Origin of the sequence: Pseudomonas sp. NPDC089918, from assembly GCF_050280605.1 — a bacterium.
In the GTDB taxonomy this organism is placed as follows: domain Bacteria; phylum Pseudomonadota; class Gammaproteobacteria; order Pseudomonadales; family Pseudomonadaceae; genus Aquipseudomonas.
Genome location: NZ_JBNNVP010000039.1, coordinates 1 through 57671, shown reverse-complemented (window position 1 = coordinate 57671; position 57671 = coordinate 1). Strand labels below are relative to the sequence as shown.

Here is a 57671-nt window from a genome sequence, read left to right as displayed (position 1 = left end):
ACAGGTCGCCAACCAATTGCTGGCGACCCTCGACAAACCGATGTTCGTCGATAACCAGCTGATCAGCGTCACCGGCTCCGTGGGCCTGGCCTGCGCGCCGCTGCACGGCCGTGATCCCCAGACGCTGATGCGCAACGCCGGCCTGGCGCTGCACAAGGCCAAGGCCAACGGCAAACATCAGGTACAAGTGTTCACCGAAGCGCTGAATGCCGAGGCCAGCTACAAGCTGTTCGTCGAGAACAACCTGCGCCGCGCCCTGACCCAGAACGAGCTGGACGTGTTCTACCAGCCCAAGCTGTGCCTGCGCAGCGGTCGCTTGCTGGGCATGGAAGCGCTGCTGCGCTGGAACCATCCGGAAAAAGGCATGATCCGCCCGGACCAGTTCATCAGCGTTGCCGAAGAAACCGGGCTGATCATCCCGATCGGCAAATGGATCGCCCGCCAGGCCTGCCGCATGAGCAAAGACCTGACCGCCGCCGGCCTCGGCAACCTGCAAGTGGCGATCAACCTGTCGCCCAAACAGTTCTCCGACCCGGACCTGGTAGCGTCCATCGCCAACATCCTCAAGGAAGAAGAGCTGCCGGCGAACCTGCTGGAGCTGGAACTGACCGAAGGCCTGCTGCTGGAAGCCACCGAAGACACCCACTTGCAGCTCGATCAGCTCAAGCGTCTGGGCCTGACCCTGGCCATGGACGACTTCGGCACCGGTTACTCGTCGCTCAGTTACTTGAAAAAATTCCCGATCGACATCATCAAGATCGATCGAAGCTTCATCCACGAAATCCCGGACAACCAGGACGACATGGAAATCACCTCCGCGGTGATCGCCATGGCCCACAACCTGAAACTCAAGGTCGTGGCTGAAGGCATCGAGACGGCCGAGCAGCTTGCGTTCTTGCGACGCCACCGTTGCGACGTCGGTCAGGGCTACCTGTTCGACCGACCGATACCGGGTTCCGAGCTGATCGAAAAGCTCAAACGTTACCCGCGCGGCCCAATCGCCTGAATAAGTCTGAATGCTCTTTCTGCCTGGACACAAAACCCTGTGGGAGCGGGCTTGCTCGCGAAAGCGGTGTGACAGTCGACATCATTGTTGCCTGACACACCGCCTTCGCGAGCAAGCCCGCTCCCACAGGGGTAGTGATTAACTTGGCATCATTGGGCACACTGGCGGTCTGTTTATTTACATCTCAACCTGACTGAGAGGACTGATCATGGTCTTGCGCTCGGAAATCCTGGTGAACAAAAACGTGCTCCCGACTAAAGAACAAGCTCTGCCCGGCCGCGAAACCCCAATGACCGTGCCGGAAAAACACTTCGTCCACGACGCCCCGCTGCTGGGCCCGTTCGCGATGGACGTGGATTTCGCAATCTTCGGCCTGGGCTGCTTCTGGGGCGCGGAGCGCAAGTTCTGGCAGCGCGAAGGCGTGGTCAGCACGGCGGTGGGTTACGCCGGCGGCTTTACCCCGAACCCGACGTATGAAGAAGTCTGCTCGGGCCTGACCGGCCACAGCGAAGTGGTACTAGTGGTCTACGAGCCGGCAAAAGTCAGCTATGAAGAATTGCTGAAGATGTTCTGGGAGCTGCACAACCCGACCCAGGGCATGCGCCAGGGCAATGACATCGGCACCCAGTACCGCTCGGTGATCTATGCCACCAACCCGGCACAATTGGCCGCCGCCAAGCACAGCGAGCAAGTGTTCCAGGCCGAGCTGACCAAGGCTGGCAAAGGCACCATCACCACCGAAATCGAAGAAGCGCCGACGTTCTACTTCGCCGAGGCGTATCACCAGCAGTACCTGGCCAAGAACCCTGAAGGGTATTGCGGGATTGGCGGTACAGGCGTGACCTGCCCGATCTGACGCCGTACTGATCGTTCCCACGCTCTGCGTGGGAATGCCTCAATGGACGCTCTGCGTCCGCTTCGGCAGGGACGCGGAGCGTCCCGGGCTGCATTCCCACGCAGAGCGTGGGAACGATCAACTCATGCAATTGATTAACTCTCGGCGATCAACCAATCCATCTGCCACCCACCCTGGGTCTGCCCAAGCTTCTTGGACAACCACGGCAGCAACTCACGCAATTCCTCTTCCAGCCCCCATGGCGGATTGGCAATCGCCAACCCCGAACCATTCAGGCTATTGGGCGTATCCAGCGGATGCACCAACAACTCCACCCGCAACAACTTCGGTGCGCCCGTACCGGCCAAGTCCTGATAGAACCGCCGCAACATGCGCTGATCCTTCACCGGGTACCAGATCGCCGCCACCGTCTGGCGCATCCGGCCAATCGCTTCTTTCAACGACGCCGCACAACGCTGCATCTCATCGAGTTGCTCGAACGGCGGATCAATCAACATCACCGCCCGCTTCTCCTGCACCGGCAACATCGCCCGCGGCACATGCCAGCCTTCCCCCAAGTGCACCTTCACCCGACGATCACCCGCCATGTTGTCCTTGAGCAGCAAGCCGTCTTCAGGGTGCTTCTCGTTGAGCATCACCCGATCCTGCGGCCGCGTCAGCCGTCGCGCCAACTCCGGCGAACCCGGGTAATAGCGCAACTGGCCATCCGGGTTCATGTCGTGCAACACCTTCATGTAATCGGCAGTCAGCGCCGGCAAATCCGGCTGATCCCACAACCGCGCGATCCCTTCCAGGTACTCACCGGTACGGCTCGCCTGATCGCCCTGCAGGTCATACAGACCAATACCGGCGTGAGTGTCGAGATAGGCAAACGGCTGCTCCTTGCGCGACATCAAGGCGATGAGGCGGGTCAAAGTCAGGTGTTTGAACACATCGGCGTGATTGCCGGCATGGAAGGCGTGACGATAATTCATGATTGCTCCTGCGAAGGCCGGGAAGTTTACCTTGTACGGGGCCGAACGTCAGGGGTTCACGGCTAAGCGGGCATTCTCCACGGTGATCGCCCTTCTGCTGATCGTTCCCACGCTCTGCGTGGGAATGCCTCAAGGGACGCTCCGCGTTCCAGCCACGCAATCGAATTCGCGCCTGACACCGAGGTGACGCAGAGCGTCACGGGCTGCATTCCCACGCAGAGCGTGGGAACGATCTTTCAGCAGCCTTACTCCGAAGGCCGAGCCCGCAACCGCCGCCCAATCACATCCAGCACATCACACCCATCTCGCAACGGAATGGCACACAGCAACGCAAAATCACTGAGAATGAACGACTCACACTCAACCGAACCGCGCATCGACATGTTCTCAAGCACCTGCGTAACGGCGCGAATTCGATAGTTGGCAGCGTCGTATAAAACATCGAGCGGCGCGTGGGTATCGACGAACAGGGTGGGCATGTCGTTGCAGTTGCCGGTCAATGCCATGAAGCGGTTTTCGGGATGAGGGATTATTTTTTCGTAAGGTGGATCGGGGTGAAGACTTTTCATTTTTTTAGACCTTGGTGATTGAGTTAAATGCTACCAACGGCCTTTCCTACGGGCTTGGGTGGCAGCCGTACGCGGGAGTAGGAAACTGAGCAACTCACCAAACTCAGCCACGCCGAAGCGTGCCCCGCGCACAGCCGCCGCGAACGATGTTACGGACACAAGTTAAGTGCCGCAATCAAACGACAGCGCTGATGCGCGGTGAGTTGTCCCGGGTTCCTACACCCTGCCGCTGCATTTGCAGCGACAGCCAAAGACTATCCATGGATCTCACTTCGCACCAGTTCATGGAAACCGATACGTTTTGAAGGAAACTTCCGACGACCTTGCCCAGAAATTTCGCGATCGATGTAGCTCTCTCACCAAGCTGATTGGTCTTCGAGACTAGCCTTGTGAAGATTGGAAAAAAATGGGACAGATCTACTTATTTTCATATCTACGACTTATCTGAGCATTAGCTTCCTTCACCAAGTCGCTCGATCTTCCTGGCTGGCTTTGAGCAAGTCATCTTTCCAAACCTCCTGCGCCAGCATATAGACATGCTGAAGAAAACCACGAGGATCCTTTAATTCGTACCATTCACCCCGAGCCCAGCTCGCAGCCTCGTCCTCGTCAATATCGAACAAGCCCTGAAAGTCATAGCTTTCGTCGTTCAGCTTATCTGCCAGAGACTCCATCAAAACGAGCTTATGCCGATAGGTCAAATACCCTAAGTTAAGACCGTACTTCCTGATCAGCTCAGCTCTATCGTCCTTATCATTAGGATCATAAACTTCAAGTTCTGCCCCCAGCGTCTCTTCACGATCATAAACACAAAAAACCCCAATAAACCACATTAAGTCGGGCCGAAATTCCTCATCTAAAAAAGGGTCTCGCAACATCATTTCTTCTCCGAAGGAAAACCTGTATAGGGCCGAGTCACATCATCCTTATCAAACTTAACTTCAAACCAATTCAGATCCTCATTTAACTTAGGATTACTTTGATCTATTCTATTTGGCCTATACCCACGACCAGCGCCAGGAAGCTCCATCCTTACAATCGGGTCTCTGTTGTGATCTGTACCCGTATGGGGGCTCAGCCCCAACCTCTCTCTAGTTAATGCCTTATTCAATGCATTGAAATGAACCCTCCAGCTACTGAACTGAGAGCTTAAATTCCCCCTCGCTCCATTCGGGATCCTCCCAGTATTAGGGTCCGCTCCGTTAATGGCTCGCTGTTTTAGTGCGGTATCCGATATTTCTGAACTGTGCTTTTTGACGGTATGCATGTCGTATTTATCCTCCATTGCCATAACCCGTCCCTTGGCGTTCGCCTCAGCCAGCTCATCAATCCGCGCCCGCCGCTGATCACCCGTCAGCTTCGGTAACGGCGGCTCACCCTCATCAACCCTAGCGCCAGTCGTATCATCCGGCGCCTTACACCCTGGCTTATTCGGCGGCGGACAATTCCCGCTCAACCCCAACGGATCAACCCACCCCGTCGGATTCGGCGTGTACTGATATTGGTTTAACCCACCCGCCAACTTAATCGGATCCGGCGTCAGATACCGCCCTACGTCCGGATCATAGTACCGATGCCGGTTGTAATGCAGGCCACTCTCAGCATCAAAGTACTGCCCCTGGAAGCGCAGCGGCTGATCGAGTTGCTCGCCCCCACCGAACGCCAGGTGCGTGACTTTGCCGTAGGCGTTGTACTTCACCGACCACACGATCTCGCCACCATAATCCGTCAGTTCCTGCGGCGTACCGAGGTGATCGAGTTGGTAGTAAAACGGGCAGGCCTTTTTCGGACCTTTGCCGTCGAGCATGGCCAGTGGACGAAAGCTGCCGGGTTCGTAGACATAGCTGCGGTAATGCTCTTTGCTGCTTTCAGCGACGAGGTTGTCGCCCTGCCAGAAGAACTCGGTGGTCTTGCCCTCGACGGTTTTGGCGATGCGGCGGCCGAAGGCGTCGTAGCGGTAGCTTGAGCAACGACCGTCCGGGGTAGTGACACCGATTAGGCGGTGCTGGCAGTCGTAGCGATATTCGGTGACGAGTTTCTGCGCGGTGCCGCGGCGTTCGCGGATCAGATTGCCGAAGGCGTCGTAGTCGTAATGGCGGTCGCCTTGCATCAGCAGGCGATTGCCCTTGATGGTTGCCGCGCCGGGGCGGTCCTGCATCAGCAGGTTGCCCGCCGGGTCGTGGGCGAAGCTTTCTGGTGGGTCGTCGCGGGTGTGGCGGACGCGGGTCAGGCGGTTGAGGGCGTCATAAAGGTAGGTGCGCTGGCCGTGGCGGGTGTCGGCGATGTGGTCGAGGTTTCCGTTGGCGCTGTAGGCATAATCGCGGCGATACAGCGGTTGTTGCTGTTGGCTGACGGAATGAGCCTTCAGACGTCCTTGTTCATCGTAGGCATGTTCGCTGAGCAGCAGACCTTGTTGGCGCTGTTGCTCACGACCGAATTGGAATTGGTGAGCGGTGAGCCGCGCGCCGTTGAGGTCGATGGCCGTCAGCGCACCGCCCTTGGCGTGGTGGTAGTCGAGTTTGCTGTTGTCCGGCAGGCGCAGGCGTTTGAGTTGGCCGCAGGCGTCGTAGCTGTAGCGCAAGGTGCCCCAGCCCTGGTGCTCAGAGATCAACCGGTCCTGGTTGTCGTACTCGAACTCCAGTGGATGGTCGTGGCCATCATCGACGGAAACCAATCGGCCAAGGCTGTCGTAGCGATACTCGACTTTGAAGCCGTCGGGCAGGGTTTTGGCCAACAGGCGCCCGGCCGAATCCCGCTCGTAACTGGTAACCAGTTTCGAGCCGTCATCACCGAACTCGGTTTTCTCCAGCAGTTGTCCGTTCAGGTCATAGGCATACGCCGTGCGTTGGCCGTCAAAGCCGGTTTCCTGTCGGATCAATCCATTGGCGGTGTAGTCCAGCTGATATTTTTCGCCGGATTCGTTTTCAATTTCTGTCAGCAGAAGCTGCGGGTTGTCGTAGCGGTACTTGAGCTGCGTGCCGTCGGGATTGATCCGGCGGCTGACCAGGTGCAGGTCGTCGGCGTATTCGTAGCGGGTGATGCGGCCGAGTTCATCCTGTTCGGCAGTGACTTGGCCGTAGGCGTTGTAACTGAACGCGCGGGTGGCGCCTGTAGGAAGTGTCGTCTGGATCAGTCGGCCAACGGCGTCCCACTGGTAACGGGTGACGGCACCGTATTCGTCCTGGCTGGTAATCCGCCGGCCCATGACGTCGTAGGAAAACTGTCGCCGACCACCCTGCGGCAAGGTTTCTTCGACCAATTGCCCCAAACCATTCCAGACAAACACATGCCGACCGGTGTCCGGGCAGCGGATCGACAGCAATCGCCCCTGGGCGTCGTAGTGGTAATGGGTGACTTGGCCGTCCGGGTCGACGGCCTCGGTGACATCGCCTTGGGCATTGCGCCGATAGGTCCATACCGCCTCGCCGCGATACCGCGCATGCAGGAAACCGTTGCGGTACTCGTAGGCCGTTGGCTCGTCTTCCGGCGGAATCAGCGCCACCAGGCGTCCGACTTCGTCATAGCGATATTCGGTAACAGCGCCTAGCGGGCCCTGCTCGGCAATCAGCCGGCCGTTGTCATCGTAGGCCTTGAGGTGTTCGCCACCGTCCAGCTCAACCTTGCGCACCAGTCGTGCCCGATCGTCGTGGACGTAAACCTCTTCGCTGCCATCGATGTTTTGAACGGTGACACTGCCCTCGTCATCCCAGACATAACGCGTGTCCATCTGCGAAAACGACGCCCAATGCCGGACGCATCGCGCAGCCTTTCCGGACTTTTCCCACTCCCAAAAGAAACTCGCCCCACCGGTCAGTTGCCGCTGCAGGATGACGTGCTGGTCGTCGTAGTCGTAGCGCTCGCTTTCGCCGGCCGCGTTGGTGGCGGCGATCAGCCGGCCGCGCTCGTCGTAGTCGTAACTGACCAGCGTCTGCTCGGAGTGCCAGGCGTCATCGAGGGTCTCGGCCGGGCGGAATTGCTGGTAATCGACGGCGATCAAATGGCTGCGCACGTAGCGCAACAGCAGAGCGCGACCGGCGCCATTGTCGAGGCGTTTGATCCGGCCCTGGTGGTCGCGGGTGATGCGCAGACGGTTGTCGTACCCGTCGCTGATCGCTGTCAGAAAACCGTTATAAAAGTGGTAGAAACGGGTTTCTTCGCCGGCTTGGGCGAGGATCAGTTCCTCGGGGTCAGCACCGAGATAAATCGCCGCGCGCGAGAGGCTGTTGTGGATCGCCGGGCGCTCAATGGATGGCAGCGGGAAGGTGGTGCGGCGGTTTTCGTGGTCGATCCAGATGACCGTGTCGTCGTCGATTTCCAGGCGATGGGATAACGAATGGCTCCAGCCGAAGCCGAGGCCGTCATCGATCTCGGCGACGCTGGTCCGGTAGAGCCGGGTGAAGTCGAACGGCAGGATGCCGTCCAACGAACCGTCGGCGAGGGTCAGCAGTTCTTCGCCGCTGACCATCGATACCGGGCATTTGTTGGTCGCGGTTTTATCCGCGGAGTCGGCGCTGTCGCCGTTGGGGTTGGTGGCCTGCTTCGACGCGTCGTCGTGGGGTTCGTCTTTTTTCAGCGCTGTGTTCTTGCGGCCATTCCAACGCAGTTGCATACGACCCTTTTTCAGTCCCGCTGCAACACCGCGCGCGGCGACTTTCTTATAGCGGTCGACGTACTCCATGAAGTTGTTGATGATCGCGACCATCGACTTCACGAAGCCCATTACGGCCTGAAAAATCTGCGCGCTGTACTTGGCCAGGCGTACCGTCAACCAAGCAATGCCAACCCCGACAACACTCAGTACCAAGCCAATCAACAAGTCGATGACCAAGCCGACCACGACCTTGGAAATGGCTTCAGCCGAGGCCCCGGCAAGTTGCGAAGGTGGCAACGCTTCGAGCCATAGCACTGCGGTGCGCATCAGCAAACACAGCGCCGCCTCGTCACTGGCCAGCAACATGGCCTTTTCCATTTTTTCTGGGGCAGTGACGGCCAGATTGGCGAGTTGAGCAGCACTTTCACCGAGCTTTTCGGCAAAGGCGTTGGGGTCTTTCAGGATGTCGGTGAGTTCACCAATACCATCCCAAACAGCCTGAATCGCAGCCCAACCTCCCGCGAGCACTCCATTACCCACTGCTGCCAACGAAGCTGATGCCGATTGCTGCGACCATTGCTGTTTGAACCCCGCCCACTCCTTGCGTAGCCAGCCTTCCAGCTCTGTGGTCAGGCCGTCGTATGAGGAGAAAAGATCATTGATTTGAGTTGGGGTAACTTCACTTTGAACATGAACGCGATAGAACTTGCCGGGCAAGCCTTCGAACTGTCCTTTACCGTTTTCATCGAGCGTCACAGGCGTCGACTTACCGCCATCCTGGGCAATCACATCGACCTGAATATTCCCCAGCGGAATGTCATAAACCGATTCAAACTTGCTCTCGATTTCCAGAATTCCGCTGTCTGGACATTGCGCAACGCTGGAGAAGAAATCGTCATCGCGACTACTGAGCGACTTGCTGGTATTTCCCAGCTTGATCTTGCGCTCCATGTCCATCAGCGACGGCATATCCGTAGCCCGGCTAACCCTGTCCGCATTCCTGCTCAAGAAGCTGCCAAGTTGCTGGCGATACAAACTCAAGGTGTCTTTGAAACCGTCGAGCTCCTGCTCGATCCGTACGATCTGATCCATCAGTCCAGCTCCGTCATCAGGTAATCCACCAAGGCTGATTTCGGTGCTTGAGGCAGGTCCGGCGTCTCAAGAAGGCTCGCAACTTTGTGCCGCAATACACTTTCGGAAAACGCCTCATAAAGATCAGGGCGGTCCTCGCTCAACCACTTCAGCAAGTTGTTGATGCGGGTTGTGGCGGACTGCGCAGCGAGCTGATCCAGCAGTGACGGGGGGACTTTCCACCATGGAATAGCCTGGGAATTTTTTAGCGCGCGACCACCGATTTCGAGCGCCCGACCATTGATCAGGCAACGCCCGATCACGGGCATCAGCTCAGCGGCTCGCACCTCGGCAGACCGAAGAATCGACAACAAATAACGCCCATCCCAGAAACGGAAAAACACCGCGTTGCCGTTGGGCAAAAAAACTTGAGTGAGGCTGCGCAAATGCTCGACCAGCGCTTCTTGAGAAGCAGAAGAAACTGCCAGCCAACCCCAATCGCGGGACTCGGTCGTAGCAACCCACTCCAGAAACTCACTGCCAACAGCGACGATTCCGACATAGGGCATCACCGCTTCCCACTCGGCATACGCGGTGTCGGCCCAGATCGGGCTCGGCGCTTGAGCGGTGATCGAGCGTTGCCAGGCTTTGAACGGTTCAGCAGCACTGGCACTGCTGAAAATCGCGAACAGTTGCTCCGACGGTTTCAGTGGCTGGCGCTCCAGCCAGGCGCGAGGTGACAAGGCATCAGGCGGCACAGACACCGTCCTTACAGCGCTCACACTCTTCACAAAATGGCGCGTCACTTTGCAAGCTAAGGATCTGTGCAGCACTGAGCAGCGCCGCCGGGGCCGCTGCTAGTTTCAACGGCACATCCGGCAAGTTCGGCGCAGAAGCCATGGCCGCCATCGGTGCGCCACCGACCTGAATCGGCACACTGCTGAAAATCCCGCCGGGGCCGATGTTGATCCACTGCCCGCCCGCCTGAATGGTCGCGCTGGCGCCGCCATCGATGACCACTTGCTGGCCGGCGCTGACGTGGAATTGCTGGCTGGCGTTGAGGGCCTGACTGGTCACGCGAATGTGCCGGTCGCCGATCACCACCAGGTGATCGTCCTGTCGCACTTCGGTCTGGCGCTGACCGTGGGTGATGCGTTTTTCGTCAGCCTTGAGCTCATGGCGGGCGGTGCCGGTGACGACGATGCTGCGCTGGTTGTCGACCTGCACCTGCTGATCATTCAGTACGTGCTGAGTCCAGTTTCGCTGGGCGCGCAGGTAGATTTCCTCGCCGCCCTTGCGATCCTCGATGCGCAATTCGTTGTAACCACCGCCACCGGGACTACTTTGGCTACGGAAAATGCTGCGGGTCTTGTCCGCCGGCAGATCGAGCGGCACCGGGGTCGCGGCGTTGGGCAGGCACCCCATGACCAGCGGCTTGTCGGCATCGGCGTCGACGAACCCCACCAGCACTTCCATACCGACGCGCGGAATCATCACGCTGCCGTAGCGGTCGTGCGCCCAGCCAGTCGCGACACGCAGCCAGCAACTGGAATGCTCGTTGAGCTGACCGTCACGATCCCAGGCAAGTTGAACCTTGACTCGACCGTACTCGTCGCAATGGATTTCGCTGTCAGTCGGGCCGGTGACAACGGCAGGTTGATAGCCGAGCATGCGTGGCTTTTCCGGCCCCAGCGCGGGGCGAAAAGCAACGTCCCACGGCGTCGCCAGAAAGGTATTGCGATAGCCCTGGAAATCATCCGGGCTGTCGCCGGTGGCCGACTCTTCCAGCACTTGCGGCTGCCGACCACGGTGTTCGATTTCGGTGATCAACCACAGATCGTTCCATCCCTGACGGGGATGTTCGGCGAGGTGTAGGAAATGCCCGCTGACCAACGCCGATTCATCACCGCGACCTTCTGCCTGGCGGTAGTCCGCCGCGTGGCGTTCCAAGGCCCGTTGCGCCAGATGCTTGCCGTGTTCGCGGTCGGTGAATTGACCAGGGAAGTGGTAGTCCTCCAGCACCGGTCGCTGCTCGCTGTCGAGGCGGCTTTCGAGTTGCAAACGCGGTTTGCGGAAGTCGTAGTCCCGGCGAGTGACCGCTGTGGTCCGGGTTTCCAGGCGCACGTTGAACCGCTTGATCGCTGGCGCATCCGCTGCCATCCCGCTGCCTGGCAAGTACAGCGTCGGCTCGGGCAACCGGGGGAAAACCGTTTGGTCATCACCGAACACCAACAGGTGCCCGTCGGCGCTGTGCTGGAAATGGTAGTGAATGCCGACTTCGGCACACAGACGCTGAATGAATGCCAGATCGCTTTCGGCGTACTGAACGCAGTACTCGCGCTCAGGGTAGTCGCTGCCGAGCCGGAACTCGAAGGCATCGCGCTGGATGCCGTGGTCTTTGAGGATTTGCGTGACGATGGTCGGCACGCTTTTGTGCTGGAAAATCCGCTGATTAATACGCTGGCCGAGGTACGCCAGACGCGGTACGAGACTGATTTGATAGCCCGTCAGACGTTGGCCGGAATCGCTCTGGCCTACGCGAAAAATCTGACCGTGAATACCGGAACCTTGCGCATCGAAACTCAGAAACGCCTGACGGTGCAACAGGCTTTCGAGGTCAATGTCGGGCCGTTCGCTGACCAGTTCCAGGTCAAATCGATAGGGTTGGCTGATGGCTTCCTTGCCCGTGAACTCAAGTACCTTGAGCTCATTCTGGACGCCGTCGAGGGTCAACGTGAAACGCGGTTGATTGGCAGGCGCGAACATCCGATGTGTCTCTGCAGAATGAAGGCGGGCGATTCTGCATGAGCGACAAGGGGTGTTGACGGAGGGACAAGGAAATCAGATTTCCCCTACTTTTTATGAAGACTCCCCCTTCATAAAACAGAATTTTTGACTACATACATTCCCTTCAGAAGCACCATATCCCCTGTGGGAGCGAGCCTGCTCGCGATAGCGTCGGGTCAGTCGACATCAATGTTGAATGATCAACCGCCATCGCGAGCAGGCTCGCTCCCACAGGGGATCTTCGATACCTCAGGTCGGCGCCAACCCCAAAAAAAACGGCCCGCCTCCAAAAGGAAGCGGACCGCTTTCATGTTCAGCGAAAAGGTCAGAGCATCAGCTCATCCCCATCACTTGTTCAGGCGGAAATCTGCCTCGGCAGCCGCAAAGCGCTGAAGCATGCCGTGAGTCGGCGTGCCCAGCCTGCTGACGATGTAGATCGCCAGGCTGGCGAAGATGAAACCAGGGATGATTTCGTACAGGCCCAGCAGTTCGAAGTGTTTCCAGACGATCACGGTGATCGCGCCGACCAGGATGCCGGCCAGTGCGCCGTTGCGGGTCATGTCTTTCCAGATCACGGAGATCAGGACAACCGGACCGAACGCAGCACCGAAACCAGCCCAGGCGTAGCTGACCAGACCCAGTACACGGTTTTCCGGGTTAGCCGCCATCGCGATGGCAATCAGGGCAACCAGCAGCACCATGGCGCGACCGACCCAGACCAGTTCAACCTGGGAAGCGCTTTTACGCAGGAAGGTTTTGTAGAAGTCTTCGGTCAGGGCGCTCGAGCACACCAGCAGCTGGCAGCTCAGCGTACTCATTACCGCCGCCAGAATGGCCGACAGCAGTACACCGGCAACCCACGGGTTGAACAGGATTTTTGCCAGTTCGATGAATACACGCTCGTGGTTTTCACTCACTGGCATCGCCACGGCAGGGTTTGCCGAGAAGTAAGCGATACCGAAGAAACCTACAGCGACCGTGCCGCCCAGGCACAGGATCATCCAAGTCATGGAGATGCGACGAGCGTTAGCGATCGACTTGACCGAATCCGCCGCCATGAAACGCGCCAGGATGTGCGGCTGGCCGAAATAGCCCAGACCCCAGCCCATCAGCGAGATGATGCCGATGAAAGTGGTGTTTTTAAGCATGTCGAAGTTGCTTGGATCTTGTGCTTCGATCGCCAGGAACGTGGTGTCGATGCCGCCAGTCGCCAGCAGCACGATGATCGGCGTCAGCAGCAGGGCGAAGATCATCAACGTGGCTTGTACGGTGTCCGTCCAGCTCACTGCCAGGAAACCACCGACGAAGGTGTAGGCAATCGTCGCCGCGGCACCGGCCCACAGCGCTGTCTCGTAGGACATGCCGAAGGTACTTTCGAACAGACGGGCGCCGGCCACGATGCCGGAAGCGCAGTAGATGGTGAAGAACACCAGGATCACGACCGCAGAGATGATCCGCAGCAGGCCGCTTTTATCTTCAAAACGGCTGGAGAAGTAATCCGGCAGGGTCAGTGCATCGCCGTTGTGCTCGGTCTGCACACGCAGACGGCCGGCAACGAACAGCCAGTTCAGGTAAGCACCGACGATCAGGCCGATGGCGATCCAGCTTTCGGAAAGACCGGACATGTAGATAGCGCCCGGCAGACCCATCAACAACCAGCCGCTCATGTCGGAAGCACCGGCAGAGAGTGCGGTCACGACGCTGCCCAAGCTACGACCACCCAGAATGTAGTCAGAAAGGTTGTTGGTGGAGCGATAGGCCATGAAGCCGATCAGCACCATTGCTGCGATGTAGATCACGAACGTGATCAGGGTTGGATTGCTTACGCTCATTGAGTTACGCCCTGGCATTGTTTTTATGTAGCAGCGGCTGGTGAACCGCTCGCAAACGACGACGTTTGACGGACGATTCGGGGTCCCGCGCATTTATGACTGATGTTTCCCCAGGAAAGCCATCAGCCGGCACACCGATCTTTTTGACCGGTTGCACCTTGGCCGCGAATGCTATTCAACAAAGCAAATAAGGTGCAACCAGTTTCGTGCGAATAAGTTGCACCTAGTCGGATTTTCCTGAAAAGGGTCGGTTTTTGCTCCTTTTCAGGGCGTTTTCCGGGTTGCGCTAGAAGTAAAAGCACCAAGCAGGCGCGGGAGGGATGTACCAGAATCAGTTTCCTGACGAGCTGCTTATTATTCCGACAAAAAAAGGGTTGCACCCGGTTGCACCTCGACCGACGCACAGCTAATCTTGCCGCCAGCTGATGCCACGCGGTCGTGGCAAACATGAGGATAAAAATATGGCTACCACCACTCTTGGGGTCAAACTTGACGACCCGACCCGCGAACGCCTCAAGGCCGCCGCGACCTCGATTGATCGCACGCCGCACTGGCTGATCAAGCAGGCAATTTTCAATTACCTGGAAAAACTCGAGGGTGGTGCAACCCTGTCCGAGCTGAACGGTTTGAACGGCAAGGAAGTTGACGAAGCGGGCGAGATTCATGTCGATCACGCGCATCAGTGCTTCCTGGAATTCGCTGAAAGCATCCTGCCGCAATCGGTGCTGCGCGCCTCTATCACTGCCGCCTACCGTCGCCCGGAACCTGAAGTGGTGCCGATGCTGATCGAGCAGGCGCGCCTACCGGCCCCAATGGCCGAAGCCACTAACAAGCTCGCCGCCTCGATTGCCGAAAAACTGCGCAATCAGAAAAGCGCCGGCGGCCGTGCCGGGATTGTTCAGGGCCTGTTGCAGGAATTTTCCCTGTCGTCCCAGGAAGGCGTGGCGCTGATGTGCCTGGCCGAAGCGCTGCTGCGCATCCCGGACAAAGGCACCCGTGACGCGCTGATCCGCGACAAGATCAGCACCGGCAACTGGCAGCCGCACTTGGGCAACAGTCCGTCGCTGTTCGTCAATGCCGCCACTTGGGGCTTGCTGCTGACCGGCAAACTGGTCGCCACCCACAACGAAGCGGGCCTGACGTCGTCCCTGAGCCGCATCATCGGCAAGAGCGGCGAGCCGATGATCCGCAAGGGCGTCGACATGGCCATGCGCCTGATGGGCGAGCAGTTCGTCACCGGCGAAACCATTGCCGAAGCCCTGGCCAACGCCAGCAAGTTCGAAGCCAAAGGCTTCCGCTATTCCTACGACATGCTGGGTGAAGCTGCACTCACCGAGCATGACGCCCAGAAATACCTGGCCTCGTACGAACAAGCCATTCACTCGATCGGCAAAGCCTCCCACGGTCGTGGGATTTATGAAGGCCCGGGCATTTCGATCAAACTGTCCGCACTGCACCCGCGTTACAGCCGCGCCCAGTACGAGCGCGTGATGGAAGAGCTGTACCCGCGCCTGCTTTCGCTGACCCTGCTAGCCAAGCAATACGACATCGGCCTGAACATCGACGCCGAAGAAGCCGACCGCCTCGAGCTATCGCTGGATCTGCTGGAGCGCCTGTGTTTCGAGCCGCAACTGACCGGCTGGAACGGCATCGGTTTCGTGATCCAGGCGTACCAGAAGCGTTGCCCGTATGTGATTGACTACGTGATCGACCTGGCTCGCCGCAGCCGTCATCGCCTGATGATCCGTCTGGTGAAAGGCGCGTACTGGGACAGCGAAATCAAGCGCGCTCAGGTCGAAGGCCTGGAAGGCTATCCGGTCTACACCCGCAAGGTGTACACCGACGTTTCCTACATCGCCTGCGCCCGCAAGTTGCTGTCGGTGCCGGAAGTCATCTACCCGCAATTCGCCACGCACAACGCCCACACTCTGTCGGCCATCTACCACATCGCCGGCCAGAACTATTACCCCGGTCAGTACGAGTTCCAGTGCCTGCACGGCATGGGTGAACCGCTGTACGAACAGGTTGTAGGCAAAGTTTCCGAAGGCAAGCTGAACCGTCCGTGCCGCGTGTACGCACCGGTCGGTACTCACGAAACACTGCTGGCGTACCTGGTGCGTCGTCTGCTGGAAAACGGTGCGAACACTTCGTTCGTCAACCGCATCGCCGACCAGTCCATTTCGATTCAGGAGCTGGTGGCCGATCCAGTGGCCAGCATCGAGCAGATGGCTACGCTGGAAGGTGGCTTCGGCCTGCCGCACCCGCGTATCCCGCTGCCGCGTGACCTGTATGGTGCCGAGCGCGCCAACTCCAGCGGCATCGACATGGCCAACGAACATCGTCTGGCTTCCTTGTCCTGCGCCCTGCTGGCCACCGCTCATAACAACTGGAAAGCGGCGCCGATGCTCGGTTGCGCGTCCAGCAGCGAAACCCCTGCGCCAGTCCTGAACCCGTCGGATCTGCGTGACGTGGTGGGTCACGTGCAGGAAGCCACCGTCGAAGACGTCGACAACGCGATCCAGTGCGCCCTGAACGCTGCACCGATCTGGCAGGCCACCCCGCCGGCCGAGCGCGCCGCGATCCTGGAACGTGCCGCCGATTTGATGGAAGGCGAGATCCAGCCGCTGATGGGCCTGCTGGCTCGCGAAGCCGGCAAGACCTTCGCCAACGCCATCGCCGAAGTGCGTGAAGCCGTGGACTTCCTGCGTTATTACGCGGTGCAGGCGCGCAACGATTTCACCAACGACGCCCACCGTCCATTGGGTCCGGTGGTGTGCATCAGTCCGTGGAACTTCCCGCTGGCAATCTTCAGTGGTCAGGTCGCTGCTGCCCTGGCCGCCGGCAACCCGGTACTGGCCAAGCCTGCGGAACAAACCCCGCTGGTGGCCGCTCAAGCCGTGCGTTTGCTGATCGAAGCCGGGATTCCGGAAGGCGTGCTGCAATTGCTGCCGGGCCGTGGCGAAACCGTCGGCGCCCGTCTGGTCGGCGACGATCGGGTAAAAGGCGTGATGTTCACTGGTTCCACCGAAGTCGCGCGTCTGCTGCAACGCAACGTCGCCGGTCGCCTGGATGCTCAGGGTCGTCCGATTCCGCTGATCGCCGAAACCGGTGGCCAGAACGCAATGATCGTCGACTCCTCGGCATTGACTGAACAAGTCGTGATCGACGTCGTATCGTCGGCCTTCGACAGTGCTGGTCAACGTTGCTCGGCGCTGCGGGTACTGTGCCTGCAGGAAGATTCCGCCGACCGTGTCATCGAAATGCTCAAAGGTGCCATGGCTGAATGCCGTCTTGGTAACCCTGAGCGCCTGTCCGTGGACATCGGCCCGGTGATCGACGCCGAAGCCAAGGCCGGCATCGAGAAGCACATCCAGGCCATGCGCGACAAAGGTCGCAACGTGTACCAGGTGGCCATCGCCAACAGCGAAGAAGTCAAACGCGGCACCTTCGTGATGCCGACCCTTATCGAGCTGGAAAGCTTCGACGAACTGCAACGGGAGATCTTCGGCCCGGTGCTGCACGTGGTTCGCTACAAGCGCAAAGAGATCGATCAACTGATCGGCCAGATCAACGCTTCCGGCTACGGTCTGACCCTGGGCGTGCACACGCGCATCGACGAAACCATCGCCAAGGTGATCGACAACGTCAACGCCGGTAACGTCTACGTGAACCGCAACATCGTCGGTGCTGTGGTTGGCGTGCAACCGTTCGGCGGTGAAGGCCTGTCGGGTACTGGCCCGAAAGCCGGCGGCCCGCTGTACCTGTACCGTCTGCTGTCGACGCGTCCTACCGATGCAATCGAACAATCCTTCGCTCGCGGCGATGCGATCGCTGCACCGGACGTCCGCCTGCGTGATGCCATGAGCAAACCGCTGACTGCGCTGAAAGCCTGGGCCGACAGCAACAAGTTCGCTGACTTGAGCACCCTGTGCGTACAGTTCGCGGCGCAATCGCAAAGCGGGATCACCCGTGTTCTGGCGGGCCCGACCGGTGAGCGCAACAGCTATGCCATCCTGCCGCGTGAACACGTGCTGTGCCTGGCCGACGTCGAAGGCGATCTACTGACCCAACTGGCGGCGGTATTAGCCGTGGGCGGCTCGGCGGTATGGCCGGACGCTGAACCGGGCAAGGCCCTGTTCGCACGCCTGCCGAAAGAAATTCAGGCGCGGATCAAGCGGGTTGCCGACTGGACCAAAGACGAAGTGGTGGTTGATGCGGTTCTGCATCATGGCCATTCCGATCAGTTGCGTGCGGTCTGCCAGCAAGTGGCCAAGCGTGCCGGAGCGATTGTCGGGGTTCATGGTTTGTCGCAGGGTGAGACCAACATTGCGTTGGAGCGCCTGGTGATCGAGCGTGCGTTGAGCGTCAACACTGCTGCGGCGGGTGGTAACGCCAGCCTGATGACTATCGGCTAAACCCTCCTCGTGATCGTTCCCACGCTCTGCGTGGGAATGCCTCCTGTGACGCTCTGCGTCACGCCGTTTGGGGACGCGGAGCGTCCTGGGCTGCATTCCCACGCGGAGCGTGGGAACGATCATGACCGTCCTCCCCAGCTTTATCCTTCCCTCTCGTTCTGCCTCTCCATCACGCTCATCAATCATCCTGTTCACCCCGCCCTTCCCACCTCTAGACTCGGTCCATTCCAAAAAAAGGTAGGCCGCCATGTCCGAGACGTTGCTCAGTTCCCGCAATCTGGCTTTTGAGCTGTATGAAGTCCTCGATGCCGAGGGCCTGACCCAGCGTGAGCGGTTCGCCGAGCACAACCGCGAGACCTTCGATGCGGCTATCGGCACCGCCCGCAGCATCGCCGAGAAGTTCTTCGCCCCGCACAACCGCAAGGGCGACGAGAACGAACCGCGCTATGAGGACGGTCAGGCAATTCTGATTCCAGAAGTGAAACCGGCGGTGGATGCGTTCCTCGAAGCCGGTTTCCTCAACGCCGCGCGCAGTTTCGACGCCGGCGGCATGCAACTTCCTACACTGTTGTCCCAAGCGTGCTTTGCGCACTTTCAGTCGGCCAACGCGGCGTCGACCTCTTACCCGTTCCTGACCATGGGCGCGGCGAACCTGATTGAAAGCTTCGGCACCGATGAGCAGAAGCAGCGCTTCCTGCAACCAATGATCGACGGTCGTTTCTTCGGCACCATGGCGCTGACCGAACCCCATGCCGGCTCGTCGCTGTCAGATATTCGTACCCGCGCGGAGCCTGCGTCCGACGGCACCTATCGACTAAAGGGCAACAAGATCTTCATCTCCGGCGGCGATCACCCTCTGTCGGAAAACATCGTGCACATGGTGCTGGCCAAACTGCCGGACGCACCGGCCGGGGTGAAGGGCATTTCGCTGTTTATCGTGCCCAAGTTCCTGGTCAACGATGACGGCAGCCTGGGCAAACGCAACGACGTGTTGCTGGCCGGCTTGTTCCACAAGATGGGCTGGCGCGGCACCACGTCTACCGCGCTGAACTTCGGCGACAACGGCGAATGTGTCGGCTATCTGGTGGGCAAGCCGCACCACGGTTTGAGCTACATGTTCCAGATGATGAATGAGGCGCGGATCGGCGTCGGCATGGGCGCGGTGATGCTGGGTTACGCCGGTTACCTGTATTCCCTGGAATACGCCCGCGAGCGGCCGCAAGGTCGAGTGCCGGATAGCAAGGATCCGACCACCGCACCGGTGGCAATCATTCAGCATGCCGACGTCAAACGCATGCTGTTGACCCAGAAGGCTTACGTCGAAGGTTCGTTCGACCTTGGGCTGTACGCGGCGCGACTGTTCGATGACACCACCACGCTTGAGACTGAAGCCGAACGTAAACAAGCCCATGAGCTGCTGGATTTGCTCACGCCGATCGTCAAATCCTGGCCGTCGGAGTTCTGCCTGAAGGCCAACGAGCTGGCGATCCAGATTCTCGGCGGCCACGGTTACACCCGTGAGTACCCGGTGGAGCAGTATTACCGCGACAACCGTCTGAACCCGATTCATGAAGGGACTCACGGTATTCAGTCGCTGGACTTGCTGGGGCGCAAACTCGCGCAGAACGGGGGCGCGGGGCTCAAGCAATTGATCCGTCTGATTGCCGATACCGCCGGGCGCGCGCAGGCGTATGAATCGCTGACGCCGCTGCGTGAGCCGTTGGAGAAACTGGTGGCACGCCTGCAAACCGTGACCATTGGCTTGCTGACCGATCTGGCCCAAGGCAAGGTCAATAGCAGCCTGGCGAACTCGGCGCTGTACCTGAAAGTGTTCGGGCATACGGTGATTGGCTGGCGCTGGCTGGAACAGGCGATTCGTGCCGAGGAAGGGTTGGCCAAGGGCAATACGGCGGATGTGAGCTTCTATAAAGGCAAGCTGCAGGCGGCGCGGTATTTCCTGACGTGGGAAGTGCCGGGTTGCCACCATGAACTGGCGATTCTTGAGGCGCGGGATGATGTGTGCCTGGGCATGCAGGATGAGTGGTTCTGACACCCGCTCACTGATCGTTCCCACGCTCTGCGTGGAAATGCCTCAGGGGACGCTCCGCGTTCCAATGGGACGCGGAGCGTCCCGGGCTGCATTCCCACGCAGAGCGTGGGAATGATCGGTCAGGTAAGTTTGAAACTGCCCATCTGCCGTGCCAAATCATCCGCCAACCGCTGCAACATCTGACAATCCTCACGACAAGCCCTGACTTCCCCCGCTGTCGCTCGAGCCAAATCAGAGATCCCCTGCACGTTTCGGTTGATCTCTTCCGTCACCGCCGACTGCTCTTCCGTCGCCGTGGCCACCTGATGGTTCATGTCGCTGATGCGCTCGACCTGCCCGGTAATCGCCGTCAACGACGCCCCGGTGCGCTGGCTCGACTCAACGCCGGTGCCGGTCGCCGCTTGCCCGGCGTGCATGGAAGACACCGCATTCTCCGCGCCCTGCTTGAGGCTGCCGATCATCTGCTGAATCTCGTCGGTGGACGACTGAGTCCGCCGCGCCAATGTCCGCACTTCATCGGCCACCACTGCAAAGCCGCGCCCCATGTCCCCGGCCCGCGCCGCTTCGATGGCCGCATTCAAAGCCAAAAGGTTGGTTTGCTCGGAAATCCCGCGAATCACCGCCAACACCTGATCGATGGACGCCACTTGATGGGCCAACTCGCCCACCGCACCGGCAGCAATACCAATCTCGTCGGACATGCTTTCGATATGCCGAATCGACCCGCCCACTACTACCCGCGCCTGAAGTGCTTCATCCCGCGCGGTTTGCGAAGCAACGGCCGCGTTGCCAGCGTTCTGCGCGATCTCCTGTACGGTCAGGCCCATTTCGTGAACGGCGGTGGCGACCATGTCGGTCATTTCCTGCTGACGGCCCGAGCGTTCGGCCGTGTTATCCACCACCCGCGCCACTTGGCCGACCGCCGTGCGCAAACGTTCACTGGTGGCCAGGACTTCGCCGATCATGTCGCGCTGGCTCTCCAGGAACCGATTGAAGCCGCGAGCGAGGTCACCCAGTTCATCGGCGCGACTGGAATCTAACCTGTGGGTCAAATCTCCACCACCGCTACCGATGGCTACCAGCGCCGCTGTTACCTGACGAATCGGCCGTACCAATCCACGGGCCAACAACACCACCAGCATCAGGCACACCAACGCCACCGCCAGGCCGATACCACTGCTCATCCACATCGCGCGGCGGGCTTCGGCGTAGATCTGCGACTGCGGCACTTCGGCCACCAGGGTCCAGCCCAGATCACGCAGCGGCAGGCTCAATGCCAGAAAATCTTCGCCATCGCGGACAAAACTGCTGGTGGCGAACGCGGTGGAGGTAGAGAGCTGCCCCATGACCGCTTGCGCCGCCGTGGCGCCGATCTGCTCGACCAGCGTGCGTTTGCCGCTGAACTGCGTCTCGGGGTGAATCTGGATCAAACCGTCGGCGCGCACGAGATAGACCTTGCCGCGTTCACCGAAGTTGAAATTCTGGATCAGCTCCGACAGCTCTTTCATGCTCAGGCCCAGCCCGGCGACGCCCACGACTTTGCCGGCCTGCTCGACCTTGAGGTCGATGAACAGCGCCAACTCACCGGTGGCGGTGTCATTGTCGATATTGAGGGTGCGCGGCTGGTTGCTGTCGAGGAACGAATAGAACCAGGCGTCGTTGGGATTGGAACGGCTGAGCGTCCGGTCCAGGCCTTTTTCAGTGAAGTAATGGCTTGAAGCGGCCCCGATAATCAGCGCGGTAAAGGCTTTGTGCTCGGCGCGCAGGCCTTCCAGATACTTCACGAAGGTGTCGGTCTGGGCACTGCTTTCGCCCCCGGCCAACCAGTCGCGCACCATGCTGTTACTGGCGATGTCCTTGGCGGCGGTGAGGGGTTGAACGAGGATTCGTTCGATGTCGTTGCGCATCGCCTCGATGCTCGACGGCAGCGCTTGTTCGACCAGATAGCGCTGGGCGAGGCGGTTGACCACGAGGGTATAAACGCCAACCACGATCAGAATACTGACCAGCAGGGCGGTGCCCATGCTCAGGATCAACTGCCATTGAATACTGCGTCGCCAGAACTGCATGGAGCACCCCCAAAGAATAAGAGGCTGAAACACTGCAACAGCCATGCCGATTGTATACAACTAAAACGACAATTTATTCTTTGGTTGTGCGCAAAGCTGATCAGGCCTGATTGATTGTCTTGGCGATCACTTCAACCGTGGCGCTGACTTGCTCTTGGTAACGGTCGAGTTCTTGCTGGTGACGCTTTTGCATTTCGATCTGCTGCGAGCACAGATTCATCGCCGCCAGCACCAGCAAGCGGTCACCGATCAGCGTCGGGTATTTCTTTTTGGTCTCGGCCAGGGCGGCCTTCAACATTAATGCGGCGTCCAGCAGGGTCTGCTCTTCCCCGGCCGGCGCCTTGATCGAATAGTCCTCCCCCAGAATCGAGACGACTTTTACCCCTGCGGCGCCGTAACTCATGCGCTGACAGGGCCGGCGCTGACGCGCTCAACCAAGGCCTGAATGCGTGCGGCGGTGGTGCCTTGTTTCTCTTCCTGTTCCATCAGGCTCAGTTGCAGGCTTTCGTTTTCATCCTTGACCTGGGCCAGTTCTGCACTCAGGGATTGATTGGTGCCGAGCAGGGTCTGATTCTGCTGCACCAGGTCGCTGACCAGTTGTTCCAATTGGCTTAGGGATGCTTCCAACATTTTGATTTTCCAGGCATTTTCAAAGGGCGCGTACGATAAAGAAAAGTCACCACTGACGCCAGGGTTATTCGGGCGCAAGGCCTTGATTTTGCTGGCGGGCGACCTTCCTCGCGAGCTTTAAAGACTGTGATTGGCGGATCTGGTTCCTGCACTTCGTCGCCGCAACCCTTCTGCGACAAAAGCGCGCAGCACCTCAAGACTTCAGTCGTATGACCGATAAGTCATGCATACAGCAGTCTCAGCCCCGCACGGATGCGCTTTTTTCGGTGAACACCATGTCTTTACGAAATATGAATATCGCACCGCGGGCGTTCCTCGGTTTTGCCTTGATTGGCAGCTTGATGCTGGTTCTGGGAGTGTTCGCGCTGAACCAGATGAGCAAGATTCGCGGCGCCGCCGAGGAAATCACCTCGAACAGCGTACCGAGCATCAAAAGCCTCGACGAGTTCACTCAGCTGACCCTGCGCCTGCGCGTGCTGTCTTACCGCCTGTTGGTCAATCGTGAGCCGGACGTCCAGCAGAAAACCATGGACCTGCTGGAAACCCGTAATCAGCAGATTCGAGCCGCTCAAGCCATCTACGAAAAACTGATCGCCAGCCCGCAGGAACGTGCGGCCTATGATCAGTATGTGCAGTTGCTGGGGCAGTATCGCCAGATCGAAGACCGGATGAAGAGCCTGTCGCGCAACAATCAGATCGACGAACTGCGTACGCTGCTCAATACCGATTTGCTGACGAACTCTGAAGCCGTCAACTCCGTGCTCAACCGTTTGCTGGAGATCAATACTCAGCAGACCCTCGACACCAATCAGCAAGCCGTCGACCAATACGCCTCGGCCTTCAACCTGACGGTGACCCTGCTGGTCATCGCCACCGGCCTGACTCTGCTATTCGCCTGGCTGCTGACCAACAGCATCACCAAGCCAATCGCCAATGCCCTGAGCGCCGCCGAAGCAATCGCCGAAGGCAACCTGACGCGCCCGATCACGGTCGACGGTGAAGACGAAGCCGGTCGCCTGCTGGCCGCCATGGCGAAGATGCAGGAAAAACTGCGTGACACCCTGCAACGGATTTCCGGTTCGGCCACGCAATTGGCGTCCGCTGCGGAAGAGCTCAACAGCGTCACCGACGAAAGCGCCCGTGGCCTGACCCAGCAGAACAACGAAATCGAACAGGCCGCCACCGCCGTCAATGAAATGACCAGCGCCGTGGAAGAAGTCGCCCGCAACGCCGTGAGCACCTCCGAAGCCTCGAAAAACGCCACCACTTCGGCTGGCGACGGTCGTGACCTGGTACAGGAAACCGTGAGTGCGATCGAGCGCATGAGCGCCGACGTACAGAGCACCGCCACCCTGATCGGCGATCTGGCTAATGAGTCGCGAGACATCGGCAAAGTGCTGGACGTGATTCGCGGCTTGGCCGACCAGACCAACCTGCTGGCATTGAACGCAGCCATCGAAGCAGCCCGTGCCGGTGAAGCCGGTCGTGGTTTCGCAGTCGTTGCCGACGAAGTGCGTGCCCTGGCCCATCGCACCCAGCAGTCGACCAGCGAAATCGAACGCATGATAGGCAGCATCCAGAGCGGCACCGAACATGCCGTGGATTCGATGCGCAACAGCACCGAACGCGCCGAGTCGACCTTGAATATTGCCCGTGGTGCAGGCATGTCGCTGGACACTATTAATAGCGCCATCGTCGAAATCAACGAACGCAACCTGGTGATCGCCAGCGCGGCCGAAGAGCAGGCACAGGTGGCCCGTGAAGTGGACCGCAATCTGGTGAACATTCGTGACCTGTCGGTGCAATCGGCCACGGGCGCCAACCAGACGAGCGCGGCCAGCAACGAGCTGTCGCGCCTGGCGCTGGACCTGAACAACATGGTTGGGCGGTTTAGCCTGTAACGGCTGCCCCCTGTGGCGAGGGGGCTTGCCCCCGTTCGGCTGCGAAGCAGTCGTAAATTACCCCCCCGCATTGAACCTGGCACACCGCAGCGCCGGCTTGGGGGTCGCTGCGCGACCCAACGGGGGCAAGCCCCCTCGCCACAGGGGATGATCGCCGTCAAAAGCTTTTTGACAGCATCACATTTCAACAGGTTAGAATCGCTGGCACGCAGACTGCATGGTCAGTTTGTGCCCGCCTTTAGCTTTCTGGAGTACTGCCTTTGAATGCGACGACCATCAACAGCCTGTTCTTGATCGGCGCGTTGCTGGTAGGTGCGAGCATTCTGGTGAGCTCACTTTCATCGCGCCTCGGTATCCCGATTCTGGTGATCATCCTCGCGGTGGGCATGTCGGCCGGTGTCGACGGTGCCGGCATTATTTTCGATAACTACCCAACGGCTTATCTGGTCGGCAACCTCGCCCTGGCAGTGATCCTGCTCGACGGCGGCTTGCGCACCCGGGTGGCGAGTTTCCGCGTGGCGTTATGGCCGGCGCTGTCGCTGGCCACGGTCGGGGTGTTGATTACCACCGGACTGACCGGAATGGCGGCGGCGTGGTTGTTCGACCTCAATATGATTCAGGGCCTGCTGATCGGCGCCATCGTCGGCTCCACCGACGCCGCGGCCGTGTTCTCGCTGCTGGGCGGCAAGGGCCTGAACGAACGGGTGAGCGCGAGCCTGGAAATCGAATCCGGCAGCAACGATCCGATGGCGGTGTTTCTCACCGTGACCTTGATCGATATGCTTGCCAGCGGCGAGACGGGCCTGCACTGGGATCTGCTCCTGCATTTGATGCGCGAGTTCGGCATCGGCGGTGTGATTGGCCTCGGTGGTGGCTGGCTGATGCTACAACTGGTCAACCGTATCAACCTGGCGACCGGCCTTTATCCGATTCTGGTGATTGCTGGCGGATTGGTCGTGTTTGCCCTGACCAACGCCCTGCACGGCAGCGGCTTTTTGGCGGTGTACCTGTGTGGCCTGGTGATCGGCAACCGCCCGGTGCGCAGTCGGCACGGCATTTTGCATATGCTCGACGGCATGGCCTGGCTGGCGCAGATCGGCATGTTCCTGGTGCTGGGGCTGTTGGTTACGCCCCATGACCTGCTGCCGATTGCCTTGCCTGCACTGGGCCTGGCGCTGTGGATGATTCTGTTTGCCCGCCCGCTGTCAGTGCTGGTCGGCCTGTTGCCCTTCAAGGCGTTCCATGGCCGCGAAAAGGCATTCATTTCCTGGGTTGGCCTGCGCGGTGCCGTACCGATCATTCTGGCGGTGTTCCCGCTGATGGCGGGGCTACCCAATGCTCAGCTCTACTTCAATCTGGCGTTCTTTATCGTCCTGGTATCGCTGCTGGTGCAAGGCACGAGCCTGCCCTGGGTTGCCAAACTTTTGAAAGTGACCGTCCCGCCGGAGCCCTTGCCGATTTCCCGATCGGCGCTGGAAGTGCATGTCACCAGTGAATGGGAGCTGTTCGTGTATCGCCTTGGTGCCGAGAAATGGTGCATTGGATCCCCTCTTCGCGAGCTGAAAATGCCCGAAGGTACCCGTATCGCAGCCCTGTTTCGTGGCCAACAACTGCTCCATCCGTCGGGTAGTACGGTGCTCGAAGTCGATGATTTGCTCTGCGTAATCGGCCATGAACACAACCTTCCGGCCCTCGGAAAACTCTTCAGTCAGGCCCCGCAACGGGGGCTGGATTTGCGCTTCTTCGGCGACTTCGTACTCGAAGGAGACGCCCAGCTGGGCGCGGTTGCTGCCCTGTACGGGTTGAAAGTCGAAGGCATCGATCCAAACATGTCCCTGGGCCACTTCATTGCCCAGAAAGTGGGCGGTGCCCCCGTAGTCGGTGACCAGGTGGAATGGAACAACACCCTCTGGACCGTCGCTGTCATGGAAGGGAACAAGATTGGTAAGGTAGGCGTCAGATTCCCCGAAGGAAGTCGCCCCGGCCCCGGCCTGTTCCTCTAAACTCCACACTTCGTCTCGTTTTCGATCGGTCTTTATGTCAACTCTGCGCACCTTTTTCATCATGGCCCTGCTGGGCTTGAGTCTTTCCATCAGCACGCTGCAAGCCGCCGAACCGCCGTCCAGCGAAGCCGTGCAGGCGAGCCTGAACAAGATCGCCGACCGCAAACTGCCGGAAGCCGATCAAAAGGCCCTGCAAGCGGTCTTGCAGGGCACGCTCACCCAACTCAACAACCAGCGCGATTACGATCAGAAGCTGATTGATCTCAAGCAGCAGCTGACCAATGCGCCAAAGCAGAACATCGAGAACCAGCGCGAACTGACCCGCCTCAAGGCCACCAAAGTGGTGCCGGTGGCGCAACGCTATACCAAAGAGACCATTCAGCAGCTTGAGCAATTGCTGACCGAGCGCTCCACCCAGCAAAGCGATCTGCAGAAAGCCCTGGCCGAAGCGAACAGCCTGATCATCACCGCCCAGACTCGCCCCGAGCGCGCCCAGGCCGAAATATCTGCCAGCCAGACACGCATCCAGCAGATCAACAACATCCTCAAGCTCGGCAAGGACAGCGGCAAGACCTTGACCGCCGAGCAACGCGATCAGCTCAACGCCGAACTCGCGGCGCTGAACGCCTTGATCCCGCTGCGTCGCCAGGAACTGGCCGGCAACAGCCTGTTGCAGGATTTGGGCAACAGCCAGCATGACCTGCTCACGGAAAAATCCAATCGCCTGGATCAGGAGATCCAGGAGCTGCAAACCCTGATCAACCAGAAGCGCCTGGCCCAGTCTCAAGAGACCGTCACTCAGCAGTCCATCGAAGCGCAGAAGGCCGGCGGCAGCAGCCTGCTGGCCACCGAAAGCGCGGCCAACCTGAAGCTCTCCGACTACCTGCTCAAAAGCACCGACCGCCTCAATGAAGTCACCCAACAGAACCTGCAGACCAAGCAGCAACTGGACAGCGTGACCCAGAGCGACTCGGCGCTGGACGAACAGATCAACGTGCTCAAGGGCAGCCTGCTGCTCTCCAAGATTCTGTACAAACAGAAACAGGCCCTGCCGCGTCTCAGGCTCGACCGCGACCTGGCGGATCAGATTGCCGACATTCGCCTGTACCAGTTTGAGGTCAGCCAGCAGCGAGAGCTGCTCAGCAACCCGACAACCTATGTCGACAACCTGCTGGCAACTCAACCGCCCGAGCAAGTCACCCCGCAACTGCGCAAGAGCCTGCTGGAACTGGCCACCACCCGCGCGGACCTGTTGGAGCGCTTGAATCGCGAATTGAGCGCGGTGCTCAACGAATCCATCACGTTGCAACTCAATCAGAAACAACTGCTCAGCACCGCGCAAAGCCTAAGGGCGACGCTGGATGAGCAAATGTTCTGGATTCCCAGCAACAAGCCGCTGGATCTTGAGTGGATATACGCCGTGCCGGAACGCCTGGAACGTCAGGTCACCACCCTGCCGTGGGCCTCGAGCGTGAGCGAGCTGACCGATGGCCTGACGCAGCGGCCGCTGCTGTTCCTGCCGCTGGCCTTTCTGATCGGGGCGCTGCTGTGGCGCCGAAAGAATCTGTATGCCCGCCTCAACAAAGTTCACCTGGACATCGGCCATTTCAAGCGCGACAGCCAGTGGCACACACCGCAAGCGATTCTGATCAACATCCTGCTGGCGATGCCGGTATCCCTGGGTTTGGCCTTGTGCGGCCTGGCGTTGCAGATCGACGCCCGCGGACAGAACGCCAATATGGGCGCGGCGCTGCTGCAAATGGCCCAGGCCTGGCTGGTGTTCTACACCGCCTACCGCATCCTCGCGCCGGGCGGCGTGGCCGAACTGCATTTCCGCTGGGAAAAACCTCAGGTCGAATTCCTTCAAGGCTGGATTCGCCGACTCGGCCTGGTAGTGATGGCCCTGGTGGCGGTGGTGGCGGTCGCCGAGTTGCAACCAGCGATACTGGCCGATGACGTGCTCGGCATGCCGGTGGTGCTGACTTGCTACGCCTTGATGGCCTGGCTACTCAGCCGCCTGCTGGTTAGCAGCCCGACTCACCAGAACGCTTCACTGTTCCGCAAGGCCGTGGGTGTTCTGTTCACAGCCCTGCCAATCGCGCTGTTCGTCGCCGTGTGCTTTGGCTACTACTACACCGCGCTGAAACTCAGCGACCGGTTGATCAACACGCTGTACTTGCTGATGTTCTGGCTGGTGATCGAAGCGACCTTCGTCCGTGGTCTCAGCGTTGCGGCACGGCGCCTGGCCTATCAACGCGCACTGGCCAAACGTCAGGCTGCGAAAGAGGCTGGTGACGGCGAAGCGGTGATCGAAGAGCCGACTCTGGACATCGAGAAGGTCAACGAGCAGTCCCTGCGCCTGATCCGCCTGGCCCTGCTCGGCGGTTTCATCGCGGCGCTGTATTGGGTCTGGTCGGACCTGATCTCGGTGTTCTCGTACCTGGACAACATCACCCTTTACGAATACACCAGCGGCACCGGTGCCAACATGAGCATGGTGCCGATCAGCATCGGCGACATGCTCGGCGCGCTGATCATCATCGGCATCACCTTTGCGCTGGCGCGCAACCTGCCGGGCTTGCTGGAAGTGTTTGTGCTGTCGAAGCTGAACCTGGCCCAAGGCAGTTCCTACGCCACGACCACGCTGCTGTCCTATGTGATTGCTGGCGTCGGTTTCGTCTCGACCCTGTCCACGCTCGGCGTGAGTTGGGACAAGTTGCAATGGCTGGTGGCCGCACTGTCGGTCGGCCTCGGTTTCGGGATGCAGGAGATCTTCGCCAACTTCATCTCCGGCATCATGATCCTGTTCGAACGCCCGGTGCGGATCGGCGACACCATCACCATTGGCAACCTGTCGGGCACAGTGAGCAAGATCCGCATCCGCGCCACGACCATCACCGACTTCGACCGCAAGGACATCATCGTCCCGAACAAGACGTTCATCACCGGGCAACTGATCAACTGGTCCCTGACCGACACCATCACCCGGGTAACCCTCAAGCTCGGTGTCGACTATGGCTCGGACCTGGACCTGGTGAAAGAGCTGCTGCTCAAGGCTGCCCGGGATAACCCGCGCGTGCTGAAGGATCCGGAACCCCACGTGTACTTCCTGAACTTCGGCGAAAGCACCCTCGACCACGAGTTGCGCATGCATGTGCGCGACCTCGGCGACCGCAACCCGGTGCTCGATGAAGTCAACCGCTTCATCAATCGCGAGTTCAAGAAGCAGCACATCAACATCTCGTTCCGGCAGATGGAGGTCTACCTCAAGAACCTTCACGGCCAGGAATACAAGATGGTGCCGATCGAGCCGGAAACCAAAACCATCGTGCCGGTGGTCGACAGCAAACCGCGGCGCGAACCGCCACCTGTCGAACTCGACTAACCGCGCTATCCCTAGCAGAATGCTCGGACATTCTGCTGGAGATGGCCGTTGAAAGCCCTCGACGAACTGACCTTCGACAATCGCTTCGCCCGCCTGGGCGATGCGTTCTCAACCCATGTGCTGCCCGAGCCCATCGCCGCTCCGCGACTGGTGGTCGCCAGCCCCGCCGCCATGGCGTTGCTGGACCTGGACCCGGCCGTGGCCGAGACGCCGGTATTCGCCGAACTGTTCGGCGGCCACAAGCTCTGGGCCGAGGCCGAGCCGCGAGCGATGGTCTATTCCGGGCATCAGTTCGGTTCCTACAACCCGCAGTTGGGTGACGGTCGCGGCCTGTTACTGGGCGAGGTCTATAACGACGCTGGCGAGCATTGGGACCTGCACCTCAAGGGCGCCGGTCAGACGCCCTATTCGCGCATGGGCGATGGCCGGGCGGTGCTGCGCTCATCGATCCGCGAGTTTCTCGCCTCCGAAGCCCTGCACGCACTGAACATTCCCACCACGCGCGCACTGTGCGTGATCGGCTCCGATACGCCGGTCTGGCGCGAGAAACAGGAACGCGCGGCCATGGTCTTGCGCCTGGCACCGAGCCATGTGCGCTTCGGGAATTTCGAATTTTTCTACTACACCAAGCGCCCCGAGCAACAGAAAGAACTCGGCGAGCACGTGCTGGCCATGCATTTCCCGCATTGCCTGGAACAGCCGGAACCGTACCTGGCGATGTTCCGCGAAATCGTCGAACGCAATGCCGAGCTGATTGCCAAATGGCAGGCCTATGGGTTCTGCCACGGCGTGATGAACACCGACAACATGTCGATCCTGGGCATCACCTTCGACTTCGGCCCGTTCGCCTTCCTCGACGACTTCGACGCCCACTTCATCTGCAACCACTCCGATGACCAGGGCCGCTACTCCTTCAGCAACCAGGTGCCGATCGGCCAGTGGAACCTCAGCGCCCTCGCCCAGGCCCTGACGCCGTTCATCAGCGTCGAAGCCCTGCGCGAAACCCTCGGTCTGTACCTGCCGCTGTTCCAGGCCCACTACCTGGACCTGATGCGCCGCCGTCTCGGTCTAACCACTGCCGAAGACGACGACCAGAAACTGCTGGAACACCTGCTGCAACTGATGCAGAACAGCGGCGTCGACTACAGCCTGTTCTTCCGCCGCCTTGGGGATGAGTCACCGGAACAGGCCGTCGCCCGTTTGCGCGATGACTTCGTCGACATCAAGGGCTTCGATACGTGGGGCGAGCTCTACATCGCCCGGGTTGCCCGTGAAGGCGGGGTTGACCAGGAACAGCGCCGCACGCGCATGCATGCGGTCAATCCGCTGTACATCCTGCGTAACTATCTGGCGCAAAAAGCCATCGATGCGGCGGAAAGTGGCGACTATGCAGAAGTTCGTCGTTTGCACGCGGTATTGAGCAATCCGTTCGAGGAGCAGCCTGGAATGGAGAGCTATGCCGAGCGGCCGCCGGAGTGGGGCAAGCATCTGGAGATCAGTTGTTCGTCGTGAGTGCAGATAGGCCCTTTTCGCAACCGAGGAAGATAGTGGTCTAAAACCTGTCTCCTTGATAAAGACCACCTTCAACTCCAGATCAGTTCCATAGACTGCCCGACTGAGAGCCAATCATGACCGACCCACTCCTCATCCCCTGCCCCCACTGCAACGGCCTGAACCGCATCCCCGCCGAGCGCCTCAACGATCATCCAAAATGCGGTCGCTGCAAGGCCGAAGTCCTGCTGAACAAGCCATTCGAATTGAAGCAAGGCGATTACGCCAGTCAGATCAAGGGCGACCTGCCGTTGCTGGTGGATGTGTGGGCGGACTGGTGCGGGCCGTGCAAGTCGTTTGCGCCGGTGTTCGAGCAGGCGGCGGGGCAATTGGCGGGCAAGTGTCGGCTGGCCAAGCTGGACAGCGAGGCAAATCAGCAATTGTCGGCGCAGTTGGGGATTCGCTCGATCCCGAGCCTGATTCTGTTCAAGAACGGCCGGGAAGTGGCTCGCCAGAGCGGGGCCTTCCCGTTACCGCAGTTGATGAGCTGGTTGCGTAGTCAGGGGATTTGAAAACTACACGAAGCCAAATGTGGGAGCGGGCTTGCTCGCGAAAGCGGTCTATCAATCAGCGATGATGTTGACTGTTATGACCCCTTCGCGAGCAAGCCCGCTCCCACATGGTTTTCGCGCCAACAACAGCGATTCAGGTGTTTTCCAGCAGGTTGTGCAGGTCGACGAACTGCAGAGTCAGTTTGTGTCGTGGGTCGAGATGGATCAGCGGCGTGTTGGCCTGATGGGATTCGCGCATCCGCACTGAACTGGCCAGGTACACCGGCAACACCGGTAGCCCTTCGGCGATCAGTTCGTCGAGGATCTGTTGAGGCAAACTGGCGCGGGCCTGGAACTGGTTGACGACAATGCCTTCAACCTCCAGCCCTTCGTTGTGGTCTTCCTTCAATTCTTCGATTTCCGCCAGCAAGCCATACAGCGCCTGACGCGAGAAACTGTCGCAATCGAAGGGAATCAGCACACGATCAGCGGCGATCAACGCCGAGACAGCATAGAAATTCAGCGCTGGAGGGGTATCGAGGTAGATTCGGTCGTAATCGCCGTCCAGTTCCTCGAGCAATTTTCGCAGCTTGTTGATCTTGTGCTTGGCCTCAAGCTTGGGCTGCAAGTCAGCCAGCTCGGCAGTAGCGGTAACGACGTGAAGGTTATCGAATGGAGTTTCGTAGATATCGACCTGGCTTTTCTTCGAGAACGGCCCGGAGGACAGAGTCTGCTTGAAGAAGTCAGCGATCCCCATCGGGATATCGTCACCGGTGAGTCCCGTCAGGTATTGAGTGGAGTTGGCCTGGGCATCGAGATCCACCAACAGCGTGCGATAGCCTTCGCTGGCGCTGACCGCCGCCAGATTGCAGGCAATACTTGACTTGCCCACGCCACCTTTCTGATTGAACACCACGCGCCGCATGTCAAAACCTCCGTGTATCAAAGAATGACCGAGTGTAGTAGTCCACGGCGCTGCTTAGCTACCTTGCTGGCATCGGGACTACACAGTCATTGGTAATTTCCGTCGAAAAAAACCGCCAACTCGCCCAACGACAGCCGATAGAGCTGACAGACATGTCCGACGCAACATGGATAATGGCTAAACGACAGCTTTTTCGCGAACCAGACGGTACATTTCGTTGCACAAAATGTAACCAGCATTTGCTACACGCCCGCCGCACCGGGATAATGCGCGCCACTCGGCGTTAAGCGCCACGTAAGGTCTGCCGCGATTTTTGCGACTCACCGCGTCAAAAGGAAGCCCGCAGGGGCGGGATGAATGTCTGTGATCAACTTCAACATCGCCCAATGGCGCGCGTGGGCCCCCGGGCTTGAAAGCGTGGATGACTGGCAGGCCTGGAGCCGGCAACCGATCGTGCTCGAGCGCAGCGATGCCGCCCCCGATGTGTCGTTTCTGCCGGCCATGCAGCGTCGGCGACTCAGCCGTCTGGCGCGGATGGCGTTCAGCGTCGGCTGGCCTTTGGCCGATGGTCGCCAGGACCTACCGTTGGTCTTTATTTCCCGCCATGGCGAAACCCCGCGCACCTTCGACATTCTCAGCGATCTGGCGACTGATCAACCGTTGTCGCCCACTCAGTTCAGCTTGTCGGTGCACAACGCGGTGATCGGCCTGTGGTCGATCATGCGTGGCGAAACCAGCGAAATGACCGCCCTCGCCGCGGCTGGCGATGGCCTTGAACACGGCATGCTAGAAGCGGCGGCGCTGCTTGAGGAAGGCGCGCCCGCGGTACTGCTGGTGGTGACAGAAGAGCAACCGCCCGCAGCCTACTCGGCCTGGATCGACGATGTGCCATTCCCCTACGCGGTGGGCCTGTTGATTACGCCTGGCAATCAGTGGCAGCTGTCGCTGAACAGCACCTCGCAAGCGTTGTCCAAAACCCACTGGCCCCATGCCCTGAATCTGTTGCGTACCCTGCTCGGCCAGCAAACGACCTGCCAACATGCCTGGAAAAATCGTGTATGGACCTGGCAACGCAACCTGTGACCGATAAAAACCGCGACGCCTATTACTGGCGCCTGCTGGCCACTGCCGCAAGCTTCACCCTGTTCGGGTTGGGCGGGCTATGCCTGCGATTGGTGGTATTCCCGCTGCTGAGTTGCCTGCCGGGAGACGCTCAGGCCCATCGTCAGCGTGCCCGACAGACAGTGAGCCGCTGTTTCTGGTTTTTCATTCGGTTCATGGCTCGCACTGGCGTGCTGACTTATGACATCCAGGGCGCGGAAAAACTCGGACGGCCAGGGCAAATGATCGTTGCCAATCACCCCTCGTTGATCGATGTGGTGTTTTTGATCGGCCTGGTGGGCCACTCCAACTGTGTGGTCAAGAAAAGCCTCTGGGAAAACCCGTTCACCCGCGCCCCGCTACGCCGCACCGATTACATCAGCAACGATGGCAGCATGGATATGCTCGACGCCGCTGCCGACGCGTTGAAAAGCGGTCAGACCCTGATCATCTTTCCCGAGGGCACCCGCACCCAACCCGGTAAACCGCCGGCCTTTCATCGGGGGGGCGCGGCAATCGCCCTGCGCGGTGCGAGAATCCTCACCCCGGTGATCATCAAGGTCAGCCCGACCACATTGACCAAGGCCGAACCCTGGTATCGGATTCCCAAACGCCGCGTGCACTTCAGTTTTCGCGTCGGGGCCGATATAGACCCACAGGCCTTCGCTACGCAAGGGCCTGCGCCTCAGGCCTCGCGCAAGCTCAATGATTATTTGCACCATTACTTTATTAAGGAGCTCGCCGAAGATGAGCGATCTACACCGTGAGATAAAAGAACTGATCATCGAAGCCCTGGGCCTCGAAGACATCAGCGTCGATGATATCGGCGATGAACAAACGCTGTTCGGCGAAGGCTTGGGCCTGGACTCGGTAGACGCCCTGGAACTCGGCTTGGCCATCCAGAAAAAGTACGGCATCAAAATCGATGCCGACGCCAAGGACACCCGTAATCACTTCACCAACGTGGCGAGCCTTGCGGCGTTCGTCACTGCAAAACAGGCAGCTTGAGACCGGACCATGCAAACTCGTGACGATATTTTCAATACCCTGCGCGATGCTCTGGTCGAACTCTTCGAGCTGGAGCCCGAGCGCATCAGTCTGGGGTCCAACCTGTATCAGGATCTGGAAATCGACAGCATCGATGCGGTCGACCTGATCGATCACATCAAACGCCAGACCGGCAAGAAAATCGCTGCCGAAGAATTCAAATCGGTGCGTACCGTCAGCGACGTGGTCGAGGCGGTCTACCGCCTGGTTCAACCAGCCGCATGAGCCGACTGATCGGCCTCGGCCTGCTGCTGGCAGGCCTGTTGTACCCCTTTGCGGTGTATTTCGGCATGGAGCATTTTGCCCCGTGGCAGTTCGGTCTGCTGCTGGGCAGCCTGTGGCTGGCGCGGGCGCTGACTGGCGAGCGGCGGCCTGGCAGCCTGTGGATGGCCGTGGTCGCCATCGCGTTCTGCCTGTTGCTGGCGCTGTTCGACAGCCCGGTGCTGCTGCGCTGGTACCCGGTGCTGATCAGCGCGTTCATGCTGGCGCTGTTCGGCCTGAGCCTGAAATATGGCCCGCCGATGATTGAACGTCTGGCCCGTCTGCGAGAGCCGGAGTTGCCGGCCAGGGCCATTCGCTACACCCGCCAGGTGACGATTGCCTGGAGCGTGTTTTTTCTCTGCAACGGCTTGTGCGCCGCTGCCCTGACCCTTTGGGCGCCGCTGAGTTGGTGGATGTTGTACACCGGCCTGATCTCCTATGGATTGATCGGCCTGATGTTTGCCATTGAATGGCTGATACGACAACGGGTAAGAGGCCGCCCATGAATTGGATAACACTTGAGCAACTGTTGCTCAAGGCTCAGCCGGACCGTGCCGTGACGGTGGAACCGGCGTTGAATCATGCGCAATTGTGCGAACAGGCTCTGAGCCTGGCTGCCGGCCTGCAAGTGCAAGGCGTACAGCGCATCGCCGTGCACCTTGAGGACGCTGCCGACCTGGCCATTGCCCTGCTCGGCGCCTGGCGTGCCGGGGTCAGCGTACTGTTGCCCGCCGACCTGCAAGCGCAGACTCGCCAGCGCTGGTCGACCGAGGTCGATCTGTGGCTGACCGATCAGGCTACCGACGCGCACCTGAGCGATTATCGGCATCCACCGCTGCCGGCCAACCCGCTGGATCTGGATTGCTGTCAACTGAGCCTGTGCACCTCCGGTTCCAGTGGTGAACCCAAGCGTATCGACAAAACCCTGCGCCAATTGGCCAATGAAGTCGAAGCGCTGGAGCATCTGTGGGGCGCAGATCTGGGCGACGCCTGCATCATCGGCAGCGTCGCCACGCAGCACATCTACGGGTTGCTGTTTCGGGTCCTGTGGCCGTTGTGCGCCGGGCGCTCGTTCGTCCGCAAGCAATTGGCCTTCCCGGAAGACTTGCAGCGCGCCAGCCGCGAACACCCGGTCTTCGCCTGGGTCGCCAGCCCGGCGCTGCTCAAGCGCATGGGCGACAACCTCGACTGGCCAGCACTGGGCGCGGTGCGCCGAGTGTTTTCCTCCGGTGGCGCGCTGCCCGCCGAAGCGGCGAAAAGCCTGCATGAGCGCCTGCAACAATGGCCGACAGAAATCTTCGGCAGTTCGGAAACCGGCGGCATCGCCTGGCGTCAGGGCCAGCATCTCTGGCAGCCCTTCGCCGATGTTGCGCTGAGCCAGGACAGCGATGGCGCCCTGCTTATCGCCTCACCGTACTTGCCTGCCGGCCATATTGAACACACCGCCGATGCCGCGCGCATCGCCGCCGACGGCCGTTTCGAGCTGTTGGGTCGGCTGGACCGAATCGTCAAACTGGAAGAAAAACGTATTTCGCTACCGATGCTTGAACAAGCACTGATGGCTCACGACTGGGTCGCCGAAGCGCGTCTCGGTGTGGTTCAGGAAAACCGCGCTTCATTAGGGGCGCTGCTGGTACTCAGCGAGCGAGGCCTGCGTGCCTTGCGCAATCAGGGTCGACGCAGCCTTACTCAAGTCTTGCGTCAGCATCTGAGTCAACATTGTGAAACGCTGGCCCTGCCACGCCGCTGGCGCTTGTTGCGGCAGCTACCGCTGAACGCGCAAGGCAAACTGCCCCAGGCCGAGGTGGAAGCCTTGCTGCTGGCACCCCGTCCAAAAGCGCCGGAAGTGCTGGAGCAGCTCGAAGTCGATGGCGAGTGGAGCCTGCAACTGGCGGTCCCGCCAGACCTGGCGTATTTCAGCGGCCACTTTCCCCGAGCGCCGGTATTGCCAGGTGTGGTGCAGGTGGATTGGGCATTGAGCCTGGGCCAGCAATTGATGAATCTGCCGGCAAAATTTTCCGGTATGGAAGTGCTGAAATTCCAGCAACTGGTACGCCCCGGTGATGAAATCCAGCTGCACCTGCGCTTCGACTCGGCGCGCAGCAAATTGTATTTCGCCTATCGCAATGAAACCGCCACCTGCTCCAGTGGGCGGATTTTGCTGGAGGCGTCAAGCGATGCATAACCTGTGGCGAGGGAGCTTGCTCCCGCTGGGCTGCGAAGCGGCCCCCAAATCAACCAACGCAGACTTCATTGCGAGCGCTTCGCACTCGAACGGGAGCAAGCTCCCTCGCCACAGTAAGCGCCTTCAAAACAAGGGTTCTGTGGAGGTTTCTGATCATGCATAACCCCTGCGCAATCATCCCGGTCTACAACCACGAAACCGCAATCACCGCCGTGGTCGATGCGCTGCTTGCCAGCGGCTTGCCCTGCATTCTGGTGGACGATGCCAGCAGTCCTGCCTGCGCCAAGGTGCTTGACCAACTGGCCCGGCGAGACCGGGTTTACCTGATCAGGCTCACCGTCAATCAAGGCAAGGGCGGCGCGGTGATGACCGGCTTGCGCGAAGCTTCGCGCCTGGGCTTCAGCCACGCATTGCAGGTGGACGCCGACGGCCAGCACGACCTGCAAGACGTTAAAGTCTTCATCGAACATTCACGCGCCCACCCCGACGCGGTGATTTGCGGTTATCCGCAATACGACGCCAGCGTGCCGAAGGGCCGTTTATACGCCCGCTACCTGACCCATGTGATGGTCTGGATCAACACCCTGTCATTGCAGATTCGCGACTCCATGTGCGGCTTCCGTGTCTACCCATTGCCACCGACCCTGGCACTGATCGACTCGGCCAGGATCGGCAAGCGCATGGACTTCGACTCCGACATCCTGGTGCGCCTGGCCTGGCGCAATCAGCCGATGCAGTGGCTGAAAACCAGGGTTCATTACCCTCTGGATGGCGTCTCGCATTTCCGTCTGTTCCACGACAATGTACTGATTTCGAGCATGCACACCCGGCTGTTCTTCGGCATGTTGCTGCGCGCACCGGTAATCCTCTGGCGACGGTGGCGAGCATGAGCGACAACGCAGACAAACAGCACTGGGCCGACCGCCAGGAGCGCGGCAGCTTCTGGTTGATGAAGTTCACTGCGCTTTGCGCAAAAGTCTTGGGTCGCCGACTGCTGAGCCCGCTGCTGTACGGCATCGTGCTGTACTTTTTCCTGTTCGGACGCAGCGCCCGCCAAAGCGCCTGGCAATACCAGCAGCGGCTTGCCGACTGGAGCGGTCGCAGCGAGTTGCGCCCGAGCCATTGGCGGGTGTTCGGCCAGTTCATGGCCTTCGCCGATTCCATGCTCGACAAACTCGATGTGTGGAACGGCAAGCTGAGCATCGATCAAATCGAAATCATCGACCCGGCGCTGCTGCGCAATAAACTGCGCGGCACACGCGGGCAAATGCTGGTAGGCGCGCACTTGGGCAATCTCGAAGTCTGCCGGGCGCTGGCCGAGATTGGCGAGAAAGTCACCATGAACGTGCTGGTGCACACCAAGCACGCCGAACAATTCAACCGCCTGCTGGGTGAAGCCGGGGCGACCAATCTGCGGCTGATCCAGGTCAGCGAGCTGGACCCGGTGATCATGCTGCAATTGCATGAACGCCTGGAGCGCGGCGAATGGCTGGCGATTGCCGGCGACCGCGTGCCGCTGCATGGCGGACGCAGCGTGAGCGTGGATTTCCTCGGTCATCAAGCCGCGTTTCCTCAGGGCCCATGGTTGCTGGCCGGTCTGCTGAAATGCCCGATCAACCTGATGCTGTGCCTGAAGAAACCCACTGGCGACTATCGACTGACCCTCGAACCGTTCGCCGACGCCATCGTGTGGAAACGCAGCGACCGCGAACAGGTCATTCATCAGTGGGCCTCCCGCTATGCCGAACGCCTGGGTCACTATTGCCTCGAAGCACCCCAACAATGGTTCAACTTTTACCCTTTCTGGAAGACCGATGACGACGCCAACGCTTGAGCCGGTAACCTTCGGCGAACTCCCTTTGCGCATCGAAGACGTGCTGGCCCTGGCCAACCGTCAGGTGCCGACGCAGTTGCAGGGCGACCCCGAGTTTCGCCAGCGCATCGCCAAGGGCCCGCAATTCCTTGATTCCCTGTTGGACAAGGAAGGCGTGATCTATGGCGTGACCACCGGTTATGGCGATTCCTGTGTGGTGGCGGTGCCGCTGCACCACGTCGAAGCCCTGCCCCGTCATCTGTATACCTTCCACGGTTGCGGCCTGGGTAAACTGCTCGACGCCCAAGCCACCCGCGCGGTGCTGGCGGCGCGTTTGCAATCGCTTTGCCAAGGCGTTTCCGGAGTACGCGTGGAACTGCTGGAGCGCCTGCAAGCCTTCCTCGAATACGACATTCTGCCGCTGATTCCGGAAGAAGGTTCGGTGGGCGCCAGCGGTGATCTGACGCCGCTGTCCTACGTTGCCGCGACCTTGTCCGGCGAGCGCGAAGTGATGTTCCGCGGTGAGCGTCGACAAGCCGCCGATGTGCACAGCGAACTCGGCTGGGAACCGCTGGTATTGCGCCCCAAAGAAGCGCTGGCGCTGATGAACGGCACCGCCGTGATGACCGGCCTCGCCTGCCTGGCTTATGCGCGCGCTGATTACCTGCTGCAACTGGCCACGCGCATCACCGCGCTGAACGTGGTCGCCCTGCAAGGCAACCCGGAGCACTTCGACGAGCGTCTGTTCGCCACCAAACCCCATCCCGGGCAGATGCAAGTCGCTGCGTGGTTGCGCAAGGATCTGGCGATCGATGCGCCGACCGCGCCACTGCATCGCCTGCAAGACCGCTATTCCCTGCGTTGTGCGCCGCACGTGCTCGGTGTGCTGGCCGACAGCCTGAACTGGCTGCGCTCTTTCATCGAGATCGAACTGAACAGCGCCAACGACAACCCGATTATCGACGCCGAAGCCGAACGCGTGCTGCACGGCGGGCACTTCTACGGCGGCCATATCGCGTTCGCCATGGACAGTCTGAAAACCCTGGTGGCGAACGTCGCCGACTTGCTCGACCGCCAGCTCGCGCTGCTGGTGGACGAGCGTTACAACCATGGCTTGCCGAGCAACCTGTCTGGCGCCACCGCCGATCGCGCGATGCTCAATCACGGCTTCAAGGCGGTGCAGATCGGCACCAGCGCCTGGACCGCCGAAGCCCTGAAAAACACCATGCCGGCCAGCGTCTTCTCGCGCTCCACCGAGTGCCACAACCAGGACAAAGTCAGCATGGGCACCATCGCCGCCCGCGACGCCATCCGCGTACTGGAGCTGACCGAACAGGTCGCCGCCGCCACGCTGCTGGCCGCCAACCAAGGCGTCTGGCTGCGCGGCCAGGCTAAAGACGCGCGGCCACTGCCACCAGCACTGGCCGCGATGCACGAAGAGTTGGTCAAGGACTTCCCGCCGGTCATCGAAGACCGTGCCCTGGAAGGCGAATTGCGCCTGTGCCTGCAGCGCATCGCCGAACAACACTGGAGGCTGCATGCGTAGCAAGGGAGTGCTGCACACCGACACGGAAATCCTCGTACCGTTCTTTGACGTCGACACCATGAACGTGGTCTGGCACGGCCATTACGTCAAATACCTGGAGGTCGCCCGCTGTGCGCTGCTGGACAAGATCGGCCACAACTACGACGCCATGGTGGCATCGGGTTACGCGTGGCCGGTGATCGACTTGCAGCTGCGCTATGTGCGCGGCGCGGTGTTCGGCCAGAAGCTGAATGTGCGCGCCAGCCTGGTGGAGTGGGAAAACCGCCTGAAGATCAATTACCTGATCAGCGATCTGGCCACCGGCGAACGCCTGACCCGCGCCTGTTCCGTGCAGGTCGCCGTCGACATGAGCAGCCGCGAAATGCAGCTGGCTTCACCGAAGGTTTTCACCGATGCGGTTGAAAGGATGCTGCCATGAATTCGCTCCTCAAATGCCTTGGCGCTTTAGCGTTGCTCGGGCTCTCATCATTGGCGCAGGCCTTCGATCTGCAACAGCTCAGCGATCAACTGGTCAAACCCGATGTGATCCACGGCAGCTTCATCCAGGAAAAACACCTGCGCGCCCTGCCCCAGCCGCTGACCAGCAAGGGCACCTTCGTTCTGGCAAAGAACCATGGTCTGCTCTGGCTGCTGAAAACCCCGCTGCAACAGGACTACCGCATCAGCGACAAAGGCATTGCCCGGCGCGATGCCAGCGGCTGGCAAATGCTGCCGAACAAGAGTGCCGGCGCCGAACAGAACCGCTTGTTCCTCGCGGTGCTGCAAGGCGACAGCAGCGGCCTGCAACGGGATTTCGAGCTTTCGCTGAGCGGCGATGCACAGCGCTGGAAGCTGACCCTGACCCCGCGCTCGATGCTGCTCAAGCAGGTGTTCAATCAGATCAACATTGACGGCGGCGAACTGGTGCATAGCATCGAGCTGCTCGAAACCCAGGGAGACCGAACCCTGTTGCGCATGCAGGACAGCACCAGCGCACAACCATTGAGCGACGCGGAGCAACATGACTTTGCCGAGTGAACGGATGCTGCCGCGGCTGTTTCTGGTCCTGCTGCTGGCGGTGCTCGCGCTCGCCGGCTGGCAATGGCGTGACGGTGCACCGCTGTCGGCCAACCTGATGGAACTGGTGCCAGGCACCGCGCCGGACGCGCTGGAACTGCGCGCCGAACAACGCATGCAAGAACCGTTGAACCGGGAAATGCTGGTACTGGTCGGCCATAAAGACCGCCAGCAAGCCATCGCCATGGCGCAAAAACTCGGCGAGCAATGGCAGGCCAGCGGCGTCTTCGAAAAGGTCCAGTGGAACCTGCAAGCCGACTTGCCCGCATTGCGCAGCCAATTGCTGCAAGGCCGACTGGCGATGCTGTCCGCGGCCGACCGGCAGCAACTCATCGAGCACCCTGACGCCTTTATCCAGCAACGGGTACAAGCCCTGTTCGACCCGTTCACCGGCTTCAGCCTGGTACCGAGCCAGGACGACTGGCTCGGCCTGACCGGGCGCATCCAGAACAGCCAGCCACAACACGGCTCGGTGCAACTGGACATCGGCAGCGGTACGCTGGTTGCCGATGCCGACGGTAAGAGTTGGGTGATGCTGCGGGCGCGAACCGCCGGCAACGCGTTCGACATGAACCTGCCGCTGCAAGTGGCTGACCTGTTGCAACACAGTCGCGAAGAAGCCGCCCGGTCGGATGTGCAACTCCTCGCCGCCAGTGGCCTGCTGTATGCCGCTAGCGGTCAACGGCAAGCCGCGCGCGAAATGACTTGGGTCGGCGGCGGCGCCACGGTCGGGATTCTGTTGCTGCTGTTGCTGGCCTTCCGGCGTTGGCGAGTGTTGTTGGCGTTCGTCCCGGTGCTGGTGGGCATGTTGTTCGGTGCTGTGGCCTGCGTGGCGCTGTTCGGCCACATGCATGTGATGACGCTGGTGCTGGGCTCAAGCCTGATCGGCGTGGCGGTGGATTACCCACTGCATTACCTGTCCAAAAGCTGGAGCCTGAAACCCTGGCACAGCTGGCCGGCGTTACGCCTGACCCTACCGGGGCTGACGCTGAGCCTGATCACTAGTTGCATCGGCTACCTGGCCCTGGCCTGGACGCCGTTCCCGGCCCTGACCCAAATTGCCGTGTTCTCCGCCGCCGGCCTGCTTGGCGCCTACCTGTCGGCAGTGTGCCTGCTGCCGGCGCTCCTCAAGGGCGTGGTTCTGCGCCCGGCGCAATGGCCGATGCGCGTCGCCGAAAAGTTGCTGGAGCTGCGAGAATCGCTGCTGAAATACTTGCGCACGCCAGTGCTGCTGGCATTGCTGATCGCCTTCTGTGTCGGCGGTCTGTTGCAGTTGCAGAGCAAAAACGATATTCGCCAATGGGTCGGCACACCGCAGCAACTGACTGACGAAGCCCAGACCATCGCACGCATCACCGGCTATCAACCTACCAGCCAGTTTTTCCTGGTGCGCGCGGCCAATCAGCAGGCGTTGCTCGAACGCCTGACGGCACTGAGCGAGCGCCTGGATCAACTGGTCAATCTGGAAAAACTTCAGGGCTATCTATCGCTCAATCAACTGGTCAGCCAGCCGAGCGAACAGCGCAAAGTGCGTGAAGCACTGAGCAAGCTGCCGCAGTTCTGGCAACCGTTGCTCGCCCTCGGCGTGCCGGCCGCCGCGTTGCAAGCCGAGCTGGCAACGTTGCAGGCGCTGCCCACCAAAGACATCGACACAGCGCTGGCCGGCCCATTGGCCGAGCCCTACCGCACCCTGTGGCTGGGGCCGACTGAGGACGGCGTGGCCGCAATGGTCAGCCTGCAAGGCTTGAACAATCCCACGCTGTTGCGGGTCCAGGCGCTGGACTTGCCGGGTGTAGAACTGGTGGATCGCCTCGGCGAACTGAACCAGGTTTTCGCCGCCACTCAAATCAGCGCCGCTGAATTGAAACTCGCCTCCTGCGTGTTGATCGTGCTGGTGCTGATCCTGCCATTCGGTTTCGGTGGCGCGCTGCGAATCGTCTCCCTGCCGCTGCTGGCGGCCCTGTGCAGCCTGGCAAGCCTCGGTTGGCTCGGTCAGCCGCTGACATTGTTCAGCCTGTTCGGCCTGTTGCTGGTGACGGCCATCAGCGTCGATTACGCGATCCTCATGCGCGAACAGATCGGCGGCGCCGCGGCGAGTCTGCTGGGCACCTTGCTGGCAGCGGTGACCACTTGGCTGTCGTTTGGCCTGTTGGCGGTGTCCAGCACGCCAGCGGTGAGCAACTTCGGCCTGTCGGTGAGCCTCGGCCTGGCGTTCAGTTTCATCCTGGCGCCATGGGCCGGACGCCAAGTCCATGCCGCCCCAGTTACGGAGCCGGCAGCATGATGGTCGCGGTGTTCTGGGTGATGGCCCTGGTGTTGTTCGCCGTGGCCACTCGTATCGGTCGTCATTTCGGTCTGATTCCGATCGTCAGCCAGTTGCTGCTGGCGACCTTCGGCCTGCCGTTGTTGATGTACTTCTGGATCGAACCGAGCTGGCACCTGAGCGGTGCCGACCTGATCTCGCCGGGCTGGCTGAAGAACCTCTACAGCCTGAGCTTTGCCTTGCTGCTGGGGCACATTCTCAGCGACGTGATCGACCTGCGCCTGGAGCGCCAGAGCCTGAAAATCGCCCTGCCGAGTTTCTGTATTCCGTTCGCCTGCGGGCTGGCGACAGCGTTCTGGCTGTTGCCGCCGCAGCCGTGGATCAGCTCGCTGGCGGTCGGTCTGCTGTTCGCCATCACCGCAATTCCGGTGTTGTATCTGTACCTGCGACACATCAACTACCCGCCCGCCGCCACCCGGCGTCTGGTGCAAACCGCGATCCTGATCGACCTGACCTGCTGGACCCTGTTCGCGTTCGCCCAGGGCAGCCTGCACCTGAGTAGCCTCTTGCTGCCGCTGGCCGGCGCCTGTCTGCCGTTGTTGCTGCGCCTGCTCGGGTTGCGCCAACCGTTGCTGCACAGCGGCTGCTTCTTCGCGCTGCTGGTGGTCGCCGAACACTTCAAACTCAATGCGCTGATTTTCGGTATCGGCTATCTGCTGTGCATGGCCGCGCTCAAGGTGCCATTGGTGCTGCCATTGTCGGCGGCGTGGATGAGCCGTTTGCAGACCTGGATCGCCATCCCGCTGATCCTCACGTTCGGCATCGTGCAGATCAACGTGCACAGCGCCATCGACAGTCTCGGCGGGATGCAACTGACCGCGCTCCTGCTGTTGCCAATCACCAGCAAACTGTTGGGCAACTGGCTGGGCCTCGGCTGGGCTGGCGCCTCGTTTGAAGGTGCCAGCCGCTGGCGGGAAAGCCTTTTACTGAATATTCGCGGCTTGAGCGAGATCGTCTTTCTCAACCTGCTGCTGCAACAACAGCTCATCAGCCCGGCGCTGTACTTCGCGCTGATGTTGATGGGCCTGATCGCAACCCTGCTGCCGGCACTCGCCGGCATGCACCGAATCCCTTTGAACATCGCCGCCCCGGCAAGGAGCACCCGTGCCAACAGTTGAAATGGAACGTCGTCAGGTACTGGTGATCGGCGCTGGCCCCTCGGGCGCCATCGCCGCCGCGCTGCTCAAGCGTAAAGGTCATGATGTGCTGATGATCGAGCGTCAGCATTTCCCACGGTTTTCCATCGGTGAAAGCCTGCTGTCCCACTGCCTGGATTTCGTCGAAGAAGCCGGCATGCTCGAGGCGGTAAATGCTGCTGGTTTCCAGCGCAAAAACGGCGCAGCGTTCGCTTGGGGCGATCAGTACAGCACCTTCGATTTCGGCGACACGTTCACCAACGGCAAGCCGACGACGTTCCAGGTCCAGCGCGCCGACTTCGACAAGCTGCTGGCCGATCAGGCTGAGCTGCAAGGTGTCGATGTCCGTTACGGCGAAGCCATCGTCAGCGCCGATTTCAGCCTGCCGAAACCGCAGCTCGACGTACTTCGCGAAGACGGTAGCCAATACCGCGTCGAAGCCGACTTCGTGCTCGATGCCAGCGGCTACGGTCGCGTGCTGCCGCGCTTGCTCGACCTTGAAGCACCGTCGAATTTCCCGGTGCGCCAGGCCGTGTTCACCCACGTCGAAGACTGTATCGACAACCCGGCTTTCGACCGGGAGAAAATCCTCATCACCACCCATCCGACCCAGCGTGATATCTGGTTCTGGACCATCCCGTTCAGCAACGGCCGTTGCTCGGTGGGCGTGGTGGCAGCCGCCGAACACTTTGCAGGCCGCACCGAGAATCTGGACGACTGCCTGCGCGGCTTCATTGCTGAAACGCCGAGCCTGGCCGGAGTGCTGAACAATGCCGTGTGGGATACGCCCGCACGGACCATCGGCGGTTATTCGGCCAACGTCAAAACCCTCCACGGCCCAGGTTTCGCCCTGCTGGGCAACGCGGCGGAATTTCTCGACCCGGTGTTCTCCTCCGGTGTGACCATCGCCATGCGTTCGGCAAGCATGGCCGCCGGGGTGCTGCACCGCCAACTGCAAGGTGAAAGCGTCAACTGGCAGACCGAGTTCGCCGAACCGCTCAAGCGCGGCGTCGACACCTTCCGTTGCTACGTCGAGGGCTGGTACGCCGGGACCTTTCAGGATGTGATTTTCTATCAGGGCGGCGCAGCGGAAATCCGCCGCATGATCAGCTCGATCCTCGCGGGTTACGCCTGGGATGAGCGCAACCCGTTTGTCAGCGAACCCAAACGTCGACTGCGGATGATCTCGGACCTGTGCGCACAGGACCCGACATGAGTTACTTGAGCGACAACTACGTCGAAGAAACCCGTTTCGGTTTCTGGTTTCTGCGCAGTCACACCTGGCAGCACCATGTATTGCGAGTGGCGATCAATGATTTGCGCGACCTGTTCAGCGCGCCATTGCCCGCCAACCCGGTATTGCTGGATGCCGGTTGCGGCCAGGGCAAGTCGTTCCAGTACCTGCGCCAGACCTTCGCGCCTCAACGCCTGATCGGGCTGGATGCCGATCCTCACAGCCTGAACCTGAGCGGTGAAGAAGCGACTCGTCAGGGCATGGATGTAGAACTGATCGGCAGTGACTGCGCGAGCATCAACGTGCCGGACGCCAGCGTCGATCTGCTGTTCTGTCATCAGACCTTCCATCACCTTGTCGAGCAGGATCAGGCCCTGGCCGAGTTCTATCGGGTGCTCAAGCCGGGCGGCTATTTGCTGTTCGCCGAGTCCACCGAGGCTTACATTGATACGTGGGTGATTCGCTGGCTGTTCCGCCACCCGATGCACGTGCAGAAGAGCGCCGCCGGCTACCTGGACATGATTCGTCGGCAGGGTTTTGAATTCGGCCCGCAGAACGTGTCTTACCCTTACTTGTGGTGGAGTCGCGCCAAGGATTTCGGCCTGCTCGAACGCTTCGGCTTGCGCCAGCCAAAACCCTTTGGCCAACGGGAAGAAACCCTGGTCAATGTAGTCGCGCGCAAGCCTCTTGAAGGGTATGCCTGATGATCCGTTTCCTGCTTCTGGGTTGTGTCCTGTTGCTGAGCGCTTGCGCCAGCCAGGCACCGCTGCCCGAGCGAACCCCGAACCTGGCGTTGCCGCTGCAACTGCACATCGAACGGCAGATGGCCGAACAGCGTCAGGACTGGCTGCTGGTGATCCAGCGTGAAGGCCCAGGCATTCGCTGGTCGATGATGGACCCTTTGGGGATTCCCGTGGCACGGCAGAAACTGATCGATGGCCAATGGCAGGCCGACGGTCTGCTGCCGCCCAATCCGGAAGCCCGGGAGCTGTTCGCTGCCTTGTTGTTTGCGCTGACCCCTGCGGGCGAGTTGCATCGCAACTATCCCCTCGCCCGGCAGGATGGCGGGCAACGGTCTTTGTCACCACGCTGGAACATCCGCTATTCACAACCACTGAGCTTTGAATTGAACGTATCCCAAGGCCCGCACTATCGCGTCACTCCGTTAGGCGAGCACACGCCATGACGGCTTATCTGAATGCCCTCGGGGTAATCTGCGCCCTGGGCCGCGACAAGCAGGAAGTTGCCCGTAACCTGTTTGCCGGCGATTGCTCGGGTATGCGTAGCGAGGCCGGCTGGGTCGTGGAACGCTCGCTGCCGGTCGCGGCGGTGCGCGGCGAACTGGCGCCGATTCCGCCTGAGCTGGCGCATCAAAGCAGTCGCAACAATCAATTGTTGCTGGAGGCTGCGCTGCAAATTCGCGAAGACATCGAGCAGGCGATCCAGACCTACGGCCGCGACCGTATCGGCGTCATCCTGGGCACCAGCACCTCGGGCATTCACGAAGCCAGCAGCGGTCTGGCCCATTACATCCGCGAGCATCAGTTCCCTGCCGATTATGACTATCAGCAACAGGAACTCGGCGCACCGGCGACGTTTCTCGCCGACTGGCTGCAATTGAGCGGCCCGGCCTATGTGATTTCCACCGCCTGCACCTCCAGCGCCCGCGCGCTGATGAGCGCCCAACGACTGCTGGACCTGGGCATGTGCGACGCCGTGTTGTGCGGCGGTGTCGACAGTTTGTGCAAGCTGACCCTCAACGGTTTCTCGGCCCTGGAAGCGGTGTCCGAGCAGCGCTGCAATCCGTTTTCAGCCAACCGCAACGGCATCAATATCGGCGAAGCGGCGGTGCTGTTTTTGATGAGCAAAAGCGCCGGCAACAGCCAACCGATTGCCCTGCTGGGCAGTGGCGCCAGCTCCGATGCACATCATATTTCCGCGCCGGAACCGACCGGCCGTGGCGCCCTGCAAGCGATGCGCAAAGCCTTGAGCCGCGCAAGTCTGCAACCGCAGCAGATCGGTTATCTGAACCTGCACGGCACCGCCACCCAACACAACGACGCCATGGAAAGCCTGGCCGTGACGACACTATTCCCGCAAGGCGTGCCCTGCTCGTCGACCAAACCGATGACCGGCCATACCCTCGGCGCTGCCGGTGCCCTGGAAGCGGCGTTCTGCTGGTTGAGCCTGAGCGTGGACAACCGCGAGCACGCCCTGCCGCCCCACGTCTGGGACGGCCAGCCCGACCCCGAATTGCCGGCCCTGCACTGGGTGACCCCGACTGACCACCTGACGTCCATTGCACCTCGCTACCTGATGAGCAATTCCTTTGCCTTCGGTGGCAATAACGTCAGCCTGATTATCGGAGACGCTCCATGATTACCTGGCCGCTCGCCGAACTGCTGCCGCATGCCGGCGACATGATCCTCATCGAGCAGATCCTGTCGTTCGATGACGAACAGATTCACACCCGACTCACCGTCAAACCCGGCGGCCTGTTCAATCGCCCCGACGGCAGCCTGCCGGCCTGGGTCGGCATCGAGCTGATGGCCCAGAGCGTCGCTGCGTACGCCGGCTGCCATGCGCGCCAGAAAGGTAATGCCGTGGAGCTGGGTTTCCTGCTCGGCACCCGTAAATTCGAATGCAACGTGGAACACTTCCCCGCCGGCACCGAGTTGACCATCCATGGAATACGCTCGCTGGAAGACGACAACGGCATGGGTGTGTTCGAATGCCACCTCACTGCCCCCGGCATCCACGCCACAGCCCGGCTGAACGTGTTTCGCCCGCCTCAGGCCGCGCAATATCTTCATGAACCCCAAGGAGTCGAGTGATGACTGAATCCGTACTGGTCACCGGCTCCAGCCGTGGTATTGGCCGCGCCATCGCGTTGCGTCTGGCCCGGGCCGGGCATGACATCGTGCTGCACTGCCGCAGCGGTCTCGCGGACGCCGAAGCCGTCAAGGTCGAAGTCGAAGCCTTGGGCCGTAACGCGCGCATCCTGCAATTTGACGTGTCCGACCGCGCCAGTTGCAAAGCTATTCTTGAAGCCGACGTCGAAGCCCACGGCGCCTATTATGGCGTGGTGCTCAACGCCGGCCTGACCCGCGACGGTGCTTTCCCGGCCCTGAGCGAGGAGGATTGGGATCTGGTGATGCGCACCAACCTCGACGGTTTCTACAACGTGCTGCACCCGGTGATGATGCCGATGATCCGTCGTCGCGCCGCCGGACGGATTGTCTGCATCACTTCGGTTTCCGGGTTGATCGGCAATCGCGGGCAAGTCAATTACAGCGCGTCCAAGGCCGGTTTGATCGGCGCAGCCAAGGCGTTGGCGATCGAACTGGGCAAGCGCAAAATCACCGTCAACTGTGTCGCACCCGGCCTGATCGACACGGCGATGCTCGATGAAAACGTGCCGGTGGAAGAACTGATGAAAATGATCCCCGCACAACGCATGGGCACCCCGGAAGAGGTAGCCGGTGCAGTGAATTTCCTGATGTCGGCGGAAGCGTCGTACATCACCCGGCAGGTTCTGGCCGTCAATGGAGGCCTGTGCTGATGAAGCGCGTCGTCGTCACCGGCATGGCCGGCATCACCTCACTGGGCAGCGACTGGGACACCATCGCCGCCAACTTCGCCGCCAACCGCAGCGGCATCCGCCGCATGGACGAGTGGGATCGTTTTACCGAACTCAGCACACGCCTGGCCGGGCCGATCGATGACTTCAAAGTGCCGAGCCACTGGACCCGCAAGCAACTGCGCAGCATGGGCCGCGTCTCACGCCTGGCCGTGGGCGCTGCTGAACAAGCGTTGGCGGACGCCGGGCTGCTGGGTGACGAGTCGATCAAGGACGGGCGCATGGGCGTTTCCTGCGGCTCGTCCACCGGCAGCACCGACGAGATCAAGGCGTTCGGCAATATGCTGCTCAACTCGGTGGCCGAAGGCCTGAACGCCAACTCCTACGTGCGGATGATGCCGCACACCACGGCGGCCAATGTCAGCATCTTCTTCGGCCTCACCGGCCGACTGATCCCCACCTCCAGCGCCTGCACCAGCGGCAGCCAAGGCATCGGTTACGCCTACGAATCAATCAAGTTCGGCCGCCTGCCACTGATGCTCGCCGGCGGCGCCGAAGAGCTGTGCCCGACCGAAGCCATGGTGTTCGATGCGCTCTACGCCACCAGCCTGAAAAACGATGCCCCGCAAACCAGCCCTCGCCCTTACGACACCGGCCGCGATGGCCTGGTGATCGGTGAAGGCGGCGGCATGCTGGTGCTCGAAGAGCTCGAACACGCCCTGGCACGCGGTGCCCGCATCCACGCTGAGATCGTCGGTTTCGGCAGCAACGCCGACGGTCAGCACGCCACCCGTCCGGAGCAGCTCACCATGCGTCGAGCCATGGAGCTGGCACTGGAAGACGCCGGGCTGCAGCCTTCGGCCATCGGCTATGTGAATGGCCATGGCACCGCTACAGAACAGGGCGACATTGCCGAAACACTGGCCACCAGCGCGTTGTTCGGCGAACACATGCCGATCAGTTCGCAGAAGAGTTTCCTCGGCCACACCCTGGGGGCCTGCGGCGCGCTGGAGTCCTGGTTCAGCATCGAAATGATGAACCGCGACCAGTACGTGCACACCTTCAACCTCGATGAGGTCGATCCGAAGTGCGGCACACTCGATTACCTGCGCGGTGAATTCCGGCAGATGAGCAATGAGTACGTGATGAACAACAATTTCGCTTTTGGTGGGGTCAACACCTCGTTGATTTTCCGCCGCTGGTCGTAATCGAATAACTCAGGGTCAAGGAGACCTTCATGCACTTCAAGAAACTCGCTGCCGCCGCCACCCTGCTGATCTGCGCATTGCCGAGCATCAGCCAGGCCCGTGACACTGCGGTCTATCTGCCTTTTGACAAAGCCGTCGCCGAAGCAACCCGCGCCGGCAAAATCGATGGCAGCGTGAAGTTCTACCTGGCAGGCAATACACCGACTGGCAACGTCACCGTCCTCAGCACGGGTGCCGTGACCAATAAGAAAACCAACGCCTTCAACAAGTCTGACGAAGTGGCCTGCGAATGGGTCGCGCAATCGGCAATCATCAGCCTGCACCAGGCCGCGAAGAACGCCGGCGCCAACGCCGTGACCAACATCGTCAGCTTCTACAAGAAAAATGAGCGCAAGGATGCCAAGACCTATGAGTGCCACGCTGGGGCGCTCATGGCGGGCGTTGCGCTGAAAGGGGATTTGGCGAAGGTTCAGTAACACTAGAAACGACAAAGGGCGCCTTTCGGCGCCCTTTCACAAACAGGTCGGCTTGTCATTGCCCTTTACCTGTCTGGCTCTGCGATGGCTGGTTGCCCAGGATCCTCAGAGTCTCACAAGCCCCTTTCGGGAACGTCAGCAGTATTGCTTTAAATTGAACGGACGACAACGGCTGGCAATTCGCCGGTCGCGCCACCCTTAGTGCCATCACAGACCCAGAGCGCTACGTACTGCGGCTTTGATTGCAAAAAACTCATCTGTTGCAAGTTGTGAAATGAGATAAACACGCTTTCCCTGACGATCCCGACTTTTGATCCGGTCCAGTCTGGAGAGACTTACCGTCGCAACCATGTCGCATTTTGCCCAGCAGATCGGACTGGCTCCATGCAGATGGTTCGCAAGCTTCAGATGATGGTCAAGTACACAGTCCGGGGCGGTGGTGCTCAGGGGTACGACTGTCACCAACAAACTATTGGTCCTGTGTTTGCGAATTACGACAACAGGTCTGACCTTGATCATCTCGGGGACTTCATAACCCCTGAAGTCGCAAATCAGTACGCTGCCTTCCTTGGGTTGATATCGAAGTGGCATCCATGACACTCATCGAAAAAAAACGATTCTGCGCAAGAATCAGGTAAATAACCAAGGCAGATCCGTAACCTGAAATGTCCCTCTTTCGGGCGCTCGCAGTCATGGCATTAACGGTTCAACCTTACGCGTCAGCAACTCCACAAACGCCTTGGCCATCGGAGATTTCTGATCCTTGCGCTGCACCAGCCACACGGCCGACACCGCTTCCGGATCCAGCAACGGGCGGTAGACCACGCCATCAATACGCATCCGCTGATACGACGCCGGCAACACCGACACTCCCAAACCTGCCGCCACCAACCCGATAATCGTCATCGCCTCGCCAGCCTCTTGCGCGAAGTGCGGGCTGAAACCGGCATCCCGTGCCAGGCTGAGCAGCTGTGCGTACAAACCACTGCCATAGCTGCGCGGGAAAAATACGAATGGTTCGAGGGCTAGCGCCGAGAGGAATAAACCTTCTTCGCTGCCATTCACCAGCGGATGCTTGGAGCTGAGCACCGCCACCAGTGGCTCACGCATCAATTCCACTACGCTGAGCGAGTCCGGCAGCCCAAGCGGCCGCATGATGCCGACTTCGATTGATTCGTCCACCAATGCATCAGCCACTTGGGTACTGCTCATTTCCCGCAGGTTCAGGTGGACTGCCGGGAAGCGCTGGCGAAACGAGAAAATCGCTTGGGGAATGGTCGAGTTGAACGGTGCCGACGAGGTGAAGCCGATCTTTAGTTCCCCCAACTCACCGAGTTGTGCCCGCCGTGCAACATCGGCCGCTTTGTCGACCTGAGCCAACACCAACCGCGCCTCTTCCAGAAACAGCCGACCGGCCTCGCTGAGTTCGACCCGACGATTGGTACGCTCGAAAAGCCGCGCGCCGACCTCCTGCTCCAGCGCCTGAATCTGCTGGCTCAGCGGCGGTTGCGAGATGCCCAGCACTTGGGCGGCGCGGCCGAAATGCAGTTCTTCGGCGACGGCGATGAAGTAGCGCAGGTGGCGCAATTCCATGAAAACTCCATTAGGTCGTTAAACCTATCAAACAGGTCGAACAATATATTGGATTGAATCATTAGCCAGCTATATGATTTTTTCATTGCCTGACCGGCTGCGCCCCTCCGAGGTCTGAAGTGAAAACTGCTGTCGCCCCACTCGCCCATGAAATTCCGCCCACTGCGCTGGATGATGTCGTCGCCGAGCGAAGCGAGATCTACATCGAAAAAGGCACGCCGATGTTCATGCGCACGGTGCTGGCGCTGTTCTCGGGCGGCTTCGCGACCTTCGCCCTGCTGTATTGCGTGCAGCCGATGATGCCGTTGCTGTCCCACGAATTTTCCATCAATGCTGCGCAGAGCAGCCTGATCCTGTCGGTGGCCACCGGCATGCTCGCCATCGGCTTGCTGATCACCGGCCCCATCTCTGATCGCATCGGGCGTAAACCGGTGATGGTCGCCGCGCTGTTCGCCGCCGCTCTCTGCACCATGGCCAGCGCAATGATCCCGAGCTGGCAAGGCGTGCTGGTGATGCGGGCGCTGGTGGGGTTGTCGTTGAGCGGTCTGGCGGCGGTCGCGATGACTTACCTGAGCGAAGAAATCCATCCGCAGCACCTTGGCCTGGCCATGGGCTTGTACATCGGTGGCAACGCTATTGGCGGCATGTGCGGGCGGTTGATCGTCGGGGTATTGATCGACTTCGTCAGCTGGCACACGGCGATGCTGGTCATCGGTGGCCTGGCGCTGATTGCCGCAGCGGTGTTCTGGAAAATCCTCCCGAAATCGCGCAACTTCCGCGCCCGCTCGTTGCATCCGCGCAGCCTGCTCGACGGCTTCACCATGCACTTTCGCGATGCAGGTCTACCACTGCTGTTCCTTGAGGCGTTCGTGCTGATGGGTGCGTTCGTCACGCTGTTCAATTACATCGGTTATCGCCTGCTGGCCGAGCCGTACCACATGGACCAGGCCTTCGTCGGGTTGCTCTCGGTGGTGTACCTGTCGGGCATCTACAGCTCGGCGAAAATCGGCGCCCTGGCCGACCAGCTCGGCCGGCGCAAAGTGCTCTGGGCAACCATCGTGCTGATGATCGCTGGCCTCGCCCTGACCATGCTCACGCCGTTGCCGGTGGTGATCATTGGCATGCTGATCTTCACCTTTGGCTTCTTCGGCGCGCATTCAGTGGCCAGTAGCTGGATTGGTCGCCGAGCGATCAAGGCCAGAGGACAGGCGTCGTCGCTGTACCTGTTCAGCTATTACGCCGGGTCGAGTATCGCGGGTACAGCGGGCGGCGTGGCCTGGCACTTGGGTGGCTGGAACGGGATCGGGTTGTTTATTGGCGGGTTGTTGGTGATTGCGCTGTTGGTGGCATTGAAACTGGCGAAATTGCCGCCGTTGGGCGATGTGAAGGCTTGACGCAAAACCATGTGGGAGTGGGCTTGCTCGCGAAAGCGGTGGATCAGTCGACATCGATGTTGAATGTTCAACCGCTTTCGCGAGCAAGCCCGCTCCCACATTGACCGAGTACTACCTGATGTCTCATACAAAAACGCCCGGCAAAGCCAGGCGTTTTTTATTGGGCCACGATCACTCGTGATACTGCGCCGACAGTTCATGCACCGCGCGCAGGAAGGCGCCAGCATGTTCTGGGTCAACTTCCGGGGTGATGCCATGACCGAGGTTAAACACGTGGCCGCTGCCCTTGCCGTAGCTGGCGAGAATGCGACCAACTTCGGCGCGAATGGCTTCAGGTTTCGCGTAGAGCACGGTCGGGTCCATGTTGCCTTGCAGGGCGACTTTGTTGCCGACGCGCTGGCGTGCTTCACCAATGTCGCAGGTCCAGTCCAGGCCCAGCGCATCCGCGCCGGCGTCGGCAATGCTTTCCAGCCACAGGCCGCCGTTCTTGGTGAACAGGATGACCGGCACTTTGCGGCCTTCGTGCTCGCGGATCAGGCCGCTGACGATTTTGCGCATGTAGGCCAGGGAGAATTCCTGGTAGGCCGCTGCGGAGAGGTTACCGCCCCAGGTGTCGAAGATCTGCACCGCTTGCGCGCCGGCCATGATCTGGCCGTTGAGGTACGAAGTGACCGACTGTGCGAGCTTGTCCAGCAGCAGGTGCATGGCTTGCGGGTTGTCGTAGAGCATGGCTTTGGTCTTGCGGAAGTCTTTCGACGAGCCGCCTTCGACCATGTAGGTCGCCAACGTCCATGGGCTACCGGAGAAGCCGATCAGCGGCACGCGGCCGTTCAGTTCACGACGGATGGTGCTGACCGCATCCATGACGTAGCCGAGATCTTTGTGCGGATCAGGAATCGGCAGGGCTTCGATGTCGGCCAGGGTGCTGATGACTTTCTTGAAGCGCGGACCTTCACCGGTCTCGAAATACAGGCCTTGGCCCATGGCATCGGGGATGGTCAGGATGTCGGAGAAGAGGATCGCCGCGTCCAGTTGCGGATAGCGGTCGAGCGGCTGCATCGTGACTTCGCAAGCGAACTCCGGGTTCATGCACAGGCTCATGAAGTCACCTGCCTTGGCACGGCTGGCGCGGTATTCAGGCAGGTAGCGACCGGCCTGACGCATCATCCACACAGGGGTGACGTCTACGGGTTGCTTGAGCAGGGCGCGAAGGAAACGGTCGTTCTTCAGGGCAGTCATGTCGGCATCCGGAAAAAAAGTGCGGGCATTTTCTCAGAGCCGGGCGCAAAAGGCACGGCAAGAGCCGCTCCTTTTGTCTATCGGGTCAATTTGTCGCGGTGGAATGCGCTGTTTAGCAACACTGAGAAACAACTGTGGGAGCGAGCCTGCTCGCGATGACGGAGTGTCAGCCAATACATCTGGTGACTGATACACCGCTATCGCGAGCAGGCTCGCTCCCACAGGGTTACTGCATTTCAGCTCAGGAATCGGGGTTACACGCCCAGGTAATCCAGGATCCCTTCAGCGGCATTGCGGCCTTCGAAGATCGCCGTTACCACCAGGTCGGAACCGCGCACCATGTCGCCACCGGCGAAGATTTTCGGGTTGCTGGTCTGGTGTTTGTACTGGCCTTGTTCCGGTGCCACGACGCGGCCCTGGCTGTCAGTCTGAATGCTGAACTGCTCGAACCACGACGCCGGGCTTGGACGGAAGCCGAAGGCGATGACCACGGCGTCAGCCGGAATGATCTCTTCGGAACCCGGGATCGGCTCGGGGCTGCGACGGCCACGGGCGTCCGGCTCGCCGAGACGGGTCTCGACCACTTTCACACCTTCGACGCGGTCTTCACCGACGATCGCAATCGGCTGGCGGTTGTAGAGGAATTTCACGCCTTCTTCCTTGGCGTTCTTCACCTCTTTGCGCGAGCCCGGCATGTTCGCTTCGTCGCGACGATAGGCACAGGTCACCGACTTGGCGCCCTGGCGAATCGAAGTACGGTTGCAGTCCATCGCTGTGTCGCCACCACCCAGTACCACGACCTTCTTGCCTTTCATGTCGACGAAATCTTCCGGCGACTTTTCAAAGCCCAGGTTGCGGTTGACGTTGGCGATCAGGAAGTCCAGCGCGTCATACACGCCCGGCAGATCCTCACCGGCAAAGCCGCCCTTCATGTAGGTGTAGGTGCCCATGCCCATGAACACGGCATCGTATTCTTCGAGCAGTTGCTCGATGGTCACGTCCTTGCCGATTTCGGTGTTCAGGCGGAACTCGATGCCCATGCCGGTGAAGACTTCGCGGCGATTGCTCAGCACGGTCTTTTCCAGCTTGAACTCGGGGATGCCGAAGGTCAGCAGACCGCCGATTTCCGGGTTCTTGTCGAACACCACCGGGGTCACGCCGCCACGTACCAGCACGTCGGCACAGCCCAGGCCCGCAGGGCCCGCACCGATCACCGCAACACGCTTGCCGGTCGGTTTGACCTTGGACATGTCCGGGCGCCAGCCCATGGCGAACGCGGCAAAGCCTCACCGTTCGACGCATTGCAGCGCTGGCTCCCCAAACTGGTTTTGGCGCCAAGCATGCTGATCGTCCTGGTTGGTTTTTACGGTTAC

The 57671-nt window shown here is 60.2% G+C and carries 45 protein-coding genes and 3 pseudogenes (1 of these 48 running past the window's edge); 32 read left to right on the top strand and 16 right to left on the bottom strand.

Going from position 1 to position 57671, the window contains the following annotated elements; genetic code table 11:
- Window positions 1-1006, top strand: the final stretch of a protein-coding gene (locus tag ACQKPC_RS23620; protein WP_427626671.1) for a sensor domain-containing phosphodiesterase. The gene continues 1688 nt to the left of window position 1, outside the view; 1006 of the gene's 2694 nt are visible here — the last part of the coding sequence; its start codon lies beyond the left edge, outside the window; it ends in the stop codon at window positions 1004-1006.
- A 208-nt stretch (window positions 1007-1214) separates the two neighbouring features.
- Complete coding sequence (gene msrA, locus ACQKPC_RS23615) at window positions 1215-1862, top strand: peptide-methionine (S)-S-oxide reductase MsrA (RefSeq protein WP_007903246.1); 648 nt, start codon at window positions 1215-1217, stop codon at window positions 1860-1862.
- 134 nt (window positions 1863-1996) lie between these two features.
- On the opposite strand, the gene ACQKPC_RS23610 is transcribed toward msrA, so the two are convergent.
- The 7 genes from ACQKPC_RS23610 to putP form a co-directional block, all read right to left on the bottom strand.
- Window positions 1997-2836, bottom strand: coding sequence for a 23S rRNA (adenine(2030)-N(6))-methyltransferase RlmJ (locus ACQKPC_RS23610; protein WP_123500052.1), 840 nt, complete (start codon window positions 2834-2836; stop codon window positions 1997-1999).
- Window positions 2837-3081: 245 nt separating this feature from the next.
- A complete protein-coding gene (locus tag ACQKPC_RS23605; RefSeq protein WP_427626668.1) occupies window positions 3082-3405 on the bottom strand; it encodes a hypothetical protein in 324 nt (107 codons plus the stop codon).
- Window positions 3406-3866: 461 nt separating this feature from the next.
- Window positions 3867-4286: a hypothetical protein gene (locus tag ACQKPC_RS23600; protein ID WP_427626666.1), complete on the bottom strand. Its 420-nt coding sequence runs from the start codon at window positions 4284-4286 to the stop codon at window positions 3867-3869.
- Window positions 4283-9088 (bottom strand): RHS repeat-associated core domain-containing protein, encoded by a 4806-nt coding sequence (locus tag ACQKPC_RS23595; protein ID WP_427626664.1) that lies wholly within the window; start codon window positions 9086-9088, stop codon window positions 4283-4285. Before ACQKPC_RS23595 ends, ACQKPC_RS23600 begins: the two co-directional genes overlap by 4 nt.
- Window positions 9088-9825 carry a DUF4123 domain-containing protein gene (locus tag ACQKPC_RS23590; RefSeq protein ID WP_427626662.1) on the bottom strand — a complete coding sequence of 246 codons (738 nt, stop codon included), beginning with the start codon at window positions 9823-9825 and terminating at the stop codon, window positions 9088-9090. The genes ACQKPC_RS23595 and ACQKPC_RS23590 overlap by 1 nt, the downstream gene beginning before the upstream one ends.
- Window positions 9815-11833, bottom strand: a complete 2019-nt coding sequence (locus ACQKPC_RS23585; protein ID WP_427626660.1) for a type VI secretion system tip protein VgrG — start codon at window positions 11831-11833, stop codon at window positions 9815-9817. Before ACQKPC_RS23585 ends, ACQKPC_RS23590 begins: the two co-directional genes overlap by 11 nt.
- A gap of 368 nt (window positions 11834-12201) precedes the next feature.
- Entirely contained in the window at window positions 12202-13686 is a 1485-nt protein-coding gene (gene putP / locus ACQKPC_RS23580) for a sodium/proline symporter PutP (protein ID WP_427626658.1), read from the bottom strand.
- Between the two features lie 461 nt (window positions 13687-14147).
- Between putP and putA the strand changes: the two genes are divergently transcribed.
- Both putA and ACQKPC_RS23570 read left to right on the top strand, forming a co-directional pair.
- On the top strand, window positions 14148-18101 hold the full coding sequence (gene putA / locus ACQKPC_RS23575) for a trifunctional transcriptional regulator/proline dehydrogenase/L-glutamate gamma-semialdehyde dehydrogenase (RefSeq protein ID WP_427626656.1): 3954 nt from the start codon (window positions 14148-14150) through the stop codon (window positions 18099-18101).
- Between the two features lie 247 nt (window positions 18102-18348).
- Window positions 18349-20151 (top strand): acyl-CoA dehydrogenase, encoded by a 1803-nt coding sequence (locus ACQKPC_RS23570; RefSeq protein ID WP_427626654.1) that lies wholly within the window; start codon window positions 18349-18351, stop codon window positions 20149-20151.
- A 119-nt stretch (window positions 20152-20270) separates the two neighbouring features.
- Here the strand turns inward: ACQKPC_RS23570 and ACQKPC_RS23565 are convergent, their stop codons facing one another.
- The 4 genes and pseudogenes from ACQKPC_RS23565 to ACQKPC_RS23550 all read right to left on the bottom strand — a co-directional run bounded on the left by ACQKPC_RS23565 (window position 20271) and on the right by ACQKPC_RS23550 (window position 22850).
- Window positions 20271-21002 carry a methyl-accepting chemotaxis protein gene (locus ACQKPC_RS23565; protein ID WP_412548359.1) on the bottom strand — a complete coding sequence of 244 codons (732 nt, stop codon included), beginning with the start codon at window positions 21000-21002 and terminating at the stop codon, window positions 20271-20273.
- Window positions 21003-21137: 135 nt separating this feature from the next.
- Window positions 21138-22175, bottom strand: a pseudogene (locus tag ACQKPC_RS23560) (HAMP domain-containing protein); the annotation flags it as partial.
- A gap of 145 nt (window positions 22176-22320) precedes the next feature.
- Window positions 22321-22623 (bottom strand): cell division protein ZapA, encoded by a 303-nt coding sequence (locus ACQKPC_RS23555; RefSeq protein ID WP_007903196.1) that lies wholly within the window; start codon window positions 22621-22623, stop codon window positions 22321-22323.
- A complete protein-coding gene (locus tag ACQKPC_RS23550) occupies window positions 22620-22850 on the bottom strand; it encodes a hypothetical protein (protein ID WP_008071054.1) in 231 nt (76 codons plus the stop codon). The genes ACQKPC_RS23555 and ACQKPC_RS23550 overlap by 4 nt, the downstream gene beginning before the upstream one ends.
- A gap of 209 nt (window positions 22851-23059) precedes the next feature.
- Here ACQKPC_RS23550 and ACQKPC_RS23545 point away from each other — a divergent pair.
- The 6 genes and pseudogenes from ACQKPC_RS23545 to trxC form a co-directional block, all read left to right on the top strand.
- Window positions 23060-23896: pseudogene (locus ACQKPC_RS23545) on the top strand (MCP four helix bundle domain-containing protein); the annotation flags it as partial.
- Window positions 23879-24751 (top strand): methyl-accepting chemotaxis protein, encoded by an 873-nt coding sequence (locus ACQKPC_RS23540; protein WP_371317140.1) that lies wholly within the window; start codon window positions 23879-23881, stop codon window positions 24749-24751. The pseudogene ACQKPC_RS23545 and the gene ACQKPC_RS23540, both read left to right, overlap by 18 nt.
- 260 nt (window positions 24752-25011) lie before the next feature.
- Window positions 25012-26754 carry a potassium/proton antiporter gene (locus ACQKPC_RS23535; RefSeq protein WP_008009120.1) on the top strand — a complete coding sequence of 581 codons (1743 nt, stop codon included), beginning with the start codon at window positions 25012-25014 and terminating at the stop codon, window positions 26752-26754.
- A 34-nt stretch (window positions 26755-26788) separates the two neighbouring features.
- Window positions 26789-30139, top strand: coding sequence for a mechanosensitive channel MscK (gene mscK / locus ACQKPC_RS23530; protein WP_427626651.1), 3351 nt, complete (start codon window positions 26789-26791; stop codon window positions 30137-30139).
- Between the two features lie 48 nt (window positions 30140-30187).
- Window positions 30188-31651, top strand: a complete 1464-nt coding sequence (gene selO, locus ACQKPC_RS23525) for a protein adenylyltransferase SelO (RefSeq protein WP_427626649.1) — start codon at window positions 30188-30190, stop codon at window positions 31649-31651.
- Window positions 31652-31767: 116 nt separating this feature from the next.
- Entirely contained in the window at window positions 31768-32202 is a 435-nt protein-coding gene (gene trxC, locus ACQKPC_RS23520) for a thioredoxin TrxC (RefSeq protein ID WP_030129872.1), read from the top strand.
- Between the two features lie 133 nt (window positions 32203-32335).
- On the opposite strand, the gene ACQKPC_RS23515 is transcribed toward trxC, so the two are convergent.
- Complete coding sequence (locus tag ACQKPC_RS23515) at window positions 32336-33106, bottom strand: ParA family protein (RefSeq protein WP_427626647.1); 771 nt, start codon at window positions 33104-33106, stop codon at window positions 32336-32338.
- Window positions 33107-33463: 357 nt separating this feature from the next.
- Here ACQKPC_RS23515 and ACQKPC_RS23510 point away from each other — a divergent pair, with 357 nt between their 5' ends.
- From ACQKPC_RS23510 to ACQKPC_RS23410, 21 genes are all read left to right on the top strand, one after another.
- Entirely contained in the window at window positions 33464-34189 is a 726-nt protein-coding gene (locus tag ACQKPC_RS23510) for a beta-ketoacyl synthase chain length factor (RefSeq protein ID WP_123499895.1), read from the top strand.
- Window positions 34165-34974, top strand: coding sequence for a lysophospholipid acyltransferase family protein (locus ACQKPC_RS23505; protein WP_008071041.1), 810 nt, complete (start codon window positions 34165-34167; stop codon window positions 34972-34974). Before ACQKPC_RS23510 ends, ACQKPC_RS23505 begins: the two co-directional genes overlap by 25 nt.
- A complete protein-coding gene (locus ACQKPC_RS23500) occupies window positions 34955-35215 on the top strand; it encodes a phosphopantetheine-binding protein (protein WP_008071040.1) in 261 nt (86 codons plus the stop codon). Before ACQKPC_RS23505 ends, ACQKPC_RS23500 begins: the two co-directional genes overlap by 20 nt.
- Before the next feature lie 9 nt (window positions 35216-35224).
- Window positions 35225-35479, top strand: a complete 255-nt coding sequence (locus ACQKPC_RS23495; protein WP_007903178.1) for an acyl carrier protein — start codon at window positions 35225-35227, stop codon at window positions 35477-35479.
- Window positions 35476-36021: a hypothetical protein gene (locus tag ACQKPC_RS23490; protein ID WP_007903177.1), complete on the top strand. Its 546-nt coding sequence runs from the start codon at window positions 35476-35478 to the stop codon at window positions 36019-36021. Before ACQKPC_RS23495 ends, ACQKPC_RS23490 begins: the two co-directional genes overlap by 4 nt.
- Complete coding sequence (locus ACQKPC_RS23485; RefSeq protein ID WP_427626643.1) at window positions 36018-37700, top strand: AMP-binding protein; 1683 nt, start codon at window positions 36018-36020, stop codon at window positions 37698-37700. Before ACQKPC_RS23490 ends, ACQKPC_RS23485 begins: the two co-directional genes overlap by 4 nt.
- A 155-nt stretch (window positions 37701-37855) precedes the next feature.
- Window positions 37856-38590, top strand: a complete 735-nt coding sequence (locus tag ACQKPC_RS23480) for a glycosyltransferase family 2 protein (protein ID WP_123499899.1) — start codon at window positions 37856-37858, stop codon at window positions 38588-38590.
- Entirely contained in the window at window positions 38587-39534 is a 948-nt protein-coding gene (locus ACQKPC_RS23475) for a glycosyl transferase (RefSeq protein ID WP_063341798.1), read from the top strand. Before ACQKPC_RS23480 ends, ACQKPC_RS23475 begins: the two co-directional genes overlap by 4 nt.
- Window positions 39515-41059 carry an HAL/PAL/TAL family ammonia-lyase gene (locus tag ACQKPC_RS23470; RefSeq protein ID WP_427626640.1) on the top strand — a complete coding sequence of 515 codons (1545 nt, stop codon included), beginning with the start codon at window positions 39515-39517 and terminating at the stop codon, window positions 41057-41059. Before ACQKPC_RS23475 ends, ACQKPC_RS23470 begins: the two co-directional genes overlap by 20 nt.
- Complete coding sequence (locus tag ACQKPC_RS23465; RefSeq protein WP_218397074.1) at window positions 41052-41477, top strand: acyl-CoA thioesterase; 426 nt, start codon at window positions 41052-41054, stop codon at window positions 41475-41477. The genes ACQKPC_RS23470 and ACQKPC_RS23465 overlap by 8 nt, the downstream gene beginning before the upstream one ends.
- On the top strand, window positions 41474-42076 hold the full coding sequence (locus tag ACQKPC_RS23460; RefSeq protein WP_427626638.1) for an outer membrane lipoprotein carrier protein LolA: 603 nt from the start codon (window positions 41474-41476) through the stop codon (window positions 42074-42076). The genes ACQKPC_RS23465 and ACQKPC_RS23460 overlap by 4 nt, the downstream gene beginning before the upstream one ends.
- Window positions 42060-44399, top strand: coding sequence for an MMPL family transporter (locus ACQKPC_RS23455; RefSeq protein WP_427626636.1), 2340 nt, complete (start codon window positions 42060-42062; stop codon window positions 44397-44399). Before ACQKPC_RS23460 ends, ACQKPC_RS23455 begins: the two co-directional genes overlap by 17 nt.
- The gene (locus tag ACQKPC_RS23450) at window positions 44396-45556 is read left to right on the top strand and encodes a sodium:proton antiporter (protein WP_427626634.1); all 1161 of its coding nucleotides are present in this window, start codon (window positions 44396-44398) and stop codon (window positions 45554-45556) included. Before ACQKPC_RS23455 ends, ACQKPC_RS23450 begins: the two co-directional genes overlap by 4 nt.
- Window positions 45543-46790, top strand: coding sequence for an NAD(P)/FAD-dependent oxidoreductase (locus ACQKPC_RS23445; RefSeq protein ID WP_427626632.1), 1248 nt, complete (start codon window positions 45543-45545; stop codon window positions 46788-46790). Before ACQKPC_RS23450 ends, ACQKPC_RS23445 begins: the two co-directional genes overlap by 14 nt.
- Window positions 46787-47512 carry a class I SAM-dependent methyltransferase gene (locus ACQKPC_RS23440; RefSeq protein ID WP_427626630.1) on the top strand — a complete coding sequence of 242 codons (726 nt, stop codon included), beginning with the start codon at window positions 46787-46789 and terminating at the stop codon, window positions 47510-47512. Before ACQKPC_RS23445 ends, ACQKPC_RS23440 begins: the two co-directional genes overlap by 4 nt.
- Window positions 47512-47994 (top strand): hypothetical protein, encoded by a 483-nt coding sequence (locus tag ACQKPC_RS23435; protein ID WP_427626628.1) that lies wholly within the window; start codon window positions 47512-47514, stop codon window positions 47992-47994. The genes ACQKPC_RS23440 and ACQKPC_RS23435 overlap by 1 nt, the downstream gene beginning before the upstream one ends.
- On the top strand, window positions 47991-49187 hold the full coding sequence (locus ACQKPC_RS23430; protein WP_427626626.1) for a beta-ketoacyl-[acyl-carrier-protein] synthase family protein: 1197 nt from the start codon (window positions 47991-47993) through the stop codon (window positions 49185-49187). The genes ACQKPC_RS23435 and ACQKPC_RS23430 overlap by 4 nt, the downstream gene beginning before the upstream one ends.
- Window positions 49184-49642 (top strand): hotdog family protein, encoded by a 459-nt coding sequence (locus ACQKPC_RS23425; RefSeq protein ID WP_007899158.1) that lies wholly within the window; start codon window positions 49184-49186, stop codon window positions 49640-49642. The genes ACQKPC_RS23430 and ACQKPC_RS23425 overlap by 4 nt, the downstream gene beginning before the upstream one ends.
- On the top strand, window positions 49642-50370 hold the full coding sequence (gene fabG, locus ACQKPC_RS23420) for a 3-oxoacyl-ACP reductase FabG (RefSeq protein ID WP_427626624.1): 729 nt from the start codon (window positions 49642-49644) through the stop codon (window positions 50368-50370). Before ACQKPC_RS23425 ends, fabG begins: the two co-directional genes overlap by 1 nt.
- On the top strand, window positions 50370-51596 hold the full coding sequence (locus ACQKPC_RS23415; RefSeq protein ID WP_427626622.1) for a beta-ketoacyl-ACP synthase: 1227 nt from the start codon (window positions 50370-50372) through the stop codon (window positions 51594-51596). Before fabG ends, ACQKPC_RS23415 begins: the two co-directional genes overlap by 1 nt.
- 29 nt (window positions 51597-51625) lie before the next feature.
- Complete coding sequence (locus ACQKPC_RS23410) at window positions 51626-52072, top strand: hypothetical protein (RefSeq protein ID WP_008067623.1); 447 nt, start codon at window positions 51626-51628, stop codon at window positions 52070-52072.
- A gap of 207 nt (window positions 52073-52279) precedes the next feature.
- Here ACQKPC_RS23410 and ACQKPC_RS23405 read toward each other — a convergent pair whose 3' ends face one another.
- On the bottom strand, window positions 52280-52663 hold the full coding sequence (locus ACQKPC_RS23405; protein WP_427626619.1) for a type II toxin-antitoxin system PemK/MazF family toxin: 384 nt from the start codon (window positions 52661-52663) through the stop codon (window positions 52280-52282).
- Between the two features lie 99 nt (window positions 52664-52762).
- On the bottom strand, window positions 52763-53665 hold the full coding sequence (locus ACQKPC_RS23400) for a LysR substrate-binding domain-containing protein (protein WP_427626617.1): 903 nt from the start codon (window positions 53663-53665) through the stop codon (window positions 52763-52765).
- A gap of 152 nt (window positions 53666-53817) precedes the next feature.
- On the opposite strand from ACQKPC_RS23400, the gene ACQKPC_RS23395 reads away from it, so the two are divergent.
- Window positions 53818-55059: an MFS transporter gene (locus tag ACQKPC_RS23395; RefSeq protein ID WP_427626677.1), complete on the top strand. Its 1242-nt coding sequence runs from the start codon at window positions 53818-53820 to the stop codon at window positions 55057-55059.
- A 171-nt stretch (window positions 55060-55230) separates the two neighbouring features.
- On the opposite strand, the gene hemE is transcribed toward ACQKPC_RS23395, so the two are convergent.
- Together hemE and ACQKPC_RS23385 are read right to left on the bottom strand one after the other, a co-directional pair.
- Window positions 55231-56298: a uroporphyrinogen decarboxylase gene (gene hemE, locus ACQKPC_RS23390; protein ID WP_427626615.1), complete on the bottom strand. Its 1068-nt coding sequence runs from the start codon at window positions 56296-56298 to the stop codon at window positions 55231-55233.
- A 254-nt stretch (window positions 56299-56552) separates the two neighbouring features.
- Window positions 56553-57575: pseudogene (locus tag ACQKPC_RS23385) on the bottom strand (FAD-dependent oxidoreductase); the annotation flags it as partial.
- Window positions 57576-57671 lie beyond the last annotated feature (96 nt).

Coding starts and splice junctions, on each gene's coding strand:
- msrA (WP_007903246.1), top strand. CDS start 1,215: ATGGTCTTGCGCTCGGAAATCCTGGTGAACAAAAACGTGCTCCCGACT.
- ACQKPC_RS23610 (WP_123500052.1), bottom strand. CDS start 2,836: ATGAATTATCGTCACGCCTTCCATGCCGGCAATCACGCCGATGTGTTC.
- ACQKPC_RS23605 (WP_427626668.1), bottom strand. CDS start 3,405: ATGAAAAGTCTTCACCCCGATCCACCTTACGAAAAAATAATCCCTCAT.
- ACQKPC_RS23600 (WP_427626666.1), bottom strand. CDS start 4,286: ATGATGTTGCGAGACCCTTTTTTAGATGAGGAATTTCGGCCCGACTTA.
- ACQKPC_RS23595 (WP_427626664.1), bottom strand. CDS start 9,088: ATGGATCAGATCGTACGGATCGAGCAGGAGCTCGACGGTTTCAAAGAC.
- ACQKPC_RS23585 (WP_427626660.1), bottom strand. CDS start 11,833: ATGTTCGCGCCTGCCAATCAACCGCGTTTCACGTTGACCCTCGACGGC.
- putP (WP_427626658.1), bottom strand. CDS start 13,686: ATGAGCGTAAGCAATCCAACCCTGATCACGTTCGTGATCTACATCGCA.
- putA (WP_427626656.1), top strand. CDS start 14,148: ATGGCTACCACCACTCTTGGGGTCAAACTTGACGACCCGACCCGCGAA.
- ACQKPC_RS23570 (WP_427626654.1), top strand. CDS start 18,349: ATGTCCGAGACGTTGCTCAGTTCCCGCAATCTGGCTTTTGAGCTGTAT.
- ACQKPC_RS23565 (WP_412548359.1), bottom strand. CDS start 21,002: ATGGTCGCCACCGCCGTTCACGAAATGGGCCTGACCGTACAGGAGATC.
- ACQKPC_RS23555 (WP_007903196.1), bottom strand. CDS start 22,623: ATGAGTTACGGCGCCGCAGGGGTAAAAGTCGTCTCGATTCTGGGGGAG.
- ACQKPC_RS23550 (WP_008071054.1), bottom strand. CDS start 22,850: ATGTTGGAAGCATCCCTAAGCCAATTGGAACAACTGGTCAGCGACCTG.
- ACQKPC_RS23540 (WP_371317140.1), top strand. CDS start 23,879: ATGGCGAAGATGCAGGAAAAACTGCGTGACACCCTGCAACGGATTTCC.
- mscK (WP_427626651.1), top strand. CDS start 26,789: ATGTCAACTCTGCGCACCTTTTTCATCATGGCCCTGCTGGGCTTGAGT.
- trxC (WP_030129872.1), top strand. CDS start 31,768: ATGACCGACCCACTCCTCATCCCCTGCCCCCACTGCAACGGCCTGAAC.
- ACQKPC_RS23515 (WP_427626647.1), bottom strand. CDS start 33,106: ATGCGGCGCGTGGTGTTCAATCAGAAAGGTGGCGTGGGCAAGTCAAGT.
- ACQKPC_RS23510 (WP_123499895.1), top strand. CDS start 33,464: ATGTCTGTGATCAACTTCAACATCGCCCAATGGCGCGCGTGGGCCCCC.
- ACQKPC_RS23505 (WP_008071041.1), top strand. CDS start 34,165: ATGGACCTGGCAACGCAACCTGTGACCGATAAAAACCGCGACGCCTAT.
- ACQKPC_RS23500 (WP_008071040.1), top strand. CDS start 34,955: ATGAGCGATCTACACCGTGAGATAAAAGAACTGATCATCGAAGCCCTG.
- ACQKPC_RS23495 (WP_007903178.1), top strand. CDS start 35,225: ATGCAAACTCGTGACGATATTTTCAATACCCTGCGCGATGCTCTGGTC.
- ACQKPC_RS23490 (WP_007903177.1), top strand. CDS start 35,476: ATGAGCCGACTGATCGGCCTCGGCCTGCTGCTGGCAGGCCTGTTGTAC.
- ACQKPC_RS23485 (WP_427626643.1), top strand. CDS start 36,018: ATGAATTGGATAACACTTGAGCAACTGTTGCTCAAGGCTCAGCCGGAC.
- ACQKPC_RS23480 (WP_123499899.1), top strand. CDS start 37,856: ATGCATAACCCCTGCGCAATCATCCCGGTCTACAACCACGAAACCGCA.
- ACQKPC_RS23475 (WP_063341798.1), top strand. CDS start 38,587: ATGAGCGACAACGCAGACAAACAGCACTGGGCCGACCGCCAGGAGCGC.
- ACQKPC_RS23470 (WP_427626640.1), top strand. CDS start 39,515: ATGACGACGCCAACGCTTGAGCCGGTAACCTTCGGCGAACTCCCTTTG.
- ACQKPC_RS23465 (WP_218397074.1), top strand. CDS start 41,052: ATGCGTAGCAAGGGAGTGCTGCACACCGACACGGAAATCCTCGTACCG.
- ACQKPC_RS23460 (WP_427626638.1), top strand. CDS start 41,474: ATGAATTCGCTCCTCAAATGCCTTGGCGCTTTAGCGTTGCTCGGGCTC.
- ACQKPC_RS23455 (WP_427626636.1), top strand. CDS start 42,060: ATGACTTTGCCGAGTGAACGGATGCTGCCGCGGCTGTTTCTGGTCCTG.
- ACQKPC_RS23450 (WP_427626634.1), top strand. CDS start 44,396: ATGATGGTCGCGGTGTTCTGGGTGATGGCCCTGGTGTTGTTCGCCGTG.
- ACQKPC_RS23440 (WP_427626630.1), top strand. CDS start 46,787: ATGAGTTACTTGAGCGACAACTACGTCGAAGAAACCCGTTTCGGTTTC.
- ACQKPC_RS23435 (WP_427626628.1), top strand. CDS start 47,512: ATGATCCGTTTCCTGCTTCTGGGTTGTGTCCTGTTGCTGAGCGCTTGC.
- ACQKPC_RS23430 (WP_427626626.1), top strand. CDS start 47,991: ATGACGGCTTATCTGAATGCCCTCGGGGTAATCTGCGCCCTGGGCCGC.
- ACQKPC_RS23425 (WP_007899158.1), top strand. CDS start 49,184: ATGATTACCTGGCCGCTCGCCGAACTGCTGCCGCATGCCGGCGACATG.
- fabG (WP_427626624.1), top strand. CDS start 49,642: ATGACTGAATCCGTACTGGTCACCGGCTCCAGCCGTGGTATTGGCCGC.
- ACQKPC_RS23415 (WP_427626622.1), top strand. CDS start 50,370: ATGAAGCGCGTCGTCGTCACCGGCATGGCCGGCATCACCTCACTGGGC.
- ACQKPC_RS23410 (WP_008067623.1), top strand. CDS start 51,626: ATGCACTTCAAGAAACTCGCTGCCGCCGCCACCCTGCTGATCTGCGCA.
- ACQKPC_RS23405 (WP_427626619.1), bottom strand. CDS start 52,663: ATGCCACTTCGATATCAACCCAAGGAAGGCAGCGTACTGATTTGCGAC.
- ACQKPC_RS23400 (WP_427626617.1), bottom strand. CDS start 53,665: ATGGAATTGCGCCACCTGCGCTACTTCATCGCCGTCGCCGAAGAACTG.
- hemE (WP_427626615.1), bottom strand. CDS start 56,298: ATGACTGCCCTGAAGAACGACCGTTTCCTTCGCGCCCTGCTCAAGCAA.